This is a genomic window from Proteus sp. G2674, assembly GCF_009915195.1.
Lineage (GTDB): Bacteria > Pseudomonadota > Gammaproteobacteria > Enterobacterales > Enterobacteriaceae > Proteus > Proteus mirabilis.
The window spans coordinates 230,686-288,356 of sequence record NZ_JAABLS010000012.1; the positions used below are offsets into that span (position 1 = coordinate 230,686).

At 36.1% G+C, this 57,671-nt stretch carries 56 protein-coding genes (1 of these 56 running past the window's edge); 23 read left to right on the forward strand and 33 right to left on the reverse strand.

Annotated features, from left to right (window positions below; genetic code table 11):
* The 3 genes from fsa to GWI58_RS04660 all read right to left on the reverse strand — a co-directional run.
* Nucleotides 1-348, reverse strand: partial view of a fructose-6-phosphate aldolase gene (fsa, locus tag GWI58_RS04650; protein ID WP_004250150.1) — the 5' portion only. The gene continues 315 nt to the left of window position 1, outside the view; the window shows 348 of its 663 coding nt (coding positions 1-348); it begins with the start codon at nt 346-348; its stop codon lies beyond the left edge, outside the window.
* A 262-nt stretch (nt 349-610) separates the two neighbouring features.
* The gene (locus tag GWI58_RS04655; RefSeq protein ID WP_004245800.1) at nt 611-1,222 is read right to left on the reverse strand and encodes a lytic polysaccharide monooxygenase; all 612 of its coding nucleotides are present in this window, start codon (nt 1,220-1,222) and stop codon (nt 611-613) included.
* Nucleotides 1,223-1,550: 328 nt separating this feature from the next.
* A complete protein-coding gene (locus GWI58_RS04660) occupies nt 1,551-2,012 on the reverse strand; it encodes a regulatory protein RecX (protein ID WP_012368461.1) in 462 nt (153 codons plus the stop codon).
* 357 nt (nt 2,013-2,369) lie between these two features.
* On the opposite strand from GWI58_RS04660, the gene GWI58_RS04665 reads away from it, so the two are divergent.
* The 7 genes from GWI58_RS04665 (at nt 2,370) to GWI58_RS04695 (ending at nt 10,695) form a co-directional block, all read left to right on the forward strand.
* Entirely contained in the window at nt 2,370-3,359 is a 990-nt protein-coding gene (locus GWI58_RS04665; protein WP_004249227.1) for a hypothetical protein, read from the forward strand.
* Complete coding sequence (locus GWI58_RS04670; RefSeq protein WP_004245803.1) at nt 3,359-4,501, forward strand: BamA/TamA family outer membrane protein; 1,143 nt, start codon at nt 3,359-3,361, stop codon at nt 4,499-4,501. The genes GWI58_RS04665 and GWI58_RS04670 overlap by 1 nt, the downstream gene beginning before the upstream one ends.
* Nucleotides 4,501-5,652 carry a DUF4056 domain-containing protein gene (locus tag GWI58_RS04675; protein WP_094959329.1) on the forward strand — a complete coding sequence of 384 codons (1,152 nt, stop codon included), beginning with the start codon at nt 4,501-4,503 and terminating at the stop codon, nt 5,650-5,652. Before GWI58_RS04670 ends, GWI58_RS04675 begins: the two co-directional genes overlap by 1 nt.
* A 275-nt stretch (nt 5,653-5,927) precedes the next feature.
* Nucleotides 5,928-6,722, forward strand: coding sequence for a protein bax (locus GWI58_RS04680; RefSeq protein WP_004250146.1), 795 nt, complete (start codon nt 5,928-5,930; stop codon nt 6,720-6,722).
* 164 nt (nt 6,723-6,886) lie between these two features.
* Nucleotides 6,887-8,305: an MBOAT family O-acyltransferase gene (locus GWI58_RS04685; RefSeq protein WP_004245806.1), complete on the forward strand. Its 1,419-nt coding sequence runs from the start codon at nt 6,887-6,889 to the stop codon at nt 8,303-8,305.
* On the forward strand, nt 8,292-9,485 hold the full coding sequence (locus GWI58_RS04690) for an SGNH/GDSL hydrolase family protein (RefSeq protein ID WP_161768950.1): 1,194 nt from the start codon (nt 8,292-8,294) through the stop codon (nt 9,483-9,485). The genes GWI58_RS04685 and GWI58_RS04690 overlap by 14 nt, the downstream gene beginning before the upstream one ends.
* A complete protein-coding gene (locus GWI58_RS04695) occupies nt 9,460-10,695 on the forward strand; it encodes an SGNH/GDSL hydrolase family protein (protein ID WP_094959330.1) in 1,236 nt (411 codons plus the stop codon). Before GWI58_RS04690 ends, GWI58_RS04695 begins: the two co-directional genes overlap by 26 nt.
* Nucleotides 10,696-10,761: 66 nt before the next feature.
* On the opposite strand, the gene GWI58_RS04700 is transcribed toward GWI58_RS04695, so the two are convergent.
* The 4 genes from GWI58_RS04700 to gntR form a co-directional block, all read right to left on the reverse strand.
* Entirely contained in the window at nt 10,762-11,688 is a 927-nt protein-coding gene (locus tag GWI58_RS04700) for a methyl-accepting chemotaxis protein (RefSeq protein ID WP_094959331.1), read from the reverse strand.
* Between the two features lie 151 nt (nt 11,689-11,839).
* A complete protein-coding gene (gene gntU, locus GWI58_RS04705) occupies nt 11,840-13,177 on the reverse strand; it encodes a gluconate transporter (RefSeq protein ID WP_004245814.1) in 1,338 nt (445 codons plus the stop codon).
* Entirely contained in the window at nt 13,174-13,728 is a 555-nt protein-coding gene (gntK, locus tag GWI58_RS04710; protein WP_004245815.1) for a gluconokinase, read from the reverse strand. Before gntK ends, gntU begins: the two co-directional genes overlap by 4 nt.
* A gap of 306 nt (nt 13,729-14,034) precedes the next feature.
* Nucleotides 14,035-15,030: a gluconate operon transcriptional repressor GntR gene (gene gntR / locus GWI58_RS04715; RefSeq protein WP_004250141.1), complete on the reverse strand. Its 996-nt coding sequence runs from the start codon at nt 15,028-15,030 to the stop codon at nt 14,035-14,037.
* Between the two features lie 234 nt (nt 15,031-15,264).
* On the opposite strand from gntR, the gene GWI58_RS04720 reads away from it, so the two are divergent.
* The 6 genes from GWI58_RS04720 (at nt 15,265) to GWI58_RS04745 (ending at nt 21,818) form a co-directional block, all read left to right on the forward strand.
* Nucleotides 15,265-16,296, forward strand: a complete 1,032-nt coding sequence (locus GWI58_RS04720; protein WP_046335014.1) for an iron ABC transporter substrate-binding protein — start codon at nt 15,265-15,267, stop codon at nt 16,294-16,296.
* Nucleotides 16,293-17,291 (forward strand): FecCD family ABC transporter permease, encoded by a 999-nt coding sequence (locus GWI58_RS04725; RefSeq protein WP_110229525.1) that lies wholly within the window; start codon nt 16,293-16,295, stop codon nt 17,289-17,291. Before GWI58_RS04720 ends, GWI58_RS04725 begins: the two co-directional genes overlap by 4 nt.
* Entirely contained in the window at nt 17,288-18,082 is a 795-nt protein-coding gene (locus tag GWI58_RS04730; RefSeq protein ID WP_110229526.1) for an ABC transporter ATP-binding protein, read from the forward strand. The genes GWI58_RS04725 and GWI58_RS04730 overlap by 4 nt, the downstream gene beginning before the upstream one ends.
* Complete coding sequence (locus GWI58_RS04735) at nt 18,069-18,893, forward strand: class I SAM-dependent methyltransferase (RefSeq protein WP_110229527.1); 825 nt, start codon at nt 18,069-18,071, stop codon at nt 18,891-18,893. The genes GWI58_RS04730 and GWI58_RS04735 overlap by 14 nt, the downstream gene beginning before the upstream one ends.
* Nucleotides 18,890-19,738, forward strand: coding sequence for a ModD protein (gene modD / locus GWI58_RS04740; protein ID WP_110229528.1), 849 nt, complete (start codon nt 18,890-18,892; stop codon nt 19,736-19,738). The genes GWI58_RS04735 and modD overlap by 4 nt, the downstream gene beginning before the upstream one ends.
* 130 nt (nt 19,739-19,868) lie before the next feature.
* Nucleotides 19,869-21,818, forward strand: a complete 1,950-nt coding sequence (locus GWI58_RS04745; protein WP_094959337.1) for a TonB-dependent receptor plug domain-containing protein — start codon at nt 19,869-19,871, stop codon at nt 21,816-21,818.
* Nucleotides 21,819-21,925: 107 nt separating this feature from the next.
* Here the strand turns inward: GWI58_RS04745 and GWI58_RS04750 are convergent, their stop codons facing one another.
* The 17 genes from GWI58_RS04750 to GWI58_RS04830 all read right to left on the reverse strand — a co-directional run bounded on the left by GWI58_RS04750 (nt 21,926) and on the right by GWI58_RS04830 (nt 39,364).
* Entirely contained in the window at nt 21,926-22,978 is a 1,053-nt protein-coding gene (locus tag GWI58_RS04750; RefSeq protein ID WP_202608519.1) for an IpaD/SipD/SspD family type III secretion system needle tip protein, read from the reverse strand.
* A 61-nt stretch (nt 22,979-23,039) separates the two neighbouring features.
* Complete coding sequence (locus tag GWI58_RS04755) at nt 23,040-23,870, reverse strand: type III secretion protein (protein ID WP_094959338.1); 831 nt, start codon at nt 23,868-23,870, stop codon at nt 23,040-23,042.
* Nucleotides 23,871-23,894: 24 nt separating this feature from the next.
* The gene (sctE, locus tag GWI58_RS04760; protein ID WP_161768951.1) at nt 23,895-26,054 is read right to left on the reverse strand and encodes a type III secretion system translocon subunit SctE; all 2,160 of its coding nucleotides are present in this window, start codon (nt 26,052-26,054) and stop codon (nt 23,895-23,897) included.
* 4 nt (nt 26,055-26,058) lie between these two features.
* The gene (gene sicA / locus GWI58_RS04765) at nt 26,059-26,577 is read right to left on the reverse strand and encodes a type III secretion system translocator chaperone SicA (protein WP_004245829.1); all 519 of its coding nucleotides are present in this window, start codon (nt 26,575-26,577) and stop codon (nt 26,059-26,061) included.
* Nucleotides 26,578-26,698: 121 nt separating this feature from the next.
* Nucleotides 26,699-27,760: an EscU/YscU/HrcU family type III secretion system export apparatus switch protein gene (locus tag GWI58_RS04770; RefSeq protein ID WP_110229530.1), complete on the reverse strand. Its 1,062-nt coding sequence runs from the start codon at nt 27,758-27,760 to the stop codon at nt 26,699-26,701.
* Nucleotides 27,753-28,526, reverse strand: coding sequence for a type III secretion system export apparatus subunit SctT (sctT, locus tag GWI58_RS04775; protein WP_049220661.1), 774 nt, complete (start codon nt 28,524-28,526; stop codon nt 27,753-27,755). Before sctT ends, GWI58_RS04770 begins: the two co-directional genes overlap by 8 nt.
* Nucleotides 28,527-28,531: 5 nt before the next feature.
* A complete protein-coding gene (gene sctS, locus GWI58_RS04780; RefSeq protein WP_004249210.1) occupies nt 28,532-28,780 on the reverse strand; it encodes a type III secretion system export apparatus subunit SctS in 249 nt (82 codons plus the stop codon).
* Nucleotides 28,781-28,785: 5 nt separating this feature from the next.
* Nucleotides 28,786-29,445, reverse strand: a complete 660-nt coding sequence (locus GWI58_RS04785) for an EscR/YscR/HrcR family type III secretion system export apparatus protein (protein WP_004249209.1) — start codon at nt 29,443-29,445, stop codon at nt 28,786-28,788.
* 3 nt (nt 29,446-29,448) lie between these two features.
* Nucleotides 29,449-30,378 (reverse strand): FliM/FliN family flagellar motor switch protein, encoded by a 930-nt coding sequence (locus tag GWI58_RS04790; protein ID WP_094959341.1) that lies wholly within the window; start codon nt 30,376-30,378, stop codon nt 29,449-29,451.
* Nucleotides 30,375-31,553 carry a type III secretion protein gene (locus GWI58_RS04795; RefSeq protein ID WP_110229531.1) on the reverse strand — a complete coding sequence of 393 codons (1,179 nt, stop codon included), beginning with the start codon at nt 31,551-31,553 and terminating at the stop codon, nt 30,375-30,377. The genes GWI58_RS04790 and GWI58_RS04795 overlap by 4 nt, the downstream gene beginning before the upstream one ends.
* The gene (locus GWI58_RS04800) at nt 31,534-31,995 is read right to left on the reverse strand and encodes a type III secretion protein (RefSeq protein ID WP_161768952.1); all 462 of its coding nucleotides are present in this window, start codon (nt 31,993-31,995) and stop codon (nt 31,534-31,536) included. Before GWI58_RS04800 ends, GWI58_RS04795 begins: the two co-directional genes overlap by 20 nt.
* Entirely contained in the window at nt 31,979-33,277 is a 1,299-nt protein-coding gene (sctN, locus tag GWI58_RS04805; protein WP_036900336.1) for a type III secretion system ATPase SctN, read from the reverse strand. Before sctN ends, GWI58_RS04800 begins: the two co-directional genes overlap by 17 nt.
* Before the next feature lie 3 nt (nt 33,278-33,280).
* Entirely contained in the window at nt 33,281-33,694 is a 414-nt protein-coding gene (locus GWI58_RS04810) for a type III secretion protein (protein WP_004245838.1), read from the reverse strand.
* 8 nt (nt 33,695-33,702) lie between these two features.
* Nucleotides 33,703-35,802, reverse strand: a complete 2,100-nt coding sequence (locus tag GWI58_RS04815; protein ID WP_161768953.1) for an EscV/YscV/HrcV family type III secretion system export apparatus protein — start codon at nt 35,800-35,802, stop codon at nt 33,703-33,705.
* A 26-nt stretch (nt 35,803-35,828) separates the two neighbouring features.
* Complete coding sequence (sctW, locus tag GWI58_RS04820; protein ID WP_094959345.1) at nt 35,829-36,905, reverse strand: type III secretion system gatekeeper subunit SctW; 1,077 nt, start codon at nt 36,903-36,905, stop codon at nt 35,829-35,831.
* A 4-nt stretch (nt 36,906-36,909) separates the two neighbouring features.
* Nucleotides 36,910-38,625: a type III secretion system outer membrane ring subunit SctC gene (gene sctC, locus GWI58_RS04825; RefSeq protein WP_161768954.1), complete on the reverse strand. Its 1,716-nt coding sequence runs from the start codon at nt 38,623-38,625 to the stop codon at nt 36,910-36,912.
* A complete protein-coding gene (locus GWI58_RS04830) occupies nt 38,609-39,364 on the reverse strand; it encodes a helix-turn-helix domain-containing protein (RefSeq protein WP_004245842.1) in 756 nt (251 codons plus the stop codon). The genes sctC and GWI58_RS04830 overlap by 17 nt, the downstream gene beginning before the upstream one ends.
* Before the next feature lie 289 nt (nt 39,365-39,653).
* Here GWI58_RS04830 and GWI58_RS04835 point away from each other — a divergent pair, with 289 nt between their 5' ends.
* From GWI58_RS04835 to GWI58_RS04865, 7 genes are read left to right on the forward strand one after another with little or no spacing between them, the layout of a single operon-like run.
* Nucleotides 39,654-40,727 (forward strand): hypothetical protein, encoded by a 1,074-nt coding sequence (locus GWI58_RS04835; RefSeq protein WP_161768955.1) that lies wholly within the window; start codon nt 39,654-39,656, stop codon nt 40,725-40,727.
* A 49-nt stretch (nt 40,728-40,776) separates the two neighbouring features.
* The gene (sctF, locus tag GWI58_RS04840) at nt 40,777-41,031 is read left to right on the forward strand and encodes a type III secretion system needle filament subunit SctF (protein WP_017827355.1); all 255 of its coding nucleotides are present in this window, start codon (nt 40,777-40,779) and stop codon (nt 41,029-41,031) included.
* A 23-nt stretch (nt 41,032-41,054) separates the two neighbouring features.
* Nucleotides 41,055-41,333 carry a type III secretion system inner rod subunit SctI gene (gene sctI, locus GWI58_RS04845; RefSeq protein WP_094959348.1) on the forward strand — a complete coding sequence of 93 codons (279 nt, stop codon included), beginning with the start codon at nt 41,055-41,057 and terminating at the stop codon, nt 41,331-41,333.
* 2 nt (nt 41,334-41,335) lie between these two features.
* The gene (gene sctJ, locus GWI58_RS04850) at nt 41,336-42,088 is read left to right on the forward strand and encodes a type III secretion system inner membrane ring lipoprotein SctJ (protein ID WP_017628504.1); all 753 of its coding nucleotides are present in this window, start codon (nt 41,336-41,338) and stop codon (nt 42,086-42,088) included.
* The gene (locus GWI58_RS04855; protein WP_110229534.1) at nt 42,081-42,653 is read left to right on the forward strand and encodes a type III secretion protein; all 573 of its coding nucleotides are present in this window, start codon (nt 42,081-42,083) and stop codon (nt 42,651-42,653) included. The genes sctJ and GWI58_RS04855 overlap by 8 nt, the downstream gene beginning before the upstream one ends.
* Nucleotides 42,634-43,326 carry a type III secretion protein gene (locus tag GWI58_RS04860; protein WP_094959350.1) on the forward strand — a complete coding sequence of 231 codons (693 nt, stop codon included), beginning with the start codon at nt 42,634-42,636 and terminating at the stop codon, nt 43,324-43,326. Before GWI58_RS04855 ends, GWI58_RS04860 begins: the two co-directional genes overlap by 20 nt.
* Nucleotides 43,316-43,747, forward strand: a complete 432-nt coding sequence (locus GWI58_RS04865) for a hypothetical protein (protein ID WP_161768956.1) — start codon at nt 43,316-43,318, stop codon at nt 43,745-43,747. The genes GWI58_RS04860 and GWI58_RS04865 overlap by 11 nt, the downstream gene beginning before the upstream one ends.
* Here GWI58_RS04865 and soxR read toward each other — a convergent pair whose 3' ends face one another.
* Nucleotides 43,748-44,197: a redox-sensitive transcriptional activator SoxR gene (gene soxR, locus GWI58_RS04870; protein ID WP_004245851.1), complete on the reverse strand. Its 450-nt coding sequence runs from the start codon at nt 44,195-44,197 to the stop codon at nt 43,748-43,750.
* A 124-nt stretch (nt 44,198-44,321) separates the two neighbouring features.
* Between soxR and GWI58_RS04875 the strand changes: the two genes are divergently transcribed.
* The 3 genes from GWI58_RS04875 to GWI58_RS04885 are packed head-to-tail and all read left to right on the forward strand — an operon-like array spanning nt 44,322 to nt 48,986.
* Entirely contained in the window at nt 44,322-44,744 is a 423-nt protein-coding gene (locus GWI58_RS04875; protein ID WP_004245852.1) for a DoxX family protein, read from the forward strand.
* Nucleotides 44,745-44,789: 45 nt separating this feature from the next.
* Nucleotides 44,790-45,896, forward strand: a complete 1,107-nt coding sequence (locus tag GWI58_RS04880; protein WP_094959352.1) for an efflux RND transporter periplasmic adaptor subunit — start codon at nt 44,790-44,792, stop codon at nt 45,894-45,896.
* Nucleotides 45,897-45,908: 12 nt separating this feature from the next.
* Nucleotides 45,909-48,986 carry a MexW/MexI family multidrug efflux RND transporter permease subunit gene (locus GWI58_RS04885; protein ID WP_110229535.1) on the forward strand — a complete coding sequence of 1,026 codons (3,078 nt, stop codon included), beginning with the start codon at nt 45,909-45,911 and terminating at the stop codon, nt 48,984-48,986.
* A gap of 80 nt (nt 48,987-49,066) precedes the next feature.
* Here the strand turns inward: GWI58_RS04885 and GWI58_RS04890 are convergent, their stop codons facing one another.
* From GWI58_RS04890 to cutC, 8 genes are all read right to left on the reverse strand, one after another.
* Nucleotides 49,067-50,050, reverse strand: a complete 984-nt coding sequence (locus GWI58_RS04890) for a protein-tyrosine phosphatase family protein (protein WP_337247328.1) — start codon at nt 50,048-50,050, stop codon at nt 49,067-49,069.
* A gap of 359 nt (nt 50,051-50,409) precedes the next feature.
* Nucleotides 50,410-50,736, reverse strand: coding sequence for a DMT family transporter (locus GWI58_RS04895; protein WP_004245856.1), 327 nt, complete (start codon nt 50,734-50,736; stop codon nt 50,410-50,412).
* An 83-nt stretch (nt 50,737-50,819) separates the two neighbouring features.
* A complete protein-coding gene (locus tag GWI58_RS04900; RefSeq protein WP_094959355.1) occupies nt 50,820-51,236 on the reverse strand; it encodes a DMT family transporter in 417 nt (138 codons plus the stop codon).
* A gap of 34 nt (nt 51,237-51,270) precedes the next feature.
* On the reverse strand, nt 51,271-51,975 hold the full coding sequence (locus GWI58_RS04905) for a hypothetical protein (protein WP_094959356.1): 705 nt from the start codon (nt 51,973-51,975) through the stop codon (nt 51,271-51,273).
* 17 nt (nt 51,976-51,992) lie between these two features.
* Nucleotides 51,993-52,637: a phosphate propanoyltransferase gene (locus GWI58_RS04910; protein WP_161768957.1), complete on the reverse strand. Its 645-nt coding sequence runs from the start codon at nt 52,635-52,637 to the stop codon at nt 51,993-51,995.
* Nucleotides 52,637-53,143, reverse strand: a complete 507-nt coding sequence (locus tag GWI58_RS04915; RefSeq protein WP_161768958.1) for a BMC domain-containing protein — start codon at nt 53,141-53,143, stop codon at nt 52,637-52,639. Before GWI58_RS04915 ends, GWI58_RS04910 begins: the two co-directional genes overlap by 1 nt.
* Before the next feature lie 16 nt (nt 53,144-53,159).
* On the reverse strand, nt 53,160-54,110 hold the full coding sequence (gene cutD / locus GWI58_RS04920) for a choline TMA-lyase-activating enzyme (RefSeq protein WP_004245863.1): 951 nt from the start codon (nt 54,108-54,110) through the stop codon (nt 53,160-53,162).
* Between the two features lie 103 nt (nt 54,111-54,213).
* The gene (gene cutC, locus GWI58_RS04925) at nt 54,214-57,642 is read right to left on the reverse strand and encodes a choline trimethylamine-lyase (RefSeq protein WP_161768959.1); all 3,429 of its coding nucleotides are present in this window, start codon (nt 57,640-57,642) and stop codon (nt 54,214-54,216) included.
* Nucleotides 57,643-57,671 lie beyond the last annotated feature (29 nt).

Here is a 57,671-nt window from a genome sequence, read left to right on the forward strand (position 1 = left end):
TTGAGACACACTGTAAATAGCAGTCCCCAATACCAACATATTTTTTTGCTTTAATTGTTTAATAGCAACCAAGCCAGCTTCAGTGACGGGAATTTTAATCACAGTATTATCGGCAATATTACCAATGCGCAATGCTTCTTCAATCATGGTATCGATATCACGGGCAATCACCTGCGCAAATATCCGCCCTTTGCCACCCATAGCGGCTTTTAATTCAGGTAATAACGTTTCAATGGGCTGCGCTGATTGAGCAATAATAGAAGGATTGGTAGTGACACCAGCAATAGGAAGCACTTGTGAAAGTTTTCTCACTTCTTCAATATCTGCGGTATCTAAATAGATTTCCATAATCGCGCCTCAATGATGTTGGTTTTAAGCTAAATAATTATAGGTATAGTTTAGAAAGTAGCATTGTAAGCGAAGGATTTCCAGTCAGTTTAATGAAAATAGCGCCATTTTCACGGCGCTAACAATTAAACAAAAAAATAACCGTTATATTTATTTAACCCTCACCATTAATATAATTTTTGCTATTAATCCTAGCCCAAATCTTAATAGTGTTAAGATTAACAGCATGACAAAAATAATTATTTAAATAAAATATAGCGAGTTATTTTTTAAATTCAGCATCAATAACTTGATAAAAAGCATTACCCGTATCAGCAATATCCCAAACACCTAAAATAATTTGATAACCAGAACGTTCTGGTATATTACAATTTAATGTTACGGTTTCTGTGGGTATTTTTCCATTATCATTTCGTTGGCAGAAAGGTGTTAAATCAAAATCAGCACGGGTCAATGGTTTATTAACATCCCACCCTGGTTTTGTAATAAAGAAGCGCCATGATTCAGTGCTATGTTTTGCAGTTAATGTCCACTTAAAAGTATTTTCGCCACTTTTCATTGCCACTTTATGCCAGCGATCTGCACTTTGTGCATTTAAAGCAGAAAAAGTTGCCTTTCCACCACTGGCAATTTCACCATCAGCTGGGCCACCTTTAGGGAAACCTTTATCCCCTTCAATGGATTGCGGTTCATACTGTATCGGACCACAATTTTTATTTAAATTCCCCCCTTTGGATGAACAAAGAAAAGCTCTGCTGGGTGGGATATCAATATAGCCATGCTTTAATGTCACCTCAGCTGATGCTGTTGAAATAATACCTGCAGATGATAATAATAATGTTGCAGTAAATAGCATAAGTTTATTTTTCTTCATAATAAATCCTCAATAATAATTAAATTTTTTAAAATATAATGATTATGTCAATCACATTAGATATTAGTCAAAAATAGATAATTAAATATATATTTATTAAAATCTGTGAGCAATATCGTCATTTAATTTAATATTAAAAGGAGACTAAAACAGTCATTTAATATTTATTAGATGATGATTAACTATTGAAATAATAAAAATATAAACAAGATTATATAAAATAAGTTTATTATTAAAAAATAGTTTTAAATTAACATTTCACTTAAATTAACTATTCTTTATAAAAATTAGTTTGATGATAAATATGCCATGGCACTTCGTTAATCAATTAAAATAACGCATTGATATAATCAGAAGTAAACCCTCGATATTGGAGATAGCGGATCTGTTTCGCTCTTTCTTTAAAATCTTTGGGTTTACCTGTACCAAATTTTTTCTCTTTAAGATCTTGGCAGAGTGCATACCAATCAGTTTCTGTTTCTTCTAGTACCCGTGCAATAATTTCACTGGGAAAGCCTTTTTGCCGTAACTCTTGGCGAATACGCAGCGGACCATAAGATTTACTTAAATAACGACGAAAAAAAGCATATACCGTGCGATTATCATCCAGATATTGGCCTTCTAATAATCGCTCGATCACTTGCTCTAAGCATCTTTCATCGGTTGTGCTCTGTTTAGCTTTATCGACTTCGTTGATCCTACGTGCTAAACGGCGTTTCAGCTCAGTGGTGCCATAATCACGACGCGACAACATAAATATAGCGTATTGGTATAATTCATCATAAGTCATCGCAACTCCTTAATGTTATTGCACCCCAGTTTGATATCCTGCATATCTTATCGCAGTTACTTATCAATGCGACCAATTAATCTTAACTTATCAATAACTGTACAAAAATAGTACAATCACGCTTGGTAAACCCCGTTATTTATCACCATAAAATCATCTGCTTTTATTAAGAATAAATGAAGATAAAGATGATTATTAGTTAAAAACACTTAGATAATACCGTGATAATACATATTGTTAAGCATTTTTATCTGCAATTAGCACTTATAGCTGGTGACCATATATAAGAAAAAGACTAAAATTTCGCGCTACTCTTTTACTTACTATTTGGTTATTTTTTATTTTTGTGGGTTATATATGAACTTTTCTCATTTTAATAAGGTAGTGTTTGCTGCCTCTCTTCTTGCTACTGGCTTTTCTTATGCGGATAGCGATCGCCCTCTGCTCTCTTTAAGTGTAAGCCAATCTGGCGGCACTGCGTTAAATAGCGAAGGTTCGTTAGATACCCGTACTCCTGCAAGCCAATCGCGCGTATTACCTATTTGGGGTGATGAAGCTCGCGCCCGTGGTTATGATTTACCAGAGCCATTTGGTGCAAGCTATAGCTATATGAATCTACGTCAAGATATTATTGTGGATAAAATTGGTTTTTCATCACCAGCACTACCTCAACTTAGTGATATAGTCAAAATTGATGTTGGACATACACGTGAAAAGAGTGAAACTCATATGCTCAAATTAGATAGTTGGGTTTTGCCTTTTTTCAATGTTTATGGCTTATATGGTAAAACAAAAGGTACATCTCGTTCAGTCTTAAAAAATGTTAATGTTCAAATCGGCCCTTTGGTTATCCCTGTTGCTAAAAATGAAATATTTAATTTAGATTTTGAAGGAAAAACCTATGGTGCTGGTTTTACTTTAGCGGGTGGTTATAACCAATTTTTTGGTACTTTTGATTTAAACTATACCAAAACAAGTCTTGATATTCTTGATGGGGATATTAAAGCCTTAGTCATTTCACCTCGTGTTGGCTATGAATTTGTTTTTCAACCTTTAATCACCGGCCAAGGTAATACCAAGCTACAAGTGTGGACAGGTGCCATGTATCAAGATATTACCCAACGCTTCAAAGGTGACGTAAGTAAATTAAGCTTACCAGCTAACTTTGAAGATATGGTTAATTCATTTGGTGGCAATATTAAATTCGACGTTGAACAACATCTTGCTCATAAATGGAACCAAACGGTAGGGGCTCGTTTAGAAGTCACCCGTAACTTTAATGTGATCACCGAAGTGGGCTTTAATAATCGTAATAGTTTCTTTGTTTCTGGTGAGTTCCGTTTTTAATGGTTAAAACATCTTTTATTTATGGGCTGGCCTTTGCCAGCCTATTTATTTCACACACAGCAAATGCCCAACTCTTTCCTGATAGACAACAAATCGACCAATGGTTAAATCAACTAGGAGGGAGCAATAATTTTGATCGCAGTAAAACCATCGACTGGGGCGTTTTACCCGGGCCTTTCTATACCCCTGAATTAGAGTTGGGTCTTGGGATCGCCGTTGTTGGGCTTTATCAAGCAGATAGTCGTCCCGACAGTAAAATTTCATCACTGTCATTAAGTGGCTTTGGTTCATCAACCGGGGCTTTTGGTATGACTTTTAGTAACTATACTTACCTTGCTGATGATACATGGCGCTTTTACCTTACTGGGGCATTAAATAATGTGCCGACCAACTTTTGGGGACAAGGCTATCATGAAGGACGAGTTAAAAAGAACTTTGCACAATATCGTTCACAAGAGCTACATTTAACGCCGACATTGCTACGTCAAATTACCAAAAACACCTATATTGGCTTAGGTTGGGATTACGCTAACTTACAAGCAGCAGCACCTGATGATGAGTTTAAAGCCTATATGAGCAAACGTCATTTGCCATTACGCTCTACCAGTTCAGGATTAAGTGTGCGCTTTACCTACGACAGTCGCGATTTTTTGCCTAACGCTCGCCAAGGCCAAGCCTTTGATATTAGCTATACTCATTATTCATCGGATACCGGTAGTAATAACCGTTTTAATGCAACCCAAATGCAGTACAACTATTATTATCCATTAACCGAAGATGCGGTACTCGCCTTTGATAGCTATGCTCGCTTTACCTCAGGAGATGTACCATGGACGCAACTGTCTAAATTAAGTAACGGCCATCAGATGCGTGGCTATTATGAAGGGCGTTATCAAGATAATCATGTTTTTTCTAGCCAGATAGAGTATCGGCAAAAGCTTAGTTGGCGTCATGGTATTGCATTATGGGCCGGAGGTGGCACATTGAGTAATCAAGCACGTGATCTCGGTAAAGGACATTGGCTACCCAGTGTTGGTATTGGTTATCGTTTTGAATTTAAACCACGCATGAATGTACGCCTCGATTTTGGTGTCGGTAAAGAGAGCACGGGATTTTATTTCCAAGTGGGTGAGGCATTTTGATGTTAACGCGTTTGGCTATTTTTAATATCATCTTCATATTGGTCATTTCAGGATGCACTACCTCATCTGTATCTGAAACCATTGCCGCTCATCTGGAAAGTGAAACTCAAGAAGAAGCCTCACAAGTTTGGCAAACGCCCCCCGCACTTGATGCACCTAATGGATTAAGACCTTGCTGTGCTTTTGGCTATAATTTAAAAGTCAAAGCATGGGGAATACCTATTCCTTTTTATCGTATCGATAATATTGTTGAAGCTTCTACTTTAGGTGATCATCGCTATAACGATAACTTTTGGCTGGGAACTGCCGCAGTATTAGGCATAGGCAGTGAAAAATCGGGCATAGTCTATTCACATAAAGGGGGCTTTCTTGATATCGCCCATATTCGTGATACCGCAGATTATACTTATTATCTCTTTAGCCATATCTATCCCAAATTAGGCCAAGAGTGGACGCTAACACTTAGTGACGAATTAGCACAGCGTAAAATTCACTTTAACCGCTTTACTCCTCCTAGTAGTGATCGACAACGTTATACCTTAAGTGCTTATCTTGCCGCGCGTTTAGCTTATCGCCTTGCCGTATGGCATGAGATTGCACAGTGGTACGGTTATCGCTCTGTGGCGGGATTTTCAGAAGGGATCTCCGCATTCTCACCAGAAGATCTCTACTCTAACCTAATGGGGGCGCGCTTATCACTTACCCTGATCCTCAATGGTGATGCCACAAACCTTGAGCACTATAACCAATCAATGCAGCGTATTATTCCCTCAGCACTCGCTCAATTAGAGGCGCAACCTCGTCAGGCCACCCAGCAATGGTTTGATTTAATTGATGGTCAATGGTGGAATAGCCAAGAGCGGGTACCCGATAAATTTTTAGTATTAAAGCGTGATTATCATCTTGCTGACAAACGCTATCCGGTATTGCCTTTTGGGGAGACAACTCCACCTCATTACCTGACATTACCCGATGTTTACGCAGGCTATTCTTTAAAACAATTAGCAGAATTTCAGCTTTGGCCTACTAAACAGATGGCAAATTTACCCGTCCCTAAAACTTATTGGAAAGAAGCGGATTTTGCTGATTTAGCAGAAAAAGCTCGCCAAATTGATCAAAAAACTCGACCAAAAACAACAAAAAATGACTAAACATTGAACAAAATTGACATATTAAAAACGCTAATTTATGATAAATTTGAGTTAAATAGCATTAATTTATATAAGAATAACTGAACAATAATCAAAAATCACATTTTTTGTTAAAAGAAAAAAGCGATTATAAAACGAGGCGTTCCAGTAAATAAGATACATTTTATTAACAATGCACTCGTAGTTATCCTAATGTAAGGCGATATTTTGTAGCTATAGAAAAAGTAATTTGCTAGTATTCGTTCGATTTTTATCCAGTTAAACGAGGAGAAGCAATGCCCTCTCAATTGATGAGGACAAGTGCCGTCTTCGCTTTCTTGATTTCACTACTCTTTACTGGTGTGAGTTTTGCCTCTACCAGTACCGGCAGTTCCCGAATGCTGCAGGCGGATACATTCAAAAGCACGACAACCTCGTTGCCAGATTTGAAAAAATATCCCTCGGGAACTCAGCGTAAGAAAGCGTTTTTAAATGTCATAGTTCCTATTATTGATAACATTAATAATAAGATATTGAGAGATCGTGAGTGGTTAACCGCTCAACGTAAAGCCCAACACTGGGGCAGTGCAGATTTGAAAAAACTGCGTGAAATCTGTCAATACTATGGCGTGACATGTACCAGCCCCAAAAAAGTGAATTGGGATTCGTTACTGGCTCGCGTTGATATTATTCCGACTCATTTTGTCGCAACGCAAGCCGCAACAGAATCAGGTTGGGGAACATCAAAATTGGCACAGCAAAACAATAACTTATTCGGTATGCGATGTGGTAACCGGTCTTGCAATAATGTCCCTGGGAAAACCAAAGGCTATGCAGCCTACCCGGATATTGAAGGCTCAGTGATTGCTTATATGCGTAATCTCAATACGCACCGCGCCTATAATTCATTGCGCTCATCAAGAGCACAGCAAAGAATGACGCAACAGCAACTCGATCCACGCCAGTTAATCACCGACTTGAAAGGCTATTCAGAATTAGGTTCAAGTTACAATGATTATCTGACCGAAATGTTCGACTCAAATAAGAAGCTGATCACGCAAGTTCAGTTACAGTCGAAACGAGAAAGTTAGTCCTAAATAGCTATTCATAGCAAACAAAAGCCACTTTTCATTTATCTGAAAAGTGGCTTTTATTTATCACAAGATAATCTTTTGATTGAAAGCAAGCTAATAATTCATAATATAGGGAGTAACACATTTGGTATGACTGTTAAATCACACCCTTAGAGCCATTTATGAATTTTTTTTCATTCGAGTTTCTCGGAGCCTTTACGAGCTTTTTTATTATCTATTGGCTCTTCCAAAAACAGGTTAAGATCCAAAATATCTTACTCATCATAGTAAGTTATGCTTTTCTATTCTATGTCGACTACCGTCCTGCTGTTATCTTATTAAGCTATACGCTTTTGATTTACTCATTAGCCAATATACTCACCCGCTATACATCAACGAAAGTGATTTATTGGTTACTGGGGCTGTTAGTTGCCCTCTATTTTACTGCCTTTAAATATTACTCATTTTTCCAAGAATCATTGACACAACTATTCTCACAGTGGGGATTAAGTGTTGAATTACCAATTATTGAACTACTGGCACCATTAGGGTTATCGTTTTATATCTTCCACTCTGTTAGCTATGTCGTTTCAGTGTGTCGCAAAGAGATCCCTAAAGCCCCTTTTCTTGATGTCGTGCTCTACTTATGCTTTTTCCCAAGCATTGTGGCGGGACCGATTAATCGTGCCAAACAATTTTTACCACAAATTCAAGCACCAACCCGTAAAATTATCGACTATAAAGGGGCTATCATGCTGATTGTATTAGCAATCGCTAAGCTCTTTTGGTTAAGTGGTTGGTTGTCGACAAATTATGTCGATCCTATTTTTAATGCCCCTGATTTAGCCACTAGCGGACAAGTACTGGTGGCGACCTATGCTTATGCATGGCATATCTATTTTAACTTCTCGGGTTATACCAATTTAGTGACAGGTATTGCGCTATTACTGGGTTTTGTTGTCCCTCGTAACTTTAATGCACCTTATTTAGCCATCAATCTTGCTGATTTTTGGCGTCGTTGGCATATAAGTTTATCAACGTTTATTCGCGATTATGTTTATATCCCTTTGGGGGGAAATCGTAAGGGCGTTATTCGACAAAATGTGAATGCCTTTGCCGCGATGGTTATCTCTGGTTTATGGCATGGCGCAGCTATGACGTTTATTATCTGGGGAGCCATTCATGGTATTGGTGTGGTGATATTAAATATCAAACACCGCCTTTTCCCCGCCGCCAAACATGACGCCAATAGCATGCTAGCATCATTAAAAATGTTGTTATCTTGGATAATTACCTTCCATTTTGTGTGCTTTGCGTGGATCTTTTTTCGCAGCCAAACCGTCAATGATGCTTGGATATTAATCCAACAACTCTTTAGTGCAGGTGCTTGGCAGTCGCTACAAGCCGAAGGGCTAACCCTGTTTATGTTCTGGGGACTGTTCTTACTGTATCCTTGTTTTGTCACTTTAAGGGCAATTATTGCGCGACTTGAGAAAAAAGTGCCTTGGTATGTTTATCCACTACCATTAGCGTTGATCCTTACAATTATATTTATGTTGTCTCCTGATGGGGTTCCGGGATTTATTTATGCCAGCTTTTGATTTCAGTTCAAATTTAAAAAAGACCGTAAAAGTGGCTTTAATGGTGCTCTTCAGCACACTATTTCTTATTTGGCTAAACCAAACATCATTAGAGCGCTTTTGGCAACAACAATACCATCGCCCAGCCCCTTGGTCGGGCTTATCACAATATTATGCTTGGCAAGTAGGAGGTCAGTTGCGAGATGGCGTATTTGTCGCAGTAACAAGCTATAGTGATTATTTGCGAGTTAATCACCCGGATAATCAGGCCAAACCAATAACGCCTCGTCAAGAACAAACCGCCTTTCCAGAAGGATTTGCAGTAGGGCTACATTTTATCAATGGCTATACTCGCCCCGCTTCGCAATTAACACAACAGTTTCCGCAACTCCTACAACGTCAATATGCACAAGGTACATTAGCAAATACATCAACTATTGATCTGACAAAAGCCGCTGCTGAAGCCCAAAAACCTATTGTGCAAAAAACAGATGTCATATTATCTCCCAAAGACAAAGTGCTGTTTGCTGGAGATTCAATGATGCAAGGCGTTGCCCCCTTATTAAAACGCCAATTGCAAACAGATTATAATATAAGCAGTATTGATTTGAGCAAACAGAGCACAGGATTAGCCTATCCTAAGTTTTTTAATTGGCCTCAAACTATTGCTAATCGGTTAGCTAGCGATGATTCCATTAAGTTACTGGTTGTTTTTTTAGGGCCTAATGATCCTTGGGACATGCCCCCAGATGGTGGCGGACGTTATTTAAAATTTGCCAGTGAAGCGTGGGGCGCCTTATATCGCGCACGTATTGCCAGCATTATCGATAATGCACGCCAACATAATGTGAGCGTGATTTGGATTGGCCCTCCGAATATGCGTAAGCAAAAATTATCTCAAGGTATGGCTTATCTAAATCAACTTTACCGGGAAGAAACAGAAAAAACGGGAGAAATTTACCTTTCTGTCAATGATATGTTTAAATATGAAAAAGATATTTATTCTGATTATATCGGTGATGGTAGCAGCCGCGTGAAACTAAGAGCAGGCGACGGTATTCACTTTAGTTTAAAAGGGCAACAAATCATTGCTCAGCAGGTATTCTCGCGTATCCATCTGCAAAAAGTTGATGATGTGCCAGATGATGTAACAGACAAAAATATGGTCACGCCAAATGAAACAATTAACGCACATCCTTAAACCTCGAACCTTAGTCAGTCGTTCTATTATACTGGCTTTGGTTTCGCTGTTAGTCGCTTGTAACCAAGAGAAAGATAAATCTCTTACGCTATCAACACCTAGCGTGTTACCTGCAGATGGTTCAAGACAACTCTACAACTACCATGATCCCAACTTTGCCGCTTTTGCACAAAAGTTAAAGCAACGGCGCCAAAGGGTACATATCGTACAGTTGGGTGATTCACATACCGCTGCAGATTTTTTCAGTGGTAAACTACGTGAACGTTTTCAAGCTGATTATGGCAATGGTGGTATAGGTTTTATTCCCCCCACCGCTATTGCGGGTCAACGTATTGCCAATATCCAATATCAAAGCAGTAAAAAAGCGTGGGATTTACTTTCCAGTCGCAAAGAAAGCGATCCTGATTTTCCCTTAGGAGGATTTATCGCTGAGCCAGTCGCGAAATGGTCAGCATTGCAACTAAATGAAAATCCGACAACAACAGGTCAGCGTTACCAATTACAAGCGTTATATAAGGCGCCTACGGCTTCACAAATCCATTTACAGTCCGCTGGCAGTAAAACACTTTCACTTTCACAGACACAAGGTGAATGGCAATTTTCTAAACCCACAACGATCACCTTCCCAATCAATATTACGATTAGTAAAAACCAACCGATTAAATTAGGTGGTTGGTTAATTAGCAACCAAAAGCCAGGGGTGATGTTATCCGCATTAGGTATTAACGGCGCAACCATTAATATGATGGATAAATGGGGAGCACAGTGGAGTAAAACATTAGGTCAATTACATCCCGATATGGTGATTTTAGCTTATGGCACTAATGAAGCCTTTAATGATACGTTTGATTTAGTGGCTTACCGACAACTGCTTGTTGAAAAAATTCGTCAAATCCGCCAGCAAGCCCCGAATAGTGCCATTTTATTAATTGGTCCGTCGGATTCTATTAAGAATAAAGACGCATCAGATTGTCGCTCTCAACAACCCCAATGGTTAACCGATATTATTCGTATCCAAAAGGAAGTCGCTCAACAAGAGCGTACATTATTCTGGGATTGGCGCGATTATATGGGAGGAGAGTGCTCAATTAAAGCATGGTCTATTTATGATCTTGCAAGGCCGGATGGTGTCCATCTTTCTCGTGAAGGGTATGAAAGTAGTGCAAATACTCTCTATAGCCAATTATCAGCGCTGATTAATAAAAGTTAGATATTATTATAACGAAAAGGAGCCTCAGCTCCTTTCTCGTTATGTGGACTCTCTGTCATCGCATTATTAATTATGTAAAGCATCAATATATTTAATGACATCAACACTCGCTTGTTCCATTTGCTGAATATACTTCACTACCGCATCCGGATCACCGGCCATATTCGCCGCCAATGCAAGACGCCCACTTTGGTGAACCAATTTATGAGGCTCTTCTAAGCGACGAAAAGCTTCACTACCAGCAAATTTGCGTCCTTCACCTTGGTAGTACCATTTTCCTAAACGACATTCAGTATGCTGATTAACACAATTTTCATCATCATTATTTAATAAGTGAATATAAATCGCTTCTTTCCATAAAACATGATCTATTTTCACAGTATTAAAAAATTGTTGTATCGACATAAACTGAAAGATATTTTTTAAATCATTGGCTTGTTGAGCAAGCGCAGATAAATTAGCATGACCTTCCGTAACAAGATTTTTTATTTGCTTCAGTTGTTCTTGATTTTTCTGAGTATTTTGTTTTATTGGTGTAAAGCGGGCACTTACATTATTGTTGATAGACGCTATTTCTGAGGCCTGATTTTGGATCTTTTGTGAAAGGCTTTTCATCTCTTGTGCTAATACAGAAAATCCTGCACCTGCATGACCTATATGTCCTGCCTCTATTGCTGAATTAATTGATAATATATTGGCTTGATTTGACAGTTTATCAATATTATTAGCGCTATCTTTTATTTTATTTAGCCATTTAGCAAAATTCTCAATTTCTTCATTACTATGAGTAAAATGCTCATCAATTTCATTAAAAAAGACCACTAATGATTCTGCATTGATAAGCATGTCATTAAAGAGATGTTCCATTTCTTCCAGCAATGCTAGCTTTTCTTGTAATTTCTGACTAGATGCCAAAATGGAATCACGAATAAGTGTAATGGTATGAATATTACACTCCGTATGCTGTTTAAACAGTGAATTATAATCACCCATAAAAATATCAGCCTCACCATGTTCACAAAACAATAAGACCTGTAGATTAATCAGTTGTTAACTATTTTCTATCAGATTTAATGGTGATTTATAGCAATGAAAAATGGCGCACCTATTGATGCGCCATTTGTTAAAAAGGAACAGCTCATTTTTATAAAAATGCAAAGAAAATCATTCCAACCACTGCGCCTGTAGTACCTAAAATGGTTTCCATTAATGACCATGTTTTTAAGGTTTGCCCTTCTGTCGCACCAGTAAATTTACCGTATAACCAGAAGCCGGAGTCATTAACATGGCTTAAAATAATAGAGCCACCGGCAATACAAACCGATAACGCTGCCATTTGTGCACCGCTATAACCTAATTCACTGATCACCGGTAACACTAAACCAACCGCAGTTAAACAAGCCACAGTCGCAGAGCCTTGAATAACACGTACAGCACCTGCAAGAATAAAACAAGCCACAGCAATCGGCATACCTGCACCAATTAATGCATTCCCTAATGCTGGCCCCACACCTGAATCCACCAGCACCTGTTTAAATACGCCACCAGCACCCGTGACTAATAAGATGATCCCCGCAGGTTGGATAGCCGCAGAGCATACTTCCATGACTTTTTCTTTGCTCATTCCACGGCGAATAGCCAAGCCATAAATAGCCACTAAACACGCCACAAGGATGGCAATAAAGGGGTGACCAATAAACTCAAGAATATTGAATAGCTGAGAGTCAGGCTCAACAAAACGCGCACCAATGGTTTTACATCCAACCAAGACTAATGGCAATAAGACCAATGCAAGACTGAAGCCAAAAGAAGGCATTTTACTTTGTCCTAAGCTTGGCTCATCAAAATCTTTCGGTAATTCTAAGGTCACATAACGGCTAATAAAGTTACCAAAAATAGGCCCCGCTAATAACATACCTGGAATGGCTGCACATAAACCAATTAAGATCATCCAACCAAAATCAGCATTCATCTGGTCAGCAAGCAACATAGGCGTTGGCCCCGGTAATAAGAAAGCGGCGGCCCCTGCAACACCGGCAAAGAGAGGGATCGCCATTTTAACAACATTTCCCCCCGTACGACGGGCAACAGCAAATACCACCCCGATCAGTAAAACCACCGCAACATCGAAAAACAGAGGTAATGCGCAAACTAAACCCGCAATACCCAGTGCATAGTTAGCCCGTTTTTCACCAAAGGATTTCAGTAGCCGTACCGCAATTTGGTCTAATGCCCCCGTTTCATGCAGAATTTTACCAAACATTGCCCCCAAGGCGACCACGATGGAGAGAAAACCCAGTGTTCCCCCCATTCCGTTTTGCATGGTTTGCGTGATTTTTTCTAACGGCATACCAGAGAAAATGCCAGCACCAATAGCAACAATCATTAACGCAATAAAGGCGTGTAAACGCGCATACATTACAAAGAAGAGCAATAATAGGACGGAGCCAACCGCAGTTAGCACCAGTGTTAATGTACTCATACCGCACTCTCCTCAGTAATAGGTTTAGTAACAGATTCTATAGTGTTGATGACATTTTCAATCACGTTATCAAGAGATGGCGAAATATCTATTTCATAAACATCAGGTTCGTCATTCGTTGGCTCTTCTAATGTTTCAAATTGAGTAATCAACATCTGTGGTTTAAAGAAGTGACCTTTACGCTCTTTTAAACGACTTTCAATTAGCGCGTAATCCCCTTTTAAATAGAGAAAATGTAAGCAGTGATTACCTTCTCTTAACATATCGCGATACTGTTTTTTTAATGCGGAACAAACGATTAATGACACTTTATTGGTTCTTTGCATTGCAAAAGCAGCATCATTGAGAGCGTGTAACCAAGGTTTGCGATCTTCATCATTTAAAGCATGACCTGAAGCCATTTTAGTGATGTTTGCACGAGGATGAAGGAAATCGCCATCTAAAAATGCCGCACCGATACGTTGTGCTACACCATTTGCAACCGCTGATTTACCGCTGCCTGATACCCCCATTAAGATAAAGACATGGTGTAGGGATTGGGTATCTTTCATATATTGCTCCTTTAGGCAGTTATTAACTTTTTTGTAATGTTACCCGTAACTGTTACGGGTAACATTACTCGATCCAGAAAGATAAAAACAACCTACAAAACAAACTATGAAATGAAAATGTGAAGCGTCTCGCAAATAGATTGTGGAAAAACAACAAAGTTACAACAAAATCATAAGTAATTGATAAGTTAACGACTGATTTTTACAAAGCAAAAAAACGCTAGGATATATCACTATATAATCAAAAATAGGGTCAATAAAAAAACCCTACCAAAGAAAAAAATAATTTAATAATCAAATGAATAACTAAATACTTTCACCGGTGATGATACGGAATCCCACATCAATCACTTGCCCACGAGCAATTTTACCCTTCATTCTTTTTAGTAATAAATCCGCCGCTTGTTGCCCCATTTCATCACGTGGCGTAAAAATACTGGCTAACCGTGGAGTCATGACTTGTCCCACATCATGACCGTGGAAACCGGAAATAGCAATTTGCTCAGGTACCGCAATCCCCATACGCTGACATTCGAAAATAGCCCCTATCGCAATATCATCATTGGTGCAATAGAGCCCATCTAAGTCAGGATATTGCTTGCGTGCCTCATGTAAAAGTTCTGTACCTAACGAATAAGAAGAGCTTTTAGGTGTCATCACATGACCTATGGGTAAGCCTGCTTCTTGCATCGCTTGTTCATATCCTTGTAAACGCATTAATGTTCGCTCATCTTGTCTTGCCCCAAGATAGATAATTCGTTTACAACCACGATGGATCATTTCACTGACCATTTTTCGCGAGGCTTCAATATTGTCTAACCCTACCGCCGAATCAAAACAAGGTGAAACACTATCCATAATTTCCACCACCGGAATACCCGCCGTTTCCAGCATTTTGACCGTTTTGGGTGTGTGTGTTCTTTCCGCTAAGATCAAGCCATCAATATTATAAGAAAGCAGAGAAATAAGACGCTCTTCTTCTTTTTCTGCTTGATAGCCATAGTGCGCCAACATGGTTTGATAACCATATTTATCCGTCACAGATTCAATACCACGGATAACTTGTGCAAACACTTGGTTAGTAAGAGAAGGCAATAATACGCCAATCGCATGGCTGGTCGCATTCGACAAAATATCAGGTGCACGATTAGGAATATAATTCAGGCTGTCTAATTCACGAGCGATTTTGACTCGTAATGCTTCGGAAACTTGTTCTGGATTACGCAAAAAACGACTAACTGTCATTTTTGTGACACCAACACGGTCGGCAACATCCTGTAATGAGGGGCGTTTTTTTTTCATTTTATATCGTAACTATCCAAAATATCAGTATTAATACGCACTTGAGGTTTATTTAACAAACCTGATTATATCCTTAGGTTATACACTATTTCGAATAAAGTTTATCGGATGTCTTCTTAGATTTAATTTTGAATGCCTCTCCCTTGACTTAAGCCAAAGGAAATATAGTATGCATCGTTATATAATTTATGAAATAACGATTATTAATATAAAACAACACTACAGTGTGAACCTATGGCTATCCACAGACGACAATTTCTGAGTTATTTAACGACGCTTGCAGCATTATCAGCACTGCCACGTTGTGCAAGAGCGGCAATCACTTCGCGTATCGCCGCTCAATTTGGTGTGCTTCCTACACCAGAAAATATTCATCGCGTTATTAGCGCAGGCCCACCAACCGACCAACTGTTGTTGGCTTTAGTACCAGAAAAATTATTAGGTTTCTCCTCGCTTAATCTAGGAAAAAGTAGCTTATTTGCCGACAAGTTGCGTAAATTGCCCCATTTAGGCCGTCTGTCTGGCCGTGGTAGTACACTCTCCTTAGAAACATTAATGGCGCTAGAGCCAGATATCATTATTGATAGTGGTAATGTTGATGAAACCTATCGTTCATTAGCTAAACGTGTTAGTACGCAAACAGGTGTACCTTATGTGTTAATTGACGGCAGCTTAAAAGACAGCCCAACTCAGTTACGCCAAACGGGGGCTTTATTAGGTGTGGCAGAAAAAGCAGAAACATTAGCACTTATTGCAGAGCAGTATCTTAGTGATGCGACCTTGTTTGCTTCTACTCTAAAAATAAGACCTCGTTTTTACCTTGCACGTGGTGCAAAAGGCTTACAAACGGGCTCAACAGGATCTATTCATACTGAAGCTATTGAACTATTAGGGTTCGAAAATGTCGCTGATATTGCAGGTTTTACCGGTCTTACTGATGTTTCCCCTGAACAACTCCTTATGTGGAACCCTGAAGTTATCATCACACAAGATGAAAATGCCTATCAACAAATCAGGCAAGACTCTATATGGAAAAATATCCAAGCTGTTAAAAATAATAAAGTGTTATTATTTAAAGGCTTACCATTTGGCTGGTTAGATGGCCCTCCTGGTATCAACCGTTTAATGGGAATGCGTCGCTTACAGAGCCATTTTGACCATCGAATAGCAAAACAAGCCACGCAAGATCTGCAAAATTACTTTGCTTATTTTTACCATACATCGTTAAGTGCTGAGCAATGCCAGCTGTTGATGAGGTCTTCATGAGCCAATCAGCACGTATCACTCTGTTGTTGCTGTTATTCTCAGCGGCTGTAGTTATTGCTATCACTAGTGGTAAGTATTCACTTACTCTCAATGAACTGTGGACAGTCGTCAGTAGCAAATTAACCGGGCATATTGAAGAGAGTCGAACAGCAACTGTGTTCTGGCAAATACGCTTGCCTCGAGTACTTGCTGCCATTTTAATTGGAGGTGGACTTGCTATTGCGGGGGCGGCTTATCAAGGTATGTTCCGTAACCCACTAGTATCACCTGACATTCTCGGAGTGTCATCAGGGGCTGGAGTCGGTGCTGTATTGGGTATTTTTCTTGGTCACTCCATGTTGTCAATTCAGCTTTTTGCTTTTGCGGGAGGACTTATCACTGTTGCTTTAGTCTATTTTATTGCCAAATTGGCGAAACAACAGGATCCGGTCCTTTCTCTCGTTTTAGTCGGTATTGCGATTAGCGCCTTATGTGGCTCAGCTATTTCATTAATGAAAATTTTAGCTGATCCTTATACTCAGCTACCTTCCATCACTTTTTGGCTGTTAGGAGGGCTATCAACTATCACGGCGCCTGATTTACTCTCTGTTGCACCTTTAATGCTACTCGGGTTTATTCCACTGATTTTATTACGCTGGCGAATGAATATTCTCAGCCTTTCTGATGAAGAAGCGCGCTCCTTAGGCCTTAATGTAGAAATTACCAGACTTATCTTTATTTTATCGGCCACATTAATCACCGCGAGTGCAGTTTCTATTGCGGGCATTATTGGCTGGTTAGGTTTAATTGTTCCGCATATCGCAAGATTGTTAGTTGGTGCTAACTTCGGATATCAACTGCCTATTTCCTTACTTGTGGGCGCAACAATGTTATTAATAACGGATACACTAGCACGAACTATTGCGAATATTGAGTTGCCTTTAGGCATTTTAACCTCAGCTATTGGTGCGCCTTTCTTTCTGATCTTATTACTCAAAACAAGGCGGGATAGATGATCATCACTGCAGCAAAACAACTCACAATTGGCTATAAAACAACACCCTTGATCCAAAACCTCTCTTTTCATATTAAACAAGGGCAAATTGTCTGTTTATTAGGCGCAAATGGCTGTGGTAAAACCACGTTGATGCGTACCTTACTTGGTTTGTTACCCAGTCTTGCAGGTCGTATTATCATTGAAGGCAAAGAAATAAGTAAGTGGTCACCAACTGATTTAGCCAAAGTGATTGCCTATGTTCCTCAAGCAACCCACCTCCCTTTTTCTTTTAAAGTGATTGATATGGTGATTATGGGGCGTGGAGCACATATCTCTTTTTTCTCGATGCCTAGCTCACAAGATAAAGCAATGGCAATGGAAACCTTAGAAATGCTCTCTCTTTCGCATCTTGCTCACCGCACTTTTGATACGTTAAGTGGTGGTGAAAAACAGTTGGTATTGATTGCACGGGCTTTGGTGCAACAACCTAAATTACTGATTATGGATGAACCTGCTGCCAGCCTTGATTTTGGTAACCAAATCAAGCTAATTAACCAAATTAAGACACTAAAAGCCTTGGGTATAAGTGTGTTTATGTCTACACATCATCCACAACATGCCGCTTTACTGGCAGATGAGGTGATTTTACTCACCTCTCATCGCCACGTTTTACAAGATAAACCTGAGCTTCTGCTCACCCCCGAACATTTAGCTCAGCTTTATAATGTGAAACCCACTGATATTCAGGCGCACTTTTACGCCTACCCTGATAATAACAATCCATATAGGCAAGAATATGAACACCATTGAAACCACAGATTTTGCTGAGCTTTATAAAAACCATATGCAACAGGCACAAAGAACCAAAAAAGAGCCTGAACATTGGGATAAACGCGCTGAAAAAATGGCAGAAAACTGTGCGGATCCCAACGATCCCTATTTGATCAAGTTTCGTGAAATGATGGATTTTTCCGATGCTGAAACACTATTGGATGTCGGCTGTGGACCTGGCTCTATTAGTATTCATGTTGCTGACAAGTTTAAAAAAATAATTGGGATAGATTATAGTACCGGCATGCTAACCGTTGCCAAACGTAGAGCCGCACAAACGGGTATTCATCATGCTGATTTTCTTCATTATTCATGGGAAGATAATTGGGATGCGCTTCCACCTTGTGATATTGCGGTCGCTTCACGCTCCACATTGGTGATGGATTTAAAAGCTGCGCTGTTAAAACTAAATCGCCAAGCTAAATTACGGGTTTATACCACTCACACCGTATCACCCACTTTTGTTGATCAACGTATTCTTCGCTTATTAGGTCGCAATGTTCCCACATTGCCGACCTATATTTACGCAGTCAATATCCTTAACCAAATGGGGATCCACCCTAAAGTAGATTATATCCGTAGCCGTAATTGCCAAAATAATTTTAATAGCCTTGAGCAGTTTATTGACAGTATTAACTTCTCTGTAGGGCCTTTAAACGAAAATGAAATTGCACACTTAACCACTTATTATCATGAAAGTATGAAAAATGATGTGGCCCTTATATCGCCAACGCGTGATTGGGCAATGGTTTCTTGGGATGTCGTTCCTGAAAGCGAGCTAACCTTATGATTTACTATCCCGATGCCTTTCTTGATAATTTATTGCTGGAAGATATTCAATATGGCGATTTGACTTGTCGCGCACTCAATATTAACCATCAATTAGGCACAATAACTTTTACATGTCGTGAAGCCGGCTGTGTCAGTGGTCTCACCCTAGGCTGCCGTTTATTAGAAAAATTAGGACTGACTGTCACCGCACATCTACAAGAGGGTGATTTTGCCAAGCAAGGTGATTGTTTAATTAGTGCAGAAGGTCGAGCAGATGCACTACACCAAGGCTGGAAAGTGGTGCAAAACGTGCTGGAATGGAGTTGTGGTGTGAGTGACTATATGGCAAAAATGCTCGAAATCTATCATCGCTACCAACCTAAAGGGCAAATTGCGTGTACACGTAAAAATATCCCTAATACCAAATTACTGGCCACTCAAGCGGTACTTGCGGGTGGTGGTATTATTCATCGCCAAGGCTGTTCTGAAACTATTTTACTCTTTGCTAACCATCGTCATTTTTTATCCGAGCCAGATAATTGGTTACAACAGGTTACACAGTTACGCCAAGCGGCACCTGAAAAATGCATTGTTGTGGAAGCAGATAACTTACAACAAGCAAGAGAAGCGTTAAAAGCGCAGCCAGATATCTTACAACTGGATAAATTTTCTATTGAAGATATTACCTTACTACAACAAGAGGCTCCGCAGATTGCCCCACGCTGTCATCTTTCTGTCGCTGGGGGAATTAATCTAAATACTATTGAAAAATATGCCCAAACAGGGATCGGCTTAATGGTGACATCAGCACCTTATTACGCACCACCTAGTGATATCAAAGTTCGCCTTTACCCTAAAAATTAAATCAAAACACAGATAAAAATATTAGTTTATTGACTGATAAAGATGAGTGCCTACATTAGGTAAGCACTCACTTTGTAACTTTAACTTGCGTCTATCGTTATATAAATAATTATATATTGAGATTAAAATAATGAAACTAACCCCCCTATACTGTTTGTCCCTTACTCTACTGCCTTGCAGCCTAATAGCACAGACAACTTACCAGCAATCAATGCCTGATGTATTAACCGTTTGGAGCAGTCCCATTGCGGCAAATCCCGATGTATTAACCCAACAACAAATGCTCGAACAAAATAAAGTCAATGCAGCACAAGCACTGGCAACATTACCTGGTATTGTGATGCAAAAATCAGGTAATCGTAACGAATATACCCTTAAAGTTCGTGGTTTTGATAGTCGCCAAGTTCCGGTGTTCTTTGACGGTATTCCAACCTATGTGCCTTATGATGGCAATCTCGACTTAGCGCGTTTTACCACTAACGATCTCGCCAGTATCGAAGTTAATAAAGGTTATACCTCATTACTGCAAGGCCCTAATCTGATGGGAGGTGCAATTAATATCACCACCGCAACACCTCGCAAACCATTAGAAGGTCATATTGCTTATTCGCAAGGTTTTGCTCGTGGTGCTGATTATGCTCATAACATGAGTGCTCGTTTAGGAGCACGCACTGAATATGGTTTTATCCAAATTAGTGGCAGTCAACTCCAGCAACGTTTTACCCCCATACCTAATGCAGATGAAAATAATAACGCAGTGGGGACACATGGACGTCGTAGTCATTCAGCAACAGATGATAAACGAGGAATGATCAAAGTGGGTTGGACACCACGCGCTTCTGACGAATATACCCTCACCTATGTAAAACAAGATGGTAATAAAAATAGTCCACCTAATAGTGATCCTAATGCTAAAGGTCGATATAAGTATTGGGCATGGCCAGATTATAATAAAGAGAGTTACTACTATAGTGGTGTGACACAACTTACGGATAGCATAAATCTACAAAGTCGTGCTTATCATGATAAGTTTGAAAATACTCTTTATATGTATCCTAAAAAAGGTAATAGGGTCGATTATAGCCATTATGATGATCACAGCACAGGCGCTGCATTACAATTCGGTATCGATACGAATGAAAGTGATCTACTCTCTTTTGCCGTACATTGGAAAGATGACGTTCACCGTGCCCAAAAAGAAAAAAACGGTGATTGGGTACGTTTTAAAGATAGAACTTGGTCATTAGCCACAGAATATCAATGGGTAGTGAGTAACGATCTTGATGTCGTTGGCGCCATAAGTTACGACTGGCGCAAAAGTATCGATACAGATAAAAAGGCTGATAACAACAAACAAAATGCCATTAACTGGGAAATCATGGCTAAATATTCATTAGCCAATGACGATAATATACGTTTTACAATCTCTGATCGCAGTCGCTTCCCTACCCAAAAAGAGCGCTATACCACCGAAAAACCCAAAGATGGATCAAGGGGGATTATTAACCCCAATTTAGATCCAGAACGCGCATTATCCTTTGATATGACCTACGAAGGTTATCTCAATGAGAAATGGGGCTACCAAACTAGCCTATATTACAATCGTGTAAGTGATGCCATTATGGCTCATACGCTTTATCGCCACGGTGAAGCGCTATTTCAAAACCAAAACAGTGGACGTGTTGATTATCTAGGCTTGGATATTGGTACTAAAGGGAAAATGACCGATTGGCTAGAACTTGGCCTAAATTATAGCTATATCCATAGTGATCCAAAGCAAGTTGACCATATTGAAGGTTTACCAAAACATAAAGCCTATATGTGGTTAACCTTTATTCCTGTTGAACAAGTGCGCTTTACTATTATGGAAGAAGCACAAAGTTGGACTTATAACCGTATAGATGAGAATAATAAACTGGCTGGCTATACAAAAACCGATCTACGGTTAGATTATGATGTTGGATATGGTATTTCAGTTAATGCTTCCATTAATAATCTTTTTGATAAATCTTATCAATATACACAAGGTTATATAGAAGATGGCCGTAATTATTGGTTAGGCGCTGAATATAAATTCTAATCAACTCACTCAATTATAAGTAAAAGCGCTATTAAAAAATAATAGCGCTTATTTTTCAATATTCATAAATCCATATTACATGCAAAAAATAATCTATTAATAAAATATCAGAAACGTAAAAATCCTTTTGCCATTTCTAATAAAGTGTTCATTGTACTACTGACAATCTTAACAAAATTATCATAATTACTATTTGCTGTACTGTATTTTTTGGAAAGTTCATCTAGATTAGTGTTAATTTTCTTATCTAATGCGTCGATGGTTTTTCTGAATAACTCAAATTCTGTTTGATTAATATCATCCGTTTTAGATACCTTCTTAGATAGATCATTTAGCAATGTTTCTAGATCAGTACAATCAATTCTACCTCGACAATCAATATCAACATCAGGCTCCCCCCCACGTCTTTGTATTGTTATACTTATTCCATTTATACCTTTTAATAGTTTTTCTAACGCATCTGCAGCATTATTTACCTGTTGTAGATCGCTATAATGAACTTCTTGTCCATCAATGGTACGTAAATATGTCCCATCATTTTGATGTTGAAAAAACAAACGAGATTGAAAAACAAAAGGATCATCGACAGTACCTGTTGGATTTTTATATTTATCTCTAATGTTAGATAAGTCATTAAAAAAAGATTTAAAATCAAAATGCACCGTACCTTCTTTACTTCCGGCTTTCTGATATTTATTTAAATTAGATATGGTTTGCCTTAGTTCATTGACAAAGTTCATGTAGTTAGAAAAGATATCCTTTAATACATCTAGATAATCCGCTTTGCCTGAAACAATAGATTGTTTAACATTATTAAAAAGATCACTTAATGAATCAGTCTCATAACTATCATCTTTTTCTCGAAGATCATTTAGATCATTAGAAAATTGATTTAAGAAATTATTTTTTTCATTAATAACCTTATTATAATCATCATCTAAAAAATAATATTTATCTGTATCAAGTAACTCCTCTATAAATTCATTTTTTTTATTATTATCATAATTCATATCTTGGTATTCCCGATTAGGCTCCCAAGATAAAAAATTCTCATCTTCTAACAAATTTTCGAAATAATTATCAGTATTTACTCTAGTATTTAAATGAGGTAAATCATTAATTTCCTCAGTAAAAACTAAAACATCTCTAGATATAGACATAATCTTAACCTTTTATATTAAATAAAAGTTTATAAAAACAAATATGATTTTATCTTTTAAATTAAGCCCTTACATTTGAAGAAATCGTAGAAGCTGCATCCTGCTGAGCATGAATTATCGCTTCGATTGCTTGTAATAATGCTCTTATAACTTCAGTCACTTCTCGCTGTATCTCATTGTTATTATTGATCACATTATTATTAATACTTCCTCTTGCATCTAATACTTTTTGTTCACCTTCAATGGTGCTACTTTCAGATTGCATAGTTTGCTCTGCAACCCTTGCTAATGGATCTGCGGTGGATGAAATAGTATTTCCCATCACTATGGTTGGATTGGAATGCCCAATAAGATCTTTCCCCATCCCTTTAATAGAAAAAGCGGCTCCCATACCATGTATAGCCATAGAAATTCCAGCACTAGTAATTGCAGAACCAATCATAATATTGGCTTTTTTATTAAGATTATCTTTTACTTTATCGGCTATATCCAATTCAATGTTCATTAGCATCACACCCATTTCTCTCGATGCTTCAAATTTTTTTATCATTGTTTCTAAATATTTAACAATGAGATCTATTAATTTCATCATATCGTCTGAAACAAAATTAAAAATCCCCGTTCTTTCTATTTTAACATGATCGTAAATATCATTATCATTATCTACTTCTAATGAATCTAATATCTGTTTAAGATCTGGTTTGGTTATATGTTCTGGTTCAGATAAAACAGGCTTTAGATTAATTCTGTCTATTCCTGTTAATTTACTTAAGCTAGGTTTTACCTCTTTATATAACTTATTTCTATCAATAATACCTTCACCTTCATCAGAATTATTGATTGTAGTTTGATAGTGATTAGATACATTATCACTATTAATCTTCATACTCATATTTATACCTCACTAATTTTTTATTTAAATAGATATATTTCTTATCATGTCTGATTTTAATTTATTACTTGCTGAAGATTTATCGCTGAGGTTTTTTAAAATATCTGTTATAGAATCAATATTCTCATGATAAGTTTCCATTATCTTATCCATTAATTTTTGAATAATATCTAAAACTGCAGTTAATTTTTTACTACCGGCAATAGACTGGATTATTTTTGACGCGATAACAGAACCATAAATATTAACAGTATTTGTTGCTGCTGAATTGGTTAACTTAGAAGCAACCACCGTTCTATTCAACATAATACTTGCTTTTTTAGAAATTTCTTTAGCTAACTGCTTATCCACTTTTTCCAGTGCTTCTTCAAGCGCTTTAATGATGATATCTTTGATCATTTTCCCCAATACCGCTTCAAGTCCATCATTAAGAACTTTTTTTAGTATTTGTCTAATTTGCTGATTCGATATTTTATTAACCGCATCTGAAATACCTTTCATGGCAGGCCCAATAACAAAACTCAATGCCGTAGCGGCAACAAATAAAACGACTGTGACAAGTATTTTAGTTGCCATTTTCAATTTGTCTTGTATTGAATTCTTCATCTCTTCGATGATTTTTTTATCTAGCCCTAATTCTTTGAGTCCATCCAAAGAACTATTAACTAAACTCACTAAAAAATCACTAACCTTATCGATAGCTTCCATAACCGCATCTGATATGGGTTGCATAATCTCATCCATAAAAGATTTATTATGAATAGATTGATACACCTCATCAGCAATAGTTAACCCAGTATCAGCAACAAATAAGGTTGTTGCGACTCCTACTAATACCATTGAAGAGCCAGCGGTAAAAATAGAAGAAACACCTGCAACAAGCGTTAATAATCCACCTAATATTTTTAAACCAATACCAGCCCAAAACTGAATTTCTTCTTGTTTTTTGATTAATGATTTTTGCTCTTCAACTTTATCTTTAAGTGATTTTTCAGTCACCTCTTGCATTTCATTAAAAAGTTTTTGTTCACTTTCCGAACGATGTAACATGACCTTTAACGTCAGCTCACGTGTCTTAGATAACAGAAATGTTAGTAATGACATACCGGATAAAGAGTTAGATGCTATTTCAAGCTCCAATGAACTTTGTGAAATAGTCAGTTCTTTAAATAGATCTCTTATTTCTGCTAATTGTTTTTTTATTGATTCATTTTCTTTTTTGTTGATCAATGCCTTTAATTCATCAACATGTGAAGTAATTTTATTGATTTTATCTTCACTTAAAGAAATATTTGGTAGGTAATTAAAAGAATCATCAAAAAAACTATCTAATTTTTTAGATAAATTATCTAGTTCATCTAATGAAAGCTTAGAAAAATCACTCGGAAAATTTAAGAAAGGGAAAACATCTTCAAGGGCTTTTTCCATATCCGCTTTAGAGTGAATATTTCCTAATAATAATTGTTGAATTAATGAATCAGGAATATTGCAATTATTTAAAAAACTTTTAACTTCAGACTCTTTTTTGAAATTCTTTTCTTTTATTTGGCTATAAACTTCCATCCAGTAATCAACAAAAGCACCTTTGGTTTTATCAAGCTCATTGAAGCCAGATTTAAAAAGTTCTTTTAAATCATCTATGCCATTAGATAGCTTTTGTAATTTATCTCTGTAATAATCAAATTTCTCTGGATCTTTAATTTTATTCAAAATATCTTCATGTATAACATGCTGGTAAGATAATTGTAAAAATAAAAAATCATAATCTTTGTTGGATTTTTTATTTTCTAAATGATCGGGGTCGGAAGAAGGTAATGATGGATTTTGTTGTGCAGATACGTCTAGATGATCATCTTTTTTTTTATTATTCTTCGGTTCTTCTTCTGCTAAGGAAGGCTTAGTATTGCCTTCATTATTTTCTGGTGAAAATGTCGTTATTTTATATTGTGGATCATCTTGAATATTAATTCTTTTCGCATTCCTCTCCTGTTCATGAGGTACTCTAAGAAGTGGTATATCAAACTTACTTTGATTCTCCTTCTGTTGTTGAGTAGTCACATAATTACTTATATTATTAATTGCATTTGCTTGCTTAGTAGTATTTTTAATAACATTTTTTACTTCTTCAGAAACAAAAGGCGAAGCTAATCTACTATGTTCATTACTTTGATTAATCTTATTCATACTATTATTCCTTTTCTTCCTTTTCTTCCTCTTTATTAAGGACAACAAGAGGAATATCTTTTAATAGCTCTAAATAGCTATTAGCCTTCTCTTTTATCGTTTGATCATTAATATTTTGAGCCACCTGATGAAAACAATATTTAGCTTTTTCTTTTTCACCAATTGATAAATTACATTGTCCAGCATAAAAAACAGGTCGATAATCATTTTTAGCATTTAGATAAGCTAAAGCATAAAGATCGATAGCTGCTTGATATTGCTTTTTTAATTGATTAACTGCAGCAAGTCCCATAATGTAATCAACATTATAAAAATCATAGAGACATAAAAACTTAAAAATCGCCTCAGCTTCATCTAACTTCCCTTTCTGATAAAAATCATACGCAAATGAATAGATCCCTTCCATAAATCCATCTGGAATTTCACTTTCATCTTTGATAGATGCGCCATTTTGTACAATAGAAACAATGTAGTTTGCGAGCTGATCTAATTCTTTTTCTGACATTTTTTCATATGCTGACATTATGATAATCCTTTCATCTATGATGAATAATTAATAATAATATTCTAACTTAATTATTAATTACCCACTTTAATAAAACACACGTCTATATTCATAACTATAAATATTTCGACTAAATTTATTAATTATTGATATAGTCCATTTCTTCTCGAGATAACCCTTCAATTTCTACTCTTTTTAGCCAAATAAGAACATCCATAACATCTAATAAATCTTGATCTATTATCACTTCAAATAAATGATATTTATGATGTAGCTTTCTTGCTAATTCAGGATAACGAATAACGGGCGTGCCAACTTTTTTGGCATAAGCCTTTACCGCTAATGCTTTAGCATTAGTACAACTCAATGAAACTATTGGCATTATGCCATTATCAGGATCGAAGTAGATACCTACCGCGACATGTGTGGGATTGACAATAACAGCTGATGAGTCGCGGATCACACGTTTCATTGGCTCATCGAGTAATTCTTGATGAAGTTGTCTACGTACCGATTTTATTTCTGGATTTCCTTCCATATTTTTATGTTCTTGCTTAACTTCATGTTTTTCCATCATCATATCTTTTATGAATAAAAAGAAATCAGCAATAATATTTAAAATAAGAATAGGTATCGATAAAATAAAAAATATAAATATAAAACTAACAACTAATGAGCACCATTTATCAATCACCCCCTCTAAATCAGCGCGATATAGTATAACGACTTCCCCCATATGTAAAATCATGAAAACATAACAAGTTATTAAAAATATAATAATAAATAATAGTGTTTTTAAAAAATCTTTTATTGTTCTTATGCTAAATATTTTTTTAAATCCAGAAATGGGGTTAATATGATTAAAATCAATTTTAATTGCTTCAGTGGCAAGTTTAAAATTGGAGCTAAATAAAGAAGGGATTGCGCCAGATAAAAAAGTCACAATAATGATCGGTAGTACAATATCAAAGAATAATTTTGATATAACTTCAACATAACTCTTTAAAGAAATACCTGTTGGATGCAGTAAAAGTGATTGATAAAATTGATTAAATTCATCCAGCTTCACTTGATTAAATAAATATATAACACCGATGAAATAGACTAAACCAGAAATCAGTTCCTTACTTTTAAACGATTGTCCTTTTTTTGCTGAATCATCAAGCTTTTTCTGTGTTGGCTTTTCTGTTTTCTCAGCCATGATAAATACTCATAAAAATAGAATAAAAGTATCTACTGTTAAAAAAATGATATAATTCATTCGTCATCGCTGAGGTAAAAAAGAGCAGTAATACTAAAAAAGCGATAATACCTTTGATACAAAGAGAGAGAGAAAATGCATTTAGTTGAGGACAAAATAATGAATAAACCCCTAATGCAACTTCACTTAAGAACATGATGATTAATACAGGAGAAACCAAAATAATCGCCACTTTAACCATATCATTTAGCCAATGACCGATAAAATCGTAACCGATATTTTTATTAACATACCCAATAGGAAAAACATCGTAACTCTCTTTTATGGTACTCATTAAAACAACGAGCCCACCTGTAGCTAAAAAATAGGCCATACAAAACAATCCCGTTAATGACGCAAATTCTGACGATTCAATACCTGTAGTAGGATTAATTGTATCTCCTATGCTTGCTCCTCTTTGATTATCAACGAATTCGCCAAACGCAGAAGCTATCCAAAATGGCGTGGCAAGTAGCAAGCCGATGACTAGACCTATAATTAACTCACTAATTAGAACAATAGCCCAAGTCTCTCTTAAAATCCCAGTTATCGTGATACTAGGTTTTATTCCTAATGCTATATAAAAAATAATAATATATTTTAATAATTGACTATTGAGAACTCGACTATTGAGGAATGGAATAAACATAAAAATAGGAAATAATCTAGCAATGAGCAAAAAAATATCGATTAAATAAGATTGTATATATTGCAACAGTACTAGCATGATAGTTACCCTGCTAACCCAATCGTCAACATCTCTTTAGCATAAATTAGTAACTTATCTCCCATCCATCCCATCATCATAAGTAAACAAACAAAAACCCCCACAAGCTTGACACCAAAAGGTAAAGTTTGCTCTTGTATCTGTGTGATCGTTTGCAATAGCCCAATAAGCAATCCAATAAAGGTCGCGATAGCAATAGGCGCAGCTGAAAGCAATATAATCAAATAAATAGCTTTATTAGCCGCATAAACCATATCCACTAGTTCACCGCCATCAAATCAAGATATTGATTAATGAGTCCTTTAGATAATAGTCCCCAACCATCCATGGCGATAAATAAAATAAGTTTTAAAGGTACAGATAATGTAATAGGGCTCATCATCATCATACCTAATGCTAATAAAATGCATGAGACAACTAAGTCAATAACAATAAAAGGCAAATAAAGATAGAAACCTATAATAAAAGCAGATTTTATCTCACTAAGTGCATATGCCGGTAATAATGATAAGAGTGAATTTTCTATGTTTTCTTTATCACCATCACTATTCGGTCTATTCTCTTGCGCTTGTTCAAAAAAAGCTAATAAATCAGGATCTGAGTAATGATAAAGGTATTTTTTATAATCGCCTAACGCCTCATTTGAAAATGACTCAATCGCATCTGGAGATGACATATCCACTTTATTTTCAATAATATAGTAACAAATGTTTTTAGTAATTGGTGTCATAACAAAAAGAGCCATCATTAAAGCGATAGCATTAAGTACCATATTAGAAGGAACTTGCTGTACACCTAATGCATTACGAGTCATAACTAAAACAATAGAAAACTTTAAATAACAAGTTCCTGCAGCAATAATAAAAGGAGCCAATGTGGCAAGAGCTAGGATCAAGATTAATTGTGTTGAGCTTTCCATATGTTATTCGCATTTTATAGATAATTTATTAATTTCTACCGCTAACATATCTTTAATTTTGATTAATTCTCCTTGGGCAATAGCTTTACCATTTGCTAAAATATTAATATGACGAATGGCATTATCAGGTAAAATAAATTTCTTCCCTGGTGTTAATTCTTCAAGTTGATCAATTGATAATGTTTTATTGGCTAAAAGAAAAGATATTGTAATCGGAATAGCGCCAATTGAATTTAAATCAAGTGATTGAGCTAAATCAATGCTATCTTCTATTATGGCATCGTTTTGCTCATCCTCTTCATTTTCTTCACTATTTTCAACAATAGCATCTAATGTCACACAATTACCCTCATCCCATGAAAAATAAAAATATTTTCTATCACCAACATTAAAAGAAAAATGAATATCATCTATTATTAAAATATCCCCTGGTAATATTGTTTTTAATAATGAAAGTGATATTTTACTGTAACCTAAAATAAAACTTGTTATAAAACCTATTTTATTTTTTGGAAATACTGTCAGTTCATATTTCCATTTAATATCGCAAATAAAAACATGACCTAATGTCGTATCTACACGAGGATAGTAAGCTCCTTTTTCAGCGCCTAAACAGATATTATCAACACATAATGACATTGGTTCTTTAGAAAAAGGAAATAATAATGTTGATAAAGATTGTGAAAAAAGAGCAATCAAATAGTTTTCAGGTACTAATTCCCAATCAATTTTTTTTTCAGGATATAAGTTATCCATGACTTGACTAACTGAAATTAATGCCGTTAAGGTTCCTAATTTATTCTCACATCTCAATACAAAATATAGCTGTTTTTCTGTTATTTTTTTTGTACCAAAGATAGAAGATAATATTACCATGTCATTAATTTTATTTGTTTCTTTATGGTTATTATCTACCTCTACGTTAATACTCATTCATTTTCATCCTCTCTTTCATAAATAGCATTAATAGAGTTGATATACCACGATTTATTTTTATGGCTATTAGTTAGATCTATGGATAATCCCCCATTATATTGCTTTAAATTCTCTAATGCTGTTTGATAAACGCGTCCAGAGGAAGCAATTAATTGAACCTGTTTATCAATAAAATGAATTTTAGCCTGATGATAATGACTCTTCCATTTTGTAAATGTATAAGTAATGCTGGGTGGTAGAGTCAACATAGATATTTTTTTATCTATTACTTGCCAAGCAGGTAGCTGTGAAACCATTTTGGCTACTTTTGGTAATGCAATTACCGTTTTTATTGGTGTAACTTGCGAAGGAAAAGGAACAACTTTATTAGTTTCATTGAGATTTTCTTGATAAATTTCCGACTCTTCTTTTATATCAACTTTTGATATGTTATTTAGCGGCATTGCCATACTAGACTCAATATTCTTGTATCCACTATTATTATCTCTCTGATTAACTGAAGCCTGCTCTTCCTGCTTAGTTGTACTGCTAACTAAATCAACATTATCATTATTAACGGATTCTTTTTTAATTATTTTTTCTGCTAACTTAATATACCGTTGTTGATTTATTTTTTTATCTACGAAAATAGGAAATGCTGAACTCTTTTTTGCCGATAAGAATTCATTAACCATCGTTTTAACATTGTTTTTTCTTATTATTCCTTTAATGACAGTTTTTTCTTCTGTTCCTACATGGGGTTGTAGTTTGTATTTATCTATCTTAGATGTTTTCTTATTTATTCGCTGATCAGTGAGCTGTGCTTTTTTTTCTTTTCTTCCTATATATAGAGAGTTAAATCCTTTTTTTATATTTATATCTAAAGATATTTTTTTAGTTTTAGAACCAGCAGATGATAATAAATATCGATGACTTAATAGCAAACCTTCATAATTTTCTGGCGTTTTATCTTCCTGAAGCTCTTGCTCATCTTTATAACTGGCAATATTGTCTTTTAAACTCGCTATTTTTTTAAGTATATCAAATTGTTCTGCTAATTTTTTTATACTTTCAGGTGTAAGCTGACATTTATTCAAATACCTATTTACGCTATAAGACTCAGTTGGAATATCACTTTCTTTTGTTTCACTAGATAGCGTCATCTTATTTGAGTTAGATATTCCCTGAACCATATAATGCTATCTCCTGTATTTCATTCTGCTCTAACCTTTCAATATATAACTCTTTCTCTAATGCTTTTCTTTCAAAATAAAGTGTCATTTTATTTTGTTTTTTGACGGCCTTTTGTCGTTGTTTTTTTAGCGCCTCACTCTCTTTTTCTAAATCATTCAGTTTATCCTTTATTTCTTCAACTTGAGCGACATAAAAATTTATTGAATGTAAAACAATAGCTTGCTTCCTTCTTTGTTGATGAAACGAATGAATTGAATAAATACCGGCTTTTTCATAAGCGGGTACTTCACTCTTTAAAGCACTAATTAATTGCTCTTGCTCTTTTTTCTTCTGTTCAGCTTCTGTAATAAATTTTTTATATTTTAATTGTTCTTTTTCTATTTTTTTTTGCCGTTGGGCAATGGCACTAATCAATGCTTGATGCTTAGGCGGTAATCTCATACATTTGTTCTAATGTTTGTTGAAAATCGGCTTTTTCTTTAAAGGATTGAGTAAGAAAGCTCTCTATCTTGGCTTGTTTTCTTACCGCGATATCATTTAATTCGTTATCTCCTTCATGATATTCTCCTAACTCTTGCAATAACTTAACATCTTGTAATCGCATCAATATTTGTCTTATTTTTAAAGCAGATTTTTGTTGTTTACTATCAGTGACTTGTTGAAAAACCCGACTCACACTACCTAATACATCAATAGCAGGATAGTGCCCTGATGCTGCTATTTTTCGAGATAAATAAATATGTCCATCTAAAATAGAACGAATTTCTTCACCGATCGCATCAGGCTCATCATCACTCTCTAATAAAACAGTATAAAATGCCGTAATAGAGCCTGTTTTTGTCACCCCTGGACGCTCTAAAATAGCGGGAAGTTTATCAAATACAGATGCTGGATATCCTTTACGTACGGGCAACTCACCCGCTGTTAATGCGATATCCCTTAACGCTCGACAATAACGAGTCATAGAATCAATAAATAAAACGGCATTTTTTCCTTGTTGACGAAAATATTCGGCAACTGTTGTTGCTACTAAAGCCGCATTACACCTTTCTACCGCTGATTGTTCTGAAGTTGAGCAAATTAAAACCGTATTTTCACATCGCTTATGTTGCTTTAATTCTTCAATAAACTCTGTAACTTCTCTTCCTCGTTCACCAATCAAGCCAATAACAAAAACATCGGCCTGTGCAAAACGGATAATCATATTCATTAACATCGTTTTACCTGTTCCTGCACTAGCAAAAATCCCCATTCGTTGCCCCAATCCACAACTTAATAATCCATCAATAGCACGTATACCTGACTTAAATAGTGTTGTAATAGGCAGCCTATCACTAAACAAAGGTGGCCGACCTTCGATAGGACATAAGGTATTAAAGGTCTTCTCTGCTATTTCTGTATTAAATCGTAATAAGCAATTCCCTTTACTATCAATCATACTACCTAATATATGTGGGCCTAGGGCAACTGAGAATGTTTTTCCTGTTGGCTCAACTATAATTTGTAAAGAGTAACCTTGAGCGCTTCCCATCATACTTAATATTGCTATGTTATTATGAAACCCAATAACAATAGCTTCACCGAGAATATTTTCACTGAAAATATTCTCTTTTAGTTGGCAGACCTCCCCAATAAAAACATCACGTAACATCACTTCTAAAATATTTCCTTGTATTCGTAAAGGATGCGCGGCGTTATGAAACATTAGAAATCGGGCGTTCATTATTTAGCCAATAAACCGTTGGTGTATACTATTCATAATTTGAAAATAGTCATCAATGGCTCTTGCCATGCTTTCTCCATTTTGCAATGCAATTGGCATAAATGATGCTCTTAATTCTAAAGAGTCCTCAATTCTCACCAAGGCAGGTTGTCCAGGGTAAAAACTTTCTGTTTGATTATTGATGCTATCTAATAATAATTCGGCACTAATTTGTGTAAGTAATTTTTCATCATAATCACAAAGCACCGACCAAATCATAGGAACCTCGTCAACAACCAATAAATTAATATCTGGCATATCACCTAAACTAATGGTAATGGTTGAATGGTTATCGATTGATTTCCCCCCTGAGAATAAATCATTCCGACCAATAACATTCATTGCATCCATAAGTAAGCTAGCAAGATCAAAAGACATAATCACTCCTAAATAGATTGTAATACATTAATTTCAATATCAGATGTTATCTCATCATAAGATAATACCGGTATTTGAGGATATTGAGTTTCTATTAGTTTTTTTACAAAACGCCTTATATCTATTGATGTTAAAAATATATAATCCTGAATATATTTAATATCATCAATAACCATAGATATTTTTTCTATTATCATATCTAATTCAGCTGGTTCTAAATTCAATAATGTGCCAGAAGAACTTTGTCTTATTCCACTGCGAATTATCTCTTCCATATCGTTAGATAAGATAATTGCATTAAACTTCCCATCGGTTGAAAAAAAATAACTAATATAACGAGCAAGAAGCGTTCTAATGTGTTCTGTAAGTAGCACGGGATCTTTTTCTTTGCTCCCCCATTGAACTAAGCCCCCTATAATAGTCTTTATGTTTCTAATAGGAATTTTTTCTTGTACTAATCGTTGCAAAACATCATTTATCCTCTGAATAGAAACTTGTCTATAACATTCTTTTAAAAGCTCAGGGGCACTCTTTTCTAATTTATCAAGGATATCTTTTGTTTCTTGAATACCAAGAAACTCTGTAATATTTAATGTGATCAGATCAGAGAATTTCCTATAAAAGTAACTTTCTGAACGTTCCGCTTTGTAACCTAATGGCGCTAACTTAGATTCATCATCACGCTCAATCCAATAATGGGTTTTATTATCATCTTCAATACTTATTAAGTTAAAGCCTAAAGAGAACAATTCATCATTAGGATTTTCTATATGAAAAAGAGGAAAAGGACAATTAAGTTCTTTTGCTTTAACTTCATTAATTAAAATAATAATTTTATCGTCATCTATTTTATCTGAATAGTGGATCACAATATCTGGTAATAATATACCATATTGTAAAATAAATTCTTTTTGTAACCATTTTTCAAAAACTATTTTTGTTAAATATGGTTTTTTCTTAGTAGAAAGAGTGATGATTAATGGCAAAGTTTCAGCTTGTGATAAGGTAATATTTTCTGTTAATAAACTATTATCTATTTCTTGATCATGTTTACCAGAAAATAAATTTGACATAAGTCCTTTTTTACTGTCGGCATTAGTAGCATTAAGATTATCTTTTTCATCTTCTTTTTTATATTCTTTTTTACTATTCTTCCATTTTATTTTAAAAAAGTAGACGCCAAGCATTGCAGATAAAATAAGAAAAACAGGTGTGGGAAATCCAGGTAAAAAACCAATACCAAAAGCCAAAATAGCCGTAACAAGCAAGGCAAAATCTTGTGCCAATAGCTCATTCATAATGCTATAACCCAAATTATTATTTTCACCACCGACACGTGTTACAATAAATCCGGCACTAATAGAGATCAGTAAAGCAGGAATTTGTGCAACTAATCCATCCCCTATCGTTAAAAGTGTATATGTATGTAATGCCTCTGTAATAGATAACCCCATTTGAGCCATACCTACCGATATGCCACCAATTAAGTTCACGAAGATAATGACAATGCCAGCTATCGCATCCCCTTTTATAAATTTCATGGCACCATCAAATGAACCATATAATTGACTCTCTTGTCCTAACTCTTTTCTTCTGATCTGAACTTCTTCATTCGTAATGATCCCTGATTTTAAATCAGCATCAATACTCATTTGCTTTCCAGGCATACCATCCAAAGAGAAACGAGCAGCGACCTCCGCTACTCGTTCAGATCCTTTAGTAATCACTAGAAATTGCACTATGGTCACAATGGAAAAGACAACAAAACCTACAACAAGATTTTCACCAATGACAAACTCACCAAATGAGGTAATAATCTCTCCTGCATCGGCATCTAATAATATAAGACGGCTAGTGCTTATTGACAAAGCAAGCCGGAAAAGAGTTGTTATAAGCAATAATGCAGGAAATGTCATAAAGTTCAGTATACGTTTAATATAAAATGAACTCATGAAGATAAGAAGTGCAATAGTAATATTTAAACCTATAAGAAAGTCGACCAAATAAGTTGGCAAAGGTATAATTAACATCATTATAACCAGTATCATCACTGATAGTACGATAAGTTCTGGTTTGTTTTTTATTGCTAATAGAAACTTATAAATCATAAACTTTGCCAATAATTAATTGTTTTTTATTTTCTTAATTGATATTGCTCTTGCTTAATATAATTATCTATAATTTTTTGTATCATTATTTGGCATTCATTTCTAAAATCATCAGATAAGTATAATAATTCAGGATATTTATTGAACATTGTCTTTAACTGTTGTAGCAACCTCATTTTTATTTTAATAAAATAACCTTTCCATTGATTATCCATAAGTGATATTAAATATTTTTCCATTTGTTCTGGAGATATCATTCCATTAATAGTTAGTTGATAAAAATCATCTTCTTTTATAAAACTCTTTAAATCTTCTTTAACTAAATTTTCTATATTCATTTCTATAAAGCTATATAATAATCGTAATTTATTTACCTTTTCCAAAAGATAACCAAACTCTGAGCTTTGGGAGCAACTTGGCATTAACGATTTCATATCACAAATCAAGCTCTGTGTTAGAAAATTCAAAATAATTGAACATTTTTTTATATCATATTTTTCTATCCACATTTTGAAAAAATAAATAGGCTCAATATCCAGAATAATGTAACTACGGTAAAGGTCTCTTAATACTGATGCATCTAAACAAAGTAATTTAGCAAAGGCTTTAGCTTGAAGGGCAATATTAATGCCCGCCTTAATTTGCTTACCCTCCTCACCTGCAAGTAACCTATTGATCTCATTTTCAATACCTGCATCTAATTGTGCACCTAATTTTTTTTTCCTAAGTAATTCTCGTAAAACCATAACGAGATCACTAGGATCAGGGAACATTTTACGTAAATATTGCAATAATTCCTGTAAACTTCTCCCCGATTTTCTAAATTGAAGCATCACCTTATCAAGTTTCTCATCAGCACCATCTTCTGCAATATATAAAGCTTCTTGCCCTTTATTGGCTTTTTTATCTAATAATTTACCTAATCGCTGAGAAAAAAGAGTTGCCACCATAGACATATCATCAGATATTTCTATTAATTGATTTTGATAATTTTCACTTTCGTTTATTTGTGGTTGCTTATATTCTATTTCTTGCTGACTTTCTTTACTAACACTATTGCTGGCAGCATTTGTCGAAGTAGAAGTATTAATTGGCCCGATCATAATATCACCTCATAAATGCCTGAATTTGTTTTAGCGCTTGAGATGTTTTTTTATCCATCGGTAAAAATGGGTGTTCAGTTAAAGAGTCCAATCCGTGCGTATCAGTTTTATCTAATAAACGCGGTTGTAACATAAAAATACGCACCATTTTTTTATTATTATCTGACTGATAGCTAAATGCTCGGCCAACTAAAGGTATAGCACTTAAAAAAGGAATTTTGTTTTCTGCTTTTATGTTATCTTCTCGTGTATATCCACCAATTAATAAACTACCGCCTTCAGAAACTCGCGCCACGGTGCTGATATTTGTGCGATTAATAACAGGTAATTTTTCAATCCCTTCTTCTCTATCTTCATCATCACTTTTTTTCTCGGCGCCATCTTCAAGATTGATAATCATCTCAATCTCTTGATTACTATTACTAATACGAGGCAACACACTGATCATAGTGCCGAATGTTGTAGATTCTAATGAAGCAACTCGCTCACCTTTAATTTGTGTATAAAAGGTGGTGTTATTATCAAATATGGCGGGAGTATTTTCTTGAGTTAACAAAATAGGACGAGAAACCATTTTAGCTTCCCCTTCCTCACTGAGTGCTTTGATTTTACTTAAAAAACTAAAACCAGATACAGCACTTAAGCTAGCGGTATTAAAGAAAAATGTATTTTTACCCGAGCCATAACTCCCCTGCCAATTCACCCCCAAACTATCGGCTTTACTTTTAGAAATATCAATTATCCATAATGACAACTCAACTTGTCTTTTCGGTTTATCTAATTGTGAAATAAGTGAGCTAACTAAAGCTAAACCTTCTCGACTCGTTTTAACCAACAGGCTATTTGATCCTGGTAAAGGAACGAGCTCAACATTATATTTGCCCATTTGAGTGATAATCGGTGAATGAGTATCTTGTATATCGTTGGTAATTTTATCATCCTGATATTTATCATTATCTTCGATAATCTCACGTGCTCTTCTGACTGTTTTTTCTTTCTCTCCCGATGGCATAAATAGCTGTTGCAAAACCGTTGTTATACCTGGTAAAACCACTTTTTCATCACGTAATATATAGGTTCTATCTTGTACAAAAGTGTTTTTTAATGGAAATATCTGCACAAACTCATCGCCATAACGAGAGCTTCCGGTTGGAACTTGATTATTGATATTTTCATTAATTTGTTCTTGTACATCATTATCCAAAAGCTCAGCAGCAGCCTTAACTAGGCTAATATAAATAGGAGGACCTGAGAGATAAAAAGTACGCTGATCGTGACCTGCACGTAATGGGTAGCGGAGATCATATAATCCAACATCTTGTAGATACTCTTTCAGTTTACTCAAGCTGATATTTTTCACTTGAAATAGCTGTTGCTGTATCTCATTATCGCGATAAATATAAATAGATTCTCCGTCATTAAAATAAAGTAATGACAAACGTTTTACCATTAATTCAAAGGCGTCTTCAGGTGAAGAAATATCAAATTTCCCACTGATCCGCTCTTTTTTTACTGCGCTGCTTAGAATAAAAGGTTTATTTAATTTATCTGATAGCACTAGGAAAAACTGTTCAATATGTGTATTTACCGCAACAAAAACATCAGGTTTTTTAACCTGATGTGTATAAATAACCTTTCCTTCTGCCGCTTGAGTTGGCAAAAAGAAGCTATAAAAAATGATAATTCCAATGATACAGTAAATTTTATTTTTTATGTTCATAAAGATATTGGCCAATTCGCCGAAATTCAGTTGGTGTAATACCAAATAATGTCTTAATTTCATTAGAAAAATGAGATGCTGAACTAAAACCATTATCGACTGCAATCTGAGTCAATGATTCATCTGTTGATAGCGTTGTCAAAATAGAAGATGCCGCACGCCATGAACGTAATTGACTTTTGCCACAATTACCTAAATAACGTTTACACAGCCGTCTAAAATGTGTCCCTGATACACCATATCGTTCACCTATTTGTGCAATATTGCTTTTTTTCTCATCCAAATAACTAATCAGATGTAATATAAGCCAGTAACTTTCACTGTGTCTTATTGTCACAAAAAGAGGTTCTAATTGGCTTTCATCTTTCAGTGCCTCATTAATAATCAGATGTTCTAATGTTCCACTCCCCTCTTTTATATAAAAAATTTGTTGATTAATATCAAAATTAGTGCCAACTGCTGTCATTTTTGAAAAATCTCTAGCATAATCAATAAATGCCAATAATCTGGCACAAATAAAAAATGATCTCTTTTCAATACGCCATGACTGATTTTCTGATTGAAAAATAACATTTTCATTTTTTGAATTATAAATAAAAGCCTTTCCCTTTATGATTTTAGTCGTTTTATCATCGTATATTCTTATTGGATATTCATCATTTAAAGGAATACACATGAATAATAAATTCCCTGATAAAATATTTTTATCGCCACTTATTTTTATATCATTTATTAACATGGTAAATACCTCAACCTATACTTATAATCTATTAAAGGTTTAAAAAAACAAACTATTTTTCAAAATGTTATTATAGCCATCATTTATAGAACACTATAATAATATAGCCTAGAATTAACTTTAAAAATAAATAACAATTCTCATTGGTTATTATTAAAAAAACAACAGTAATATATCAACATTTATTTTCAAATAAAACACCTATGTTTTTTTAAAGAATTTCATTATTTATATAACTAAAATATATTTATAACATGAATTAATTAACATTTATTATTGGGTTAACTCTATGCTGTATTATATTTATGTTCTCAGTGGTCCTTTAAAAGGGATAATAACGCCTTTACTACCTAATCAATACTCATTAATTCTACATAGTAAAGAACATATTGAAAATAAAATAGAAAATGAGAAATTAACACTTTACATTCCTTGCAACAAGAAAGAACATGAAAAGATAATTACGATTATGCTTGATGAGCATAATACAAAAAATAATAAATATAAAATAGAAGATGGTTTAATTTCTAAAGAAATTAGCAAAGAACTACCATTAGAACTCGATAAGCCTATATATATCAACAATTTTCCTATTTTCTTAATTAGTCAGAAAGATGATTTGTCTATAACATCTTTTGATTTAAATTCAAAAAAATGGACAATTAATAGAAAAATCATTGTATCATTTATATTGGTTATTGTATTTTTCATAGTATCATTTACTTTTATGAATTTCTCACAACCATTAGAAAATAAACCAAAGGAATTAGCGTTTAAAAGTTTATATTCAAATGAATTTAAAGGAGAAAATGGTTATTTATGTATTTACACTGAACCTTACTCTTCTAAAAATTTAATAAAAGATAGTGATTCAAAAACAAAAATTTCATTTTTGAACAAAGAAAAGATTATCAAATTAGCAACTAATAATAAAATTCACGTTACTTTAAAAGACAACACTAAACCTATAGTGAGTTTTTTTTATTATAATAAAAATGAAAAGTTAAAAATCATTCAAGCTATCAATGACAATTTCCCCAAAAATTGTCAGCCAATCATAAAAGAGTTATCAATTGCTAAAATTGTTGAAGAGATAAACAAGCTAAATTTCACTAAAACAATAGGATATACTATTGAAGAAAAAAATAACGGCTTAATTTTTATCTTTGATGATGAACTAAGTGTAAATGACAAAGAAAAATTTAATGCTTATATAAAAAAACAGGCAGCTATTTTTGGAAGAAAATTTATTTTTTATCGTGAAAATAAAGTTAATATCAACTTGAAAAATAAAGCAATGCTACAAGAAGATGATGGATATATTTTTCTTGATAATCAGCATCGTTATTTTCCTCAAGGATAATCAAGCTATGATGAGTAACATAATAAATTTAAGTACAAAGGAGTAATTTATGGCTGCGAGTCTTGTTGAAACAGATGTAAGTTCAATTAACAAAGTTGACCAATATTTTCATAAACCTGTAAGAACCCAAAGTAATAATTTATCAAAAGCTTTAGAAGCATTAAAGGCTGATACATCTAATGCTGCTGCATTAGCCGAATATCAAGCCAAACTTGCTGAATATAATATTACACGTAATGCCCAATCTACATCAATCAAAGTCGTTAAAGATTTAGCAATGAGCATTATTGGTAATATGCGTTAACATAAGTTTTACGGAGATTATGTATGGCTATTGCACCTATTATTCCGGTTAATTTAACCAAAGAACTACAAGATACAAGTGATGATAGTTTATCGACTATCATGGTAAATGGCATTATTAGCAGTATGCAATATGAAAAAAAGATACAAGAAAAGTTAACAACATTAAGCCAATTAGGTGATGCCCAAAGTTATACAAATTTACAAATAGAACTTAGCGATTATTCTATTACGATGAGCTTAGCGAGTACGTTAGCAAGAAAATCTCTCAATGTTGTGGAAACACTACTTAAGGCTCAATAGTAATGAATAGACGGTATTTGTTATTACTATTTTTATGTTGCTTACTTCCTTTATTAAACGGTTGTAAGGATCAATCACTGCTCACTAATTTAAGTCAAAGGCAAGCAACTGAAATTCAAGCGGTGTTACAGAAACACCAAATAACAAGTACTCGTACTGCGTTAGGAAAAGGATTATTTGAGATCTCTGTTAAAAAGGAAAATATAGGGATTGCTATTCAAATATTAGAAGAATATCAATTACCAACAATTTCTCGTATTGAAATTACACAATTATTTCCATCAGATGCATTAGTTTCATCGCCTCAAGCTGAAAAAGCACGTTTAATTTCAGCCATTGAGCAACGGTTAGAACAATCATTATTAACCATTGATCATCTTATCGATGCGAGAGTACATGTCAGTTATCCACTATCATCAAATGATCGTATAACGCCAACACCTCATGCTTCTGCTTTAGTTTTCTATGAAGATGGCATGATAGATAGTGATCAGCTAAGTGACGATGTTCGCGCTTTTATCCATAATGCTTTTAATGATATGGATGAGAGTAATATTACTGTTTTATTATATCCACGGAATATCAATAAATTTACGATATTAAATAATCAACTTCACCAAGATAATACGACATCATTGAGTAACTCTTGGTTACTCATAGGGTTATCAGTAATTAGTTTAATTATAATAATTGTGGTCATATTGATTATTTATCGCCGTAAACAAGTCAATAAAATGGTAAGCGAGAATGAGTAATCTGACTGCTGAACAATTTAAATTGATCTCTAATGTAATGTATGAACCGTTAAGTTATATCCATTCAGACTACGATGTATTAGTATCGCCAGAAGAAAATACCCTATGGCAAAAAATAGCTAATCGTCATTTAATTGGGCAATATCAACTTATACTACATATTGATTGTAAGATTGATACTACCGTAGAAAAAATATTTACTCATTGGCACACTCTTCCTCGTTGTGCTTTATTTTTAGGTTATTTTTATTCTCGTCATACGCTATTAGCACAAAATTATTATCATTTAGAACCTGCATTAAAAGCCTTTTTAGCTCTCTATCCTATGTTAAATAGGACTGTCGATAGCAAAATATTAGTGTCACTAAAAGATATTGCCCCCATAGATATTGGCTATCAATTACTATTTAATTTTATTAAGCTAATATCGAACGCACTAGCTCAACGTTTTAAATTACTTTTTTCACCAAAATCTTTATCAATTAATATTGAATTTCCTAAATCACTTGTTTTACCTCCTACACTTTTTTTACTGGTATTAGATTATGCTACGTTTGTTACCTGATAACCTTTTAAAATATACCTGTGAAGGTGTATTAATACGAGCTCACTATATACGACAGCTCGATAATATTCATAAAACAACATTAGCGACCAAGCAGGCAGCAAAAAAAATGCTGCATCACTTTAATCATAAACTAGATAAACTTCGTAATAAGGTAGCTAACGAAGCTTATGCTAAAGGATTACAGGTTTTATTAGCTGATATCATAAAATTCTCAATTGAATATCAAGAAAAATTTGTACAATATGAATTTCAGCAACGAGAACAACTCGTCGCAACGATCGGGGAATTCTTAGATTCACCTGAAATACAAGTTAAACTCACTCAATATCTGATGTCATCTGTTCCTCTTGAGCAAAAAGTGACACTCGATATTCCCACAACACTACAGCGCTATTTTGAGAGTGAACTCGACAATAGCAATATTAAGTTAAACTGCCATAGCAACAAGACCATTGCTATTCATATCGGTGATCAAATTACTTTTTTTGATCCTGCCATATTTCTCAACGATCTAAGAACACAATTTCATCGGCCTTTTTCTGAAACTTATCAACCGATTTTTGAGCAAAACATCAAACAACTGCTATTAAATTTTATCAATACATTTGAACCTTCAGACGATCTCTCTTCAAAAAAAACCATTTTAAACGAGGGTAACAATGAAAATTGATCCTTTCCGCGCACAGCAGGTATATAACTCTCCCTCGGCTTTATCTAATGTAAATAATATGCCGAGAAAAGGCTCAGATCCTCTTATCGAAAATTTGAAACTGACTTTCTATCAAGATTTAAGCAAGGCAGATCTTAGCCATGCTAATGATATTCTTACTTTATTAGACCAATTTGATGTCAAAGATGGAGGTAATCAAACGTTAAAAGAGAAGCGACAAATAGCCTTATTAGTTTATGCACACCAACAAAGTGAATTAGAGCATCATGAAAATAAAAACTTAATTAATCAAGCACTAATTTCACGGCTCTCTTATCAAGGTTTTTACCATCAAGTCACCCAAGAATTATTAGGTATGATCGATAACAATAATGAATTCGAAGGTTTTTTTAAGCCTGATAGGGTGACATTTTCATTGTGATCATAACATTTGAGCACCAGGCCCTTTTTCCCCTAAAATATCATCAGGGTTACGTAATGGGCAATCATTTAATGATAGGCATCCACAGCCAATACAGTGATCAAGTCCATTACGTAATCGCTTAAGACGCCGAATACGCTCATCGAGCCGTATTTTCCAATCCGTTGATATTTCATGCCATTGTTCTGCAGTTAATTTACTATTTGGTGGATATTTCCCTAATATTTCCTGAATTTCTTTTAATGGAATACCTGTACTCTGCGCTGCTTTAATAATTGCCACATAACGGAGTACCACTGACGGGTAACGGCGCTGATTTCCAGGGCTCCGAGAACTTTTTATCAATCCTTTTTCTTCATAAAAATGCAGTGTAGAGATGGGTACACCACTGCGTTTTGCCACTTCGCCAACCGTGAGCGCTCGATTAAAATCTATTTTCTCTTTACTCATTTGCTACCTTTTTTATTTTTCACTTGACCTCAAGTCAACTTGAGGTTTTATAGTCCTGTCCCAATACAAAGTCAAGTCAGCCAATTGTCTGATTTTTATTTTTAAGTTTATTGAGGACTGATACATGCCTAACTCAATTGCACGTATTCTTGAAAGCCAAACATTATGGATTGTCGCAAGAGTGCTAATTCTATTGTTATTTTTATCATCGGGCTTTGCCAAGGTATTTGATTATGAGAATAGTTTGGCAGAGATGCGTGCCGCAGGGTTAAACCCTGATTGGTTTTTTAATCTTGCCAGCGCCATTGTTTTATTCGCTGGATCGATTTTAGTCCTTTTTGATCGTTACCTATGGTTAGGTGCTGGCGCATTAGCCACTTTCTTATTTTTAACCATTGTGATTGTACATACGTTTTGGAATATGACCGGCGATAAAGCGATGTTATCCATGTATTTTGCGATAGAGCATACCTCTGTGATTGGAGGACTAATGGCAACCGCAATGGCTAGCCACTTCAGAGCATTATGGAAAAAATTTAACTCATAACACCCTAAAAATAGATAAAAACTTCACTATGGGATCGGCGGTAAAATGAATAAGAAATTGACGTTAACTTTATGTGCCTCACTATTTTTATTAAGTGCAGGGGCAATGGTTTATGCAACAATGGGATCTGATGAAGATGAAACACAGCCATTCGCTTATCCACCAACAAAAGTGGCATTAGCAACCGCGCAATCTGCTGAATTACCTAATACTATGCATGGTGTTGGAGAATTGGAAGCCGCTAGACAAGTCTATTTAGCGTCAGAAACAAATGGGCGCATCGCCACGATCCACTTTGCATCAGGACAAACCGTCACCGCGGGACAAATCTTAGTAAAATTAAATGATGAGCCAGAGCAAGCAGAATTATTACGCCTACAAGCACAACTAACTAATGCAGAAAAACTTTATTCAAGAACTCGCCAACTTTATAGTAAAAATGTGGCTGCAGCAGCACAGTTAGATAGTACGTTATCAGAGCGCGATATGATTGTAGCCTCTATCCGTGAAGTGAAAGCGCGCATTGCACAAAAAACAATTAAAGCTCCCTTTGATGGTATTGTCGGCATAAAACTCGTGCATGAAGGACAGTATCTAAATGCAGGGGAACGTGTTGCCTCATTAGTGGATGCAAGCCACTTAAAACTTAACTTTTCACTCGATGAGCAAGTGGCGCCACAGCTTTCAACTCATCAACCTATTAATATTGCAGTTGATGCTTACCCTAATCAAACATTTACCGGCTCACTTAATGCCATAGACCCTCTTATTGGCCCTTCTCGCACTGTGCAAGTACAAGCCATTTTACCGAATACCGATAACAAATTAAAAGCGGGCATGTTTGCTCGTGTTCAAGTTACTTCCCCTACTCGTCATCAGGCATTAACCGTACCAGAGACAGCGGTTACTTATACTGCCTATGGGGATACCGTGTTTGTAGCGCAATCTGACAATCAAAAAAACCTTATCGCTAAGCGTGTCTCTGTGAAAGTTGGATTGCGCTACAACGGCCTTATCGAGATCAAAGAAGGCTTAAATCAGGGAGATCAAGTTGTTACCTCAGGGCAAATCAAACTTAGTGATGGCACCTCAATAGCCCCCATTGAGCAAGATACGTTAACACTGGCCCAATCTACTACTCGTCAACCATAACAGGGGTGTTTCATGAAATTCACTGATATTTTTGTGCGACGACCTGTTTTAGCGTTAGTAGTTAGCACCTTGATTTTTTTACTGGGCGCATTTGCGTTCAGTAAACTACCTATTCGCCAATACCCCATGTTACAAAACTCAACGATTACCATTGCAACAGACTACCCTGGCGCATCGTCTGAACTGATGCAAGGTTTTGTGACTCAGCCTATTACACAAGCCGTTTCTTCGGTGGAAGGCGTTGATTATATTTCTTCATCTTCAGTACAAGGAAAAAGTTTTGTCACGGTAAGAATGGAGTTAAATCGCGATCCGACACAAGCATTAACGCAAGTGATGGCCAAGGTCAATCAAGTACGCTATAAATTGCCAGAACAAGCTTATGATCCTGTGATTGAACTTTCTTCTGGTGAATCAACCGCAGTCGCTTATGTTGGCTTTTCCAGTGAGCAAATTTCTATTCCAGAATTAACTGACTATCTGTCTCGTGTAGTTGAACCGATGTTTTCCTCCATTAATGGGGTCGCCAAAGTACAAGTCTTTGGCGGACAACAACTGGCAATGCGTGTATGGCTAGATACTGATAAATTAGCGGGGCGAAACTTAACTGCTAGTGATGTCGCTGATGCCATTCGCCGTAATAATTACCAAGCAGCTCCCGGGAAGGTCGAAGGTGAGTTTGTTATTGCGAATGTTTATGTCAATACCGATTTAACCAATGTGGAAGAATTTAAAGATATGGTGATCCACAATGATGGCCATAATCTTATACGTCTACGTGATATTGGCACCGTCGAGCTAGGTGCGGCTGCTACTGAAACCAGTGGCATCATGAATGGCAAAAAAGCCGTCTTCTTAGGCCTATTTCCAACACCAACAGGTAACCCGTTAATCATTGTTGATGGTATTCGCGAAAACCTTACTGATATAGAAAAAACACTCCCACCAGGTGTAAATGTGGAGCTGGCCTTTGAAACTTCACGTTTTATTAAAGCTTCTATTGATCAGGTGGTGCAAACATTAATTGAAGCCATTTTAATTGTTATTGCTGTTATTTATCTCTGCTTAGGCTCATTACGTTCTGTAATTATTCCTGTGCTTGCTATCCCTTTATCTATGTTGGGGGCAGCCGGATTAATGTTGGCATTTGGTTTTAGTATTAATTTGCTTACTTTGCTAGCTATGGTTTTAGCCATTGGATTAGTTGTCGATGATGCAATAGTAGTGGTTGAAAACGTACATCGTCATATTGAAGAGGGATTATCACCAGTGCAGGCCGCATTAGTGGGGGCACGAGAGGTCGCGGGGCCGGTTATTGCCATGACCATCACTTTAGCCGCCGTTTACGCGCCAATCGGTCTCATGTCAGGATTAACTGGTGCACTGTTTAAAGAATTTGCCATAACGCTTGCTGGTAGTGTCATTGTATCGGGTATTGTGGCATTAACCTTATCTCCGGTCATGAGCTCATTAATGCTCAAACCGAAAGAAAATGAAGGCAGGATGGCTAAAATAGCCGAATATACCTTTGATAAATTGGCGTATTACTATAGCTATTTGCTTAATTTTTCTTTAACCCATCGCTGGTTAACCGTCGTTTTCGCCTTAGCCGTGTTTGTTAGTTTGCCGTTTTTATATAGCCAGACAAAACAAGAGTTAGCACCTTTAGAAGATCAAGCGAGCGTTTTAACCGCGGTAAAAGCACCACAACATGCAAATCTTGCCTATGCGGAACATTTCAATCAGAAACTTGATGATATTTATATGAGCCTACCAGAAACAGACAGCACATGGATCATCAATGGTACTGATGGCCCTTCAGCAAGCTTTGGTGGGATTAATTTTGATGGTTGGAAAGGTCGAGATCGTAATGCCAATCAAATTCAGGCAGACCTACAAAATCGTGTTGCGGATGTTGAAGGAAGCAGTATTTTTGCTTTTCAATTAGCATCATTACCTGGCTCTGTCGGCGGATTACCTGTCCAAATGGTGTTACGTAGCCCATTAGGTTATCCCGTTTTATTTGACACGATGGAAGAGATCAAACAGCAAGCACGAGAAAGTGGTCTATTTGTCGTAGTGGATAGTGATCTTGATTACAACAACCCTGTTGTACAGGTCACTATTGATCGTGCCAAAGCCAATACCCTTGGTATTCGCATGCAAGATATTGGCGAATCACTATCCTTATTAGTGGGTGAACACTATATCAATCGCTTTGGTATGGATGGTCGCTCTTATGATGTGATCCCCCAAAGTATACGTCAACAACGTTTAACCCCGGCAGCACTTGCAGGGCACTATATTCGTACTCAAGATAACCTGTTAATTCCATTATCAACCGTGGTCAATATTACCACTCAAGTTGAACCCAATAAATTAACGCAATTTAATCAACAAAATGCCGCTATATTTCAAGCTATTCCGGCTCCGGGTGTCACCATGGGGCAAGCTGTTGCGTTTCTTGAAAATGTGGCAAATTCCTTACCCGCTGGCTTTAGCCATGATTGGCAATCTGATGCTCGCCAATTTACCCAAGAAGGAAATACCTTAGTCTTTGCGTTTATTGCCGCCCTTATCATTATTTATTTGGTATTAGCCGCACAATATGAAAGCTTGGTTGATCCATTGATTATTTTGATTACGGTACCACTCTCAATTTGTGGTGCATTAGTACCATTAGCTTTAGGTATGGTGACATTAAATATCTACACTCAAATTGGTTTAGTCACCTTGATAGGACTTATCAGTAAGCACGGTATTTTAATGGTGGAGTTCGCTAATGAATTGCAAGTTCATAAAAATCTAAATCGACGTGAGGCGATTGTTGAAGCAGCAAAAATCCGCTTACGCCCTGTCTTAATGACTACGGCAGCAATGGTTATCGGGCTTATTCCTCTGCTATTTGCCAGTGGTGCTGGAGCGAATAGTCGCTATGGATTAGGGTTGATTATTGTATCAGGTATGTTAGTTGGCACGCTATTTACGCTGTTTGTATTACCCACAATGTACAGCTTCTTAGCACGAAACCATCAAGTCAGCGCGCAGACTGAGCGTCAAAAACAGTTACAGCAAATCATTGAGCAATAAAAATTAAAAACGGTAATGTCGTAAACCCATCCCCATTGTAAATACAATGGGGATGGTTATAGTTATTTTTTGAATAAATATTATTTTATTTTAGTATTATCATTGACTAAAGGAATGTTATGATTTATTGCAAACTTAATCAGCTCATCAACTTGTGCGTTAACTTTAAGTAGCTGCCAACTGCGATTTTCCCTTAAGTGAACGAGAATACTTTCTAAGCTTTTTGTTTTTGTATTTCCTTCCTCTATCATTTTCATCATTTCCATTAAAGCAATAAATTCCCCTGTTCTTCCTAATCCCGCAAGACAATGGACAGCTATATTTTCTTTTGTTGGGTTTACTGTGAATTTCTTGCCAATATAATTAATTGTATTTTTTAATTTTGTCGCATCTATTGCTTTATGGTCTTCCCAATTATAAATATGCACAAATTTTATTTGTTTCTCTTTATCACTACCTTCTTTAGTCAATTTCTTAGTATATACTTTGCAATCTAACTTTCTATCATCTCCTAAAATTTTATTTTCTCCATTATTATTTTCTATAAATTTCCCATTTTCACCTTTTATTTTAAAACGACTGAAATCCCACTTACTAGAGCTGCAACATTTTATATTATCTGAATAAAAATTCCCTCTAAAGTATTTAAACCCTTTCTGCTGAGGAGTGCTTTCATTACATTCATGATTAGGTTTTGAGAAATCGTCTTCAATATCATTATTCGAGGCTAAAACATAAACTGTCTTTATATCATTATCAAATAACATATTAAAATAATGTTTTAAACTCTCTTTATCATTAAGAGGATATTGGCTTGCAATAGTCGTATAAGGAGAGTTCTTAACACTCACATTATTAGCAGGTAATAATACCCCATTAGATTCTATTAAAGTTTTTTTACAATATCGTATTCTATATCTAGAATCAGGTATACATTGATAATTATTTTCATCATATTGAGGTGAGTTTGCAACATAATATAATCTTTTAAGAACTTCTGTAGATACTAATCTTTGGATATTATTTACTTTTTTAAATTTTAATGAAACCTGTGGAACAAATATTTTTTTTCAGATAAATCACTTACATACCATATAGTACTAGTACTGGTATTCTTAACACTACTGACATTAAGATTTCCCGTGGGATCTTTTATTCCTAAAAAATTTCTTATGCTATTAAATTTTGCTCTCGCATCAGGTATTATTCTTAACATATATCACCCTTTTCTAACTTAGTTTTACATAATAGTCTCCAAATTTTATATTGATAAAAACTTTAAAATATAAAAAAAAACATCTTTTCTCAATCATATTCATTTTAAGAAATAAATATGAGTGAATATAAAAATGCCGATATTGTTGAATAACATATCGGCATTTAAAATTAAAAGAAAATTTAGTCTCTTGTTTATAAACTTATCTTACATCGTTGAAAAGGTATTCATAATTATCCCACCAGAGATAATCAATGCCATTGAGAATATAGCGGGTAGATCGGGTTTTTGTTTATATAAAATCATGGCAACTAATGTTACCCCAACAATACCAAATCCACACCACAAGGAATATGCCACACCAACAGGGATATAGCCCATTGCACGTGTTAAGGCGAAATAGCAAATACAGTAAGCGGCAATCACTAAAACAGAGGGGGCTAATTTACTAAAGCCATTGGTCTTTTTAATCATTGAGGTGCCCGTGATTTCAGAACCAATAGACAGCGCCAGCCATAAGAATCCGGTAAACATAATGGTTATCCTTATTTATTTTAATAAAGTACTTATTTATTAAAAAAATAGTTTTATTAAATATAGATTATTAAAAAATAGATTTATTTATTCACTGACGATGCAGTCTGTTTTATATTCGGTAACTCCGTCGTTTCTTCTGGCTCTTCTTCGGAACCCATTTTCGAAAACAGATTCATAATGACGATCCCGCTGGCAATAACTGCCATACCAATAATAGCAGCCGTATCAGGATGTTGACCGTAAAATGCCATACCTAAAGTAGATACAACTAAGATACCGGTTCCGGACCAGGTGGCATAAGCTAAGCCTACTGGGATATTTTTAACTGCACGAGATAATGAATAATAACAAACAATATAAAGAACAATAATTAATCCTAATAATAATGTCTTTGTTATTCCTTCACTATTATCAAACATTTTTAAGGTCGAGGTTGCTGAGGTTTCTGAAATAATAACCGCCAGCATCCAAAGCCATGATTTTGCTTTTGGGGACATAATAAGACTCCTAAATTTTTAGATATGGTATATTTTAATCTTTCAAACTTTTTAAATATTCAATAGCAGAATCGGTTAATTTATCTTGTGATAATTGATATTTTTCAGGGTTACTCATTACTTGTTTCAAAGTAATATAGCGATTATTATTCGGTTGTTTTGTTTCCGTTTTATTAATAAATTTTAACTTGTGATCAAAAGCATTCTTTTTTAAATTATCTTCAACTTCATTTATTGAGCAAAAAGTAATACCCATTAATATTAATCGTTCAATATTCTGTTTTAGCACTAAGTTATAGTGTTCATTTTGGTTTAAACCTAAAATTTCATTAATTTCACTGTTTGGCTGACAAAAATAAGGTAATGCAATAATAGGAATATTTTTAGCCAATGCGGAATGAATAAGTGTTCCTTCTTCACTAATCATTAACCCATTAATAATTTCCCCCACCAGCTTTTTGTCAAAATAGGGAATAAATAATGCCTGATAAGCGGATAACCTATGGGGATCAAACTCATCGGCTTTAGTGATATCCCCTACATGACACCACTGCGATAAATCATGACATTGCTGTGCCTGTGTGGTAACAAAAATAGAGGCTCGTACAGTGGAAAAATGGCTAATGCGTTGATAGATTTCATCACGATATCCCGGCGCCGGTGTTAAAACTAACAACACCGGCTTTTTTATACGCTTTTCTATTTCTGCAACAATCCGTTCAATTAGTTGATTGTCCATTACCTCACCTCATGGTCTTAGCTGACAATAAACACGCTGTCGTTATTTCTAAGTCCTGCCGCATTTGCCTCATCGGTATCAATATGAAATTCCAATACAAATTTCTCACTGACGCGCACAATCACTTCATCAAAAATCAGGCTACGTTCACCCTCTGTTTTTACATGCACTTTCTGACCATTGGTCACATTTAACGCTCTAGCATCAATATTATTCATATGAATATGACGCTGAGCACAAATAACTTGCTGTTTTAATTCCACATATCCCGCAGGCCCCATCAAAACTGCATTACCGGAGCCTGCTAAATCACCAGAACCACGCACGGGTGCCGTTATACCTAATGCAAAACAGTCAGCTTTTGAAATCTCTAATTGGCTTTGTGGACGAACCGGCCCTAAAACACGAACTTTACTGATAGAGCCTTTAGGCCCGACTACCATCACACACTCTTTGGCGGCAAATTGTCCCGGTTGTTTTAGATCTTTAAACGGGGTGATCTGATAGCCGTGGCCAAATAACGCATCTACATCTTGTTGTGAAAGATGTACATGTCGATTAGAAATACCAACAGGAATAGCGATCCCTTGATTTATGCCCATTCCCACATTGGGGATATTTAAACGAGTGAGAATTTTTCCCATTAGTTGTTGATTAATCATTATTTTTTACCTTTACGGCTTTCAGGTTTACTCTCTTTTTTACTGCTTGGTGCTTTATCTGCTGTCATTGCTTTAGTTTCAGGGGCACTATTTTGAGCCAGTCGTTCTGCAACTTTTTTTGTCGCGTCACTATCGCCACTTTCGTGCTTTATGACAGTTTCAACCCTGTTTTCAGCCAGCGTTTTGAACGCATTCTGTTGTGTTTCTTCACTAATAACAGCGTTTTTTTTCTTACCTTTTATTGTCAGCAATTTGGTGATAACACTTGGCTCAGGTCTTGCTATGACGAGTGATCCGATAACCAACTCTTTTTGGCTCACCACATCTACACCATGCTCAACCGCTGTTTTTACCGCACTGATCTCACCTTGAAAACAGACAGAAACTAACCCTGATCCAATTTTTCTATAACCGATAATTTCAACACTGGCAGCTTTACAAGCCACATCAGCAGCTTGGATCGCAGCGGTTAATCCGCGTGTTTCAATCACACCTAAACTGTTCATCTTTCTCTCCTACTGATTAGTGGCGGACAAGACGGATCTCAAAATCAAATTGTTTAAAGAAGGCTTCTAAGCGATCGAGCTCTTCTGGCGTATATCCCGGATCGTTTTTAATGGGGTAGATCATCTCCAATTTTTGGTATTTATTACGGCCAAATTGGTGATAAGGTAGAATATCGATGCGCTGAAGATTACCGCGTTTTGACAACGCCATGGCGTAGTTAATTGCACCAGTAATCGCATCATAAGAGTCGTTATAACCTCGCACTAAAGGCATACGGATAACCACATTTGCACCGAGATCCATCAAACGCTCTAAATTACGGCGGACATTCTCATTACCAATGCCAAATAATGCTTTATGCTGAGTAGTATCAATATGTTTGATATCAATTAGAAACTGATCAACGACTTGCGCTAATTTTTCATAATTAGCCACATTAGTGGTTGCTTGTGTTTCCACCGCAGTATTGATCATCATCTTTTTACATTCACGTAGCAGAGCTACAGCAAAATCCGTTTGTAAACTCATTTCGCCGCCACCGATTGTGACACCACCGCCGGAAGAGATATAGAAGTCGTAATCTTGCATGATAATGTCCATCAATTCAGATACAGAGACATCTTTGCCCATAATATCCAGTGCATCAGAAAGACACACTTCTTCACATTGACGACATCCAATACAATCAACGGCGCGATCAACGCGATGAACTTGCTGCCCTTGCTCATTGGTTGTCATGTAATGCACACCAGCCGGACACACATCAACACATTTACCGCAATCCACGCATTTATCGCGAGAGTACATCACCTGAAATTCACTGCTAAGACCTTCTGGGTTTGAACACCAAGGGCAGCGGATATTACAGCCTTTTAAGAAAACCAGAGTACGAATACCATCACCATCATAAATAGAGTATTTTTGGATATTAAATATCCGCCCTCTTATTTCTGCTGCCGTCTCCATCTTTACGCCTCCAAATCTGCATCAAACATCCTTGTTCGATAAATTTACATCTTGTCTTGTCGCGATTAATAGGGAGGACTCTTAGCCCTCCTTGGGTCTATGATCAGAATTTCTCAATCACTGTACGACTAATAATTTCATCCTGAACTTCTTTACATAATTCAACGAAGTACGCACTGTAGCCAGCAACCCGGACAATTAAATCGCGGTATTTTTCAGGCTCTAATTGGGCTTTTTTCAGTACTTCATTATCGACATAGCTAAATTGCATCTGACCATTACCCAAAATAGAGGCAGTTCTTAATAAGGTAATTAATCCTTGGCGCCCTTCATTGGTATCTAGCAAGCCTTTGAGGAATTTAAAGTTATGAACCATACCGATATTCATGGTTTCAACATTCATCTTGCTAATGGATTTAATGATGGCAGTGGGGCCATGTTTATCTGCACCCTGTGTAGGGCTGATCCCATCTGATAATGGTTTCCATGCTAAACGGCCGTTTGGTGTTGCTGCGGTTAATTCACCAATTGGCGTGTTATTAGAGATAGATAACGTACCGTGACTAAATGTGGAGTAGAGCATTTTATATTTACGGCATTCACGTTCAGTCCATTCGGTAATATCTAACGCATATTGATCAACAACATCATCGTCGTTACCAAATTTCGGTGCATTTAAACAGTCACGCAGTAACTCTTCGTGTCCTTCAAAATTAGCTAATAAGCCGTCACGTATTTGCTCTAAGGTATATTTTTTGTCTTCATAAACCAGTTTGCGAATTGCCGCCATAGAATCGACATAAGTGGCTAAACCAGAGAAGATCAGACCCGGCCCGTGGTTAACCATCGCACCACCCGCTGTCACGTCTTTACCTTGCTCCATACATCCCTCAACCAATAGCGACATAAGTGGTTTTGGGGCAATGTCACGGTGAACGCGCTGGCTGATAACCGTACCAATTGCTGATAAACGAATAATATGTGCGACTTGCTCTTTAACCGCGCGATCGAAATCCTCATAAGTACGTAAATCACGTAAATCGCCGGTGTCTAAGCCTTGGTAGCTATCAAACAGCACCATACGACCACGATTTAATACAAATTCAATGGCAATAGGCCACTGGGTATAACCCGTTGATGTCCATTGATAGATACGACCTGATTTTTGTGGTTCAACACAGCCCATCAAGCAGTAATCGCGTGCATCTTCAAAGTCGAAGCCTTTACGCAACATCATCTTGATATGAGAATCATCGAAGTGACAGGCAGGGAAGCCCATTCCCGCTTTGACCACATCAACGATTTTTTCCATATATTGCTGTGGTGATTGGTTATGGATACGACAAGCCAGTGAAGGTTGATACACTTTCACAAAACGTACTGCGTCCATAATCAAGTAAGTTAAATCGTTACAAGCATCGCCACCTGAGCGTTTCTGTCCCCCCACCGTTAAATTGATAAAGGGTTGATAACCGGCAAAATATTTTGCGCCTAGCTCGCTAGACATCCACATTAATTCGGCACATTTGATGATAAAGGCCTGCATCATTTCCAGTGCTTGTTCACGCGTTAAACGGCCTGTTTTAATGTCGTTTTCATACATTGGGAAACAGTATTGATCTAAGCGACCTAAAGAAAGTCCCGTTTGGTTCTCTTCAACTTCAAACAATGACTCTACAGTCCAGATACTTTGCAGTGCTTCTTGCAATGTTTTTGGTGGATTAGCAGGAACATTTTCATTGACTTGAGCAATGGTTAATAACTCTTCACGACGTTGTGGATCACTCTCTTTAGAGGCTAATTCACGGGCATGCTCGGCAATACGATGAGCATAAGCGATAACACCTTCACAACTTTCAATCGACGCTTTATAGAAGTAGATACGGTCGATATCAGCAGGATTTTCCATGCTTAATTCAGCCAATTTCGCTTGTGCATCGGCTTTAATACCGTTCATCCCTTTGGTGAATAACAGCACGTCATAACCGGGGCAAGTATCACCACCACCATTAATTTGATGATAAGAGAGATCGCTGACAAAGGTTTCGCCACTGAATTCCCATACACCCGCTTCACGGTATTGCGCTTCACAAATTTCATCTAAAGAGCGACCTTCCCAAAATGGCACTATCTCTTCACGAATGACTTTTTTGTCTTCTTCTGAAATTTGGAATGGATCTTGTGGGCGCGTGCTCATGGTGTCGAGTTCATCACGTACCCAACGCCATGCGATATCAGGAGAGAAAGCGCCAGCACGCGGTTTCCCACAAGGATGTCCCACAATAAGCTCTTCATCTTGAATTAAGATAGGTGCGGTTTCACAAGCACGGCGGAAAGCTTTAGCACGCAATAAAATAGGGGGTAAACCAGGATTATTGCGAGCAATTTCAGTAAAGGCTAATGCTCTATAAATTGAAACACTAGGGCGAGCCTCTAAATAACGATTACGCAGGCGCTGTAGACGAGGAGTTAAGCCTTCCATTACAGTCAACTCACCATTTGCGGTCGCCGGTGTAACAACATTGGCTGAAGGTGAAGCATATTGCGGTGGTGTATTCATACGACCGTTATATAAACGGACTTGTAGTGAACTGTGTAATGCTGATAGATTAGCGCGCGCTGATAACAACATTTCTGAAAGTTCGTTAATACTGACGCGAGGATCGTTAATATCGATACCTTGGGTCATGGCATCAAACATTGGATAGCCATCGACTTCTTTCGTTGCGCGCACTTCGGATAGCTCAGCCAGTTTTAGCCAAAGACTTTCAACAATCTCATAAGCTTGTGCTGGCGTTAAACGACCTTGGTCAATATCACGTTGATAGAATGGGTATAGTGCTTTATCAAAGCCCATTGGGTTGATAGCGTAGCTACCATTTTCCAGATGAAGAATAAGCTGTAATAAATAGAAAACTTGTACCGCTTCTTTAAAGGTTTCTGCTGGCTTAGCGGGTACTTTACGTAAAATAGCCGCGCTTTCTAATAATTCAGCTTTACGGTATGGATTGTCTTCCATTGCTGCTAAATTTTCTGCTTTAGCTGACAGTAGTTGTGCAAAATAAAGTGCCGCATCACATGCATAAATCGCCGATTTGCAGAAATTGGCTTCATCCATACTGCTACGATTTACTGCACTACCAATGCTTCTCATTCTATCTTCAAGTTGTGCTTTGATGGCTAAGAAACCTTGATTCACCACCAGCATATAATCAGGTGATGCAACGCTATTATTGATACTTAAAAAGCGATAAATAGAGTCACTACGCACTTCTTCTTCGCTGTGGAAAATCGCACCACGTGGTGTTGAGGATTGGCTACCGATAATAAGCTCATCTTGAGCGATATAGCTTGGAAAATGACGAATAAACTGATAAAAGCGTTGTGCAGGTTTAATCGCTTGGGGCACACCGGCAATATTGTTATCTAATGAATCAAAAATCGTCGCACGCTCTGTGCTAATAGAACTGTTACGTGAAACTAAACGTTCTGCCAGCATTTTTACGCGTGGCGTCAAAGAATATTTGGCCATGTGAGGCTCTCCTGATGTTCTTTACTAGA

What these genes read in the sequence shown, in the direction of transcription:
- GWI58_RS04720 (WP_046335014.1), top strand. Translation starts at nt 15,265, where the DNA reads ATGGCTATCCACAGACGACAATTTCTGAGTTATTTAACGACGCTTGCA.
- sctF (WP_017827355.1), top strand. Translation starts at nt 40,777, where the DNA reads ATGGCTGCGAGTCTTGTTGAAACAGATGTAAGTTCAATTAACAAAGTT.
- GWI58_RS04915 (WP_161768958.1), bottom strand. Translation starts at nt 53,143, where the DNA reads ATGAACAGTTTAGGTGTGATTGAAACACGCGGATTAACCGCTGCGATC.
- GWI58_RS04690 (WP_161768950.1), top strand. Translation starts at nt 8,292, where the DNA reads ATGCCAGCTTTTGATTTCAGTTCAAATTTAAAAAAGACCGTAAAAGTG.
- sctJ (WP_017628504.1), top strand. Translation starts at nt 41,336, where the DNA reads ATGAATAGACGGTATTTGTTATTACTATTTTTATGTTGCTTACTTCCT.
- GWI58_RS04790 (WP_094959341.1), bottom strand. Translation starts at nt 30,378, where the DNA reads ATGAGTATTAACGTAGAGGTAGATAATAACCATAAAGAAACAAATAAA.
- GWI58_RS04680 (WP_004250146.1), top strand. Translation starts at nt 5,928, where the DNA reads ATGCCCTCTCAATTGATGAGGACAAGTGCCGTCTTCGCTTTCTTGATT.
- GWI58_RS04655 (WP_004245800.1), bottom strand. Translation starts at nt 1,222, where the DNA reads ATGAAGAAAAATAAACTTATGCTATTTACTGCAACATTATTATTATCA.
- GWI58_RS04815 (WP_161768953.1), bottom strand. Translation starts at nt 35,802, where the DNA reads ATGATTTATAAGTTTCTATTAGCAATAAAAAACAAACCAGAACTTATC.
- sctC (WP_161768954.1), bottom strand. Translation starts at nt 38,625, where the DNA reads ATGAACATAAAAAATAAAATTTACTGTATCATTGGAATTATCATTTTT.
- GWI58_RS04670 (WP_004245803.1), top strand. Translation starts at nt 3,359, where the DNA reads ATGGTTAAAACATCTTTTATTTATGGGCTGGCCTTTGCCAGCCTATTT.
- sctT (WP_049220661.1), bottom strand. Translation starts at nt 28,526, where the DNA reads ATGCTAGTACTGTTGCAATATATACAATCTTATTTAATCGATATTTTT.
- GWI58_RS04660 (WP_012368461.1), bottom strand. Translation starts at nt 2,012, where the DNA reads ATGACTTATGATGAATTATACCAATACGCTATATTTATGTTGTCGCGT.
- GWI58_RS04860 (WP_094959350.1), top strand. Translation starts at nt 42,634, where the DNA reads ATGCTACGTTTGTTACCTGATAACCTTTTAAAATATACCTGTGAAGGT.
- GWI58_RS04800 (WP_161768952.1), bottom strand. Translation starts at nt 31,995, where the DNA reads ATGAGATTACCGCCTAAGCATCAAGCATTGATTAGTGCCATTGCCCAA.
- GWI58_RS04750 (WP_202608519.1), bottom strand. Translation starts at nt 22,978, where the DNA reads ATGTCTATATCTAGAGATGTTTTAGTTTTTACTGAGGAAATTAATGAT.
- sctS (WP_004249210.1), bottom strand. Translation starts at nt 28,780, where the DNA reads ATGGTTTATGCGGCTAATAAAGCTATTTATTTGATTATATTGCTTTCA.
- GWI58_RS04695 (WP_094959330.1), top strand. Translation starts at nt 9,460, where the DNA reads ATGAAACAATTAACGCACATCCTTAAACCTCGAACCTTAGTCAGTCGT.
- GWI58_RS04735 (WP_110229527.1), top strand. Translation starts at nt 18,069, where the DNA reads ATGAACACCATTGAAACCACAGATTTTGCTGAGCTTTATAAAAACCAT.
- GWI58_RS04835 (WP_161768955.1), top strand. Translation starts at nt 39,654, where the DNA reads ATGCTGTATTATATTTATGTTCTCAGTGGTCCTTTAAAAGGGATAATA.
- sctW (WP_094959345.1), bottom strand. Translation starts at nt 36,905, where the DNA reads ATGATCGGGCCAATTAATACTTCTACTTCGACAAATGCTGCCAGCAAT.
- GWI58_RS04795 (WP_110229531.1), bottom strand. Translation starts at nt 31,553, where the DNA reads ATGGTTCAGGGAATATCTAACTCAAATAAGATGACGCTATCTAGTGAA.
- GWI58_RS04855 (WP_110229534.1), top strand. Translation starts at nt 42,081, where the DNA reads ATGAGTAATCTGACTGCTGAACAATTTAAATTGATCTCTAATGTAATG.
- GWI58_RS04725 (WP_110229525.1), top strand. Translation starts at nt 16,293, where the DNA reads ATGAGCCAATCAGCACGTATCACTCTGTTGTTGCTGTTATTCTCAGCG.
- sicA (WP_004245829.1), bottom strand. Translation starts at nt 26,577, where the DNA reads ATGTCAGCATATGAAAAAATGTCAGAAAAAGAATTAGATCAGCTCGCA.
- GWI58_RS04685 (WP_004245806.1), top strand. Translation starts at nt 6,887, where the DNA reads ATGAATTTTTTTTCATTCGAGTTTCTCGGAGCCTTTACGAGCTTTTTT.
- GWI58_RS04665 (WP_004249227.1), top strand. Translation starts at nt 2,370, where the DNA reads ATGAACTTTTCTCATTTTAATAAGGTAGTGTTTGCTGCCTCTCTTCTT.
- cutD (WP_004245863.1), bottom strand. Translation starts at nt 54,110, where the DNA reads ATGGAGACGGCAGCAGAAATAAGAGGGCGGATATTTAATATCCAAAAA.
- soxR (WP_004245851.1), bottom strand. Translation starts at nt 44,197, where the DNA reads ATGAGTAAAGAGAAAATAGATTTTAATCGAGCGCTCACGGTTGGCGAA.
- GWI58_RS04830 (WP_004245842.1), bottom strand. Translation starts at nt 39,364, where the DNA reads ATGTTAATAAATGATATAAAAATAAGTGGCGATAAAAATATTTTATCA.
- GWI58_RS04755 (WP_094959338.1), bottom strand. Translation starts at nt 23,870, where the DNA reads ATGAGTATGAAGATTAATAGTGATAATGTATCTAATCACTATCAAACT.
- GWI58_RS04875 (WP_004245852.1), top strand. Translation starts at nt 44,322, where the DNA reads ATGCCTAACTCAATTGCACGTATTCTTGAAAGCCAAACATTATGGATT.
- GWI58_RS04730 (WP_110229526.1), top strand. Translation starts at nt 17,288, where the DNA reads ATGATCATCACTGCAGCAAAACAACTCACAATTGGCTATAAAACAACA.
- gntR (WP_004250141.1), bottom strand. Translation starts at nt 15,030, where the DNA reads ATGAAAAAAAAACGCCCCTCATTACAGGATGTTGCCGACCGTGTTGGT.
- GWI58_RS04745 (WP_094959337.1), top strand. Translation starts at nt 19,869, where the DNA reads ATGAAACTAACCCCCCTATACTGTTTGTCCCTTACTCTACTGCCTTGC.
- GWI58_RS04885 (WP_110229535.1), top strand. Translation starts at nt 45,909, where the DNA reads ATGAAATTCACTGATATTTTTGTGCGACGACCTGTTTTAGCGTTAGTA.
- GWI58_RS04785 (WP_004249209.1), bottom strand. Translation starts at nt 29,445, where the DNA reads ATGGAAAGCTCAACACAATTAATCTTGATCCTAGCTCTTGCCACATTG.
- GWI58_RS04810 (WP_004245838.1), bottom strand. Translation starts at nt 33,694, where the DNA reads ATGTCTTTTGATCTTGCTAGCTTACTTATGGATGCAATGAATGTTATT.
- gntK (WP_004245815.1), bottom strand. Translation starts at nt 13,728, where the DNA reads ATGAAAGATACCCAATCCCTACACCATGTCTTTATCTTAATGGGGGTA.
- modD (WP_110229528.1), top strand. Translation starts at nt 18,890, where the DNA reads ATGATTTACTATCCCGATGCCTTTCTTGATAATTTATTGCTGGAAGAT.
- sctI (WP_094959348.1), top strand. Translation starts at nt 41,055, where the DNA reads ATGGCTATTGCACCTATTATTCCGGTTAATTTAACCAAAGAACTACAA.
- sctE (WP_161768951.1), bottom strand. Translation starts at nt 26,054, where the DNA reads ATGAATAAGATTAATCAAAGTAATGAACATAGTAGATTAGCTTCGCCT.
- gntU (WP_004245814.1), bottom strand. Translation starts at nt 13,177, where the DNA reads ATGAGTACATTAACACTGGTGCTAACTGCGGTTGGCTCCGTCCTATTA.
- GWI58_RS04770 (WP_110229530.1), bottom strand. Translation starts at nt 27,760, where the DNA reads ATGGCTGAGAAAACAGAAAAGCCAACACAGAAAAAGCTTGATGATTCA.
- GWI58_RS04895 (WP_004245856.1), bottom strand. Translation starts at nt 50,736, where the DNA reads ATGTTTACCGGATTCTTATGGCTGGCGCTGTCTATTGGTTCTGAAATC.
- GWI58_RS04700 (WP_094959331.1), bottom strand. Translation starts at nt 11,688, where the DNA reads ATGGGTGATTATAATTCACTGTTTAAACAGCATACGGAGTGTAATATT.
- GWI58_RS04910 (WP_161768957.1), bottom strand. Translation starts at nt 52,637, where the DNA reads ATGATTAATCAACAACTAATGGGAAAAATTCTCACTCGTTTAAATATC.
- sctN (WP_036900336.1), bottom strand. Translation starts at nt 33,277, where the DNA reads ATGAACGCCCGATTTCTAATGTTTCATAACGCCGCGCATCCTTTACGA.
- GWI58_RS04675 (WP_094959329.1), top strand. Translation starts at nt 4,501, where the DNA reads ATGTTAACGCGTTTGGCTATTTTTAATATCATCTTCATATTGGTCATT.
- GWI58_RS04865 (WP_161768956.1), top strand. Translation starts at nt 43,316, where the DNA reads ATGAAAATTGATCCTTTCCGCGCACAGCAGGTATATAACTCTCCCTCG.
- GWI58_RS04880 (WP_094959352.1), top strand. Translation starts at nt 44,790, where the DNA reads ATGAATAAGAAATTGACGTTAACTTTATGTGCCTCACTATTTTTATTA.
- cutC (WP_161768959.1), bottom strand. Translation starts at nt 57,642, where the DNA reads ATGGCCAAATATTCTTTGACGCCACGCGTAAAAATGCTGGCAGAACGT.
- GWI58_RS04900 (WP_094959355.1), bottom strand. Translation starts at nt 51,236, where the DNA reads ATGTCCCCAAAAGCAAAATCATGGCTTTGGATGCTGGCGGTTATTATT.
- GWI58_RS04905 (WP_094959356.1), bottom strand. Translation starts at nt 51,975, where the DNA reads ATGGACAATCAACTAATTGAACGGATTGTTGCAGAAATAGAAAAGCGT.